General features: G+C 39.9%; 54 protein-coding genes and 3 pseudogenes (1 of these 57 only partly in view). 41 read left to right on the top strand and 16 right to left on the bottom strand.

The features are described 5' to 3' along the window. Nucleotides 1–48 precede the first annotated feature (48 nt). From ANSO36C_RS32080 to ANSO36C_RS32020, 13 genes and pseudogenes are all read left to right on the top strand, one after another. Nucleotides 49–1,100, top strand: a pseudogene (locus tag ANSO36C_RS32080) (IS701 family transposase). A 39-nt stretch (nucleotides 1,101–1,139) separates the two neighbouring features. Next, nucleotides 1,140–1,367 (top strand): annotated as a pseudogene (locus ANSO36C_RS32075) (PIN domain-containing protein); the annotation flags it as partial. Between the two features lie 18 nt (nucleotides 1,368–1,385). Then, complete coding sequence (gene ybaK / locus ANSO36C_RS32070; RefSeq protein WP_251960628.1) at nucleotides 1,386–1,856, top strand: Cys-tRNA(Pro) deacylase; 471 nt, start codon at nucleotides 1,386–1,388, stop codon at nucleotides 1,854–1,856. A gap of 175 nt (nucleotides 1,857–2,031) precedes the next feature. Continuing rightward, on the top strand, nucleotides 2,032–2,280 hold the full coding sequence (locus ANSO36C_RS32065; RefSeq protein ID WP_251960627.1) for a helix-turn-helix domain-containing protein: 249 nt from the start codon (nucleotides 2,032–2,034) through the stop codon (nucleotides 2,278–2,280). Nucleotides 2,281–2,481: 201 nt separating this feature from the next. After that, complete coding sequence (locus ANSO36C_RS32060; RefSeq protein ID WP_251960626.1) at nucleotides 2,482–5,817, top strand: Eco57I restriction-modification methylase domain-containing protein; 3,336 nt, start codon at nucleotides 2,482–2,484, stop codon at nucleotides 5,815–5,817. Continuing rightward, nucleotides 5,810–6,361: a hypothetical protein gene (locus ANSO36C_RS32055; RefSeq protein WP_251960625.1), complete on the top strand. Its 552-nt coding sequence runs from the start codon at nucleotides 5,810–5,812 to the stop codon at nucleotides 6,359–6,361. Before ANSO36C_RS32060 ends, ANSO36C_RS32055 begins: the two co-directional genes overlap by 8 nt. Then, entirely contained in the window at nucleotides 6,354–7,610 is a 1,257-nt protein-coding gene (locus ANSO36C_RS32050; protein WP_251960624.1) for a hypothetical protein, read from the top strand. Before ANSO36C_RS32055 ends, ANSO36C_RS32050 begins: the two co-directional genes overlap by 8 nt. Nucleotides 7,611–7,612: 2 nt before the next feature. After that, nucleotides 7,613–10,915, top strand: coding sequence for a helicase-related protein (locus tag ANSO36C_RS32045; protein WP_251960623.1), 3,303 nt, complete (start codon nucleotides 7,613–7,615; stop codon nucleotides 10,913–10,915). 69 nt (nucleotides 10,916–10,984) lie between these two features. Next, the gene (locus ANSO36C_RS32040; RefSeq protein WP_251960622.1) at nucleotides 10,985–11,653 is read left to right on the top strand and encodes a hypothetical protein; all 669 of its coding nucleotides are present in this window, start codon (nucleotides 10,985–10,987) and stop codon (nucleotides 11,651–11,653) included. 8 nt (nucleotides 11,654–11,661) lie between these two features. Beyond that, nucleotides 11,662–12,003, top strand: a complete 342-nt coding sequence (locus ANSO36C_RS32035) for a hypothetical protein (RefSeq protein WP_251960621.1) — start codon at nucleotides 11,662–11,664, stop codon at nucleotides 12,001–12,003. A gap of 60 nt (nucleotides 12,004–12,063) precedes the next feature. Beyond that, entirely contained in the window at nucleotides 12,064–12,414 is a 351-nt protein-coding gene (locus ANSO36C_RS32030) for an SMP family protein (protein WP_251960620.1), read from the top strand. Between the two features lie 258 nt (nucleotides 12,415–12,672). Next, nucleotides 12,673–15,120: a PhnD/SsuA/transferrin family substrate-binding protein gene (locus ANSO36C_RS32025; RefSeq protein ID WP_251960619.1), complete on the top strand. Its 2,448-nt coding sequence runs from the start codon at nucleotides 12,673–12,675 to the stop codon at nucleotides 15,118–15,120. A 43-nt stretch (nucleotides 15,121–15,163) separates the two neighbouring features. Further along, nucleotides 15,164–16,102, top strand: a complete 939-nt coding sequence (locus ANSO36C_RS32020) for a 5'-nucleotidase, lipoprotein e(P4) family (protein ID WP_251960618.1) — start codon at nucleotides 15,164–15,166, stop codon at nucleotides 16,100–16,102. Nucleotides 16,103–16,314: 212 nt separating this feature from the next. Here the strand turns inward: ANSO36C_RS32020 and ANSO36C_RS32015 are convergent, their stop codons facing one another. Then, a complete protein-coding gene (locus ANSO36C_RS32015) occupies nucleotides 16,315–16,644 on the bottom strand; it encodes a hypothetical protein (RefSeq protein ID WP_251960617.1) in 330 nt (109 codons plus the stop codon). Nucleotides 16,645–16,777: 133 nt separating this feature from the next. Between ANSO36C_RS32015 and ANSO36C_RS32010 the strand changes: the two genes are divergently transcribed. Beyond that, a complete protein-coding gene (locus ANSO36C_RS32010; RefSeq protein WP_251960616.1) occupies nucleotides 16,778–17,023 on the top strand; it encodes a hypothetical protein in 246 nt (81 codons plus the stop codon). Between the two features lie 135 nt (nucleotides 17,024–17,158). Further along, on the top strand, nucleotides 17,159–17,707 hold the full coding sequence (locus ANSO36C_RS32005; protein ID WP_251960615.1) for an NUDIX hydrolase: 549 nt from the start codon (nucleotides 17,159–17,161) through the stop codon (nucleotides 17,705–17,707). A gap of 159 nt (nucleotides 17,708–17,866) precedes the next feature. Here ANSO36C_RS32005 and ANSO36C_RS32000 read toward each other — a convergent pair whose 3' ends face one another. Continuing rightward, complete coding sequence (locus tag ANSO36C_RS32000; RefSeq protein WP_251960614.1) at nucleotides 17,867–18,373, bottom strand: DUF3110 domain-containing protein; 507 nt, start codon at nucleotides 18,371–18,373, stop codon at nucleotides 17,867–17,869. 617 nt (nucleotides 18,374–18,990) lie between these two features. On the opposite strand from ANSO36C_RS32000, the gene ANSO36C_RS31995 reads away from it, so the two are divergent. After that, on the top strand, nucleotides 18,991–19,470 hold the full coding sequence (locus tag ANSO36C_RS31995; RefSeq protein WP_251960613.1) for a hypothetical protein: 480 nt from the start codon (nucleotides 18,991–18,993) through the stop codon (nucleotides 19,468–19,470). Between the two features lie 325 nt (nucleotides 19,471–19,795). Next, on the top strand, nucleotides 19,796–20,989 hold the full coding sequence (locus ANSO36C_RS31990; protein ID WP_251960612.1) for an NADH:flavin oxidoreductase/NADH oxidase: 1,194 nt from the start codon (nucleotides 19,796–19,798) through the stop codon (nucleotides 20,987–20,989). Between the two features lie 141 nt (nucleotides 20,990–21,130). Here the strand turns inward: ANSO36C_RS31990 and ANSO36C_RS31985 are convergent, their stop codons facing one another. The 4 genes from ANSO36C_RS31985 to ANSO36C_RS34625 all read right to left on the bottom strand — a co-directional run bounded on the left by ANSO36C_RS31985 (nucleotide 21,131) and on the right by ANSO36C_RS34625 (nucleotide 22,146). Continuing rightward, the gene (locus ANSO36C_RS31985) at nucleotides 21,131–21,268 is read right to left on the bottom strand and encodes a hypothetical protein (RefSeq protein WP_251960611.1); all 138 of its coding nucleotides are present in this window, start codon (nucleotides 21,266–21,268) and stop codon (nucleotides 21,131–21,133) included. A gap of 144 nt (nucleotides 21,269–21,412) precedes the next feature. Then, nucleotides 21,413–21,754: an isochorismatase family protein gene (locus ANSO36C_RS31980; RefSeq protein WP_323374631.1), complete on the bottom strand. Its 342-nt coding sequence runs from the start codon at nucleotides 21,752–21,754 to the stop codon at nucleotides 21,413–21,415. 6 nt (nucleotides 21,755–21,760) lie between these two features. Then, nucleotides 21,761–21,937: a cysteine hydrolase family protein gene (locus ANSO36C_RS34630; RefSeq protein ID WP_323374630.1), complete on the bottom strand. Its 177-nt coding sequence runs from the start codon at nucleotides 21,935–21,937 to the stop codon at nucleotides 21,761–21,763. Nucleotides 21,938–21,945: 8 nt separating this feature from the next. Further along, nucleotides 21,946–22,146 (bottom strand): DUF6671 family protein, encoded by a 201-nt coding sequence (locus ANSO36C_RS34625; protein ID WP_410174743.1) that lies wholly within the window; start codon nucleotides 22,144–22,146, stop codon nucleotides 21,946–21,948. A gap of 222 nt (nucleotides 22,147–22,368) precedes the next feature. Between ANSO36C_RS34625 and ANSO36C_RS31975 the strand changes: the two genes are divergently transcribed. After that, nucleotides 22,369–23,616 (top strand): alpha-L-fucosidase, encoded by a 1,248-nt coding sequence (locus ANSO36C_RS31975; protein WP_251960610.1) that lies wholly within the window; start codon nucleotides 22,369–22,371, stop codon nucleotides 23,614–23,616. 246 nt (nucleotides 23,617–23,862) lie between these two features. Here ANSO36C_RS31975 and ANSO36C_RS31970 read toward each other — a convergent pair whose 3' ends face one another. The 3 genes from ANSO36C_RS31970 to ANSO36C_RS34615 form a co-directional block, all read right to left on the bottom strand. Then, nucleotides 23,863–24,651 (bottom strand): phytanoyl-CoA dioxygenase family protein, encoded by a 789-nt coding sequence (locus tag ANSO36C_RS31970; RefSeq protein ID WP_251960759.1) that lies wholly within the window; start codon nucleotides 24,649–24,651, stop codon nucleotides 23,863–23,865. Nucleotides 24,652–25,446: 795 nt separating this feature from the next. Further along, nucleotides 25,447–25,761, bottom strand: a complete 315-nt coding sequence (locus ANSO36C_RS34620; protein WP_323374629.1) for a hypothetical protein — start codon at nucleotides 25,759–25,761, stop codon at nucleotides 25,447–25,449. A 21-nt stretch (nucleotides 25,762–25,782) separates the two neighbouring features. Next, nucleotides 25,783–26,079 carry a hypothetical protein gene (locus tag ANSO36C_RS34615; protein WP_323374628.1) on the bottom strand — a complete coding sequence of 99 codons (297 nt, stop codon included), beginning with the start codon at nucleotides 26,077–26,079 and terminating at the stop codon, nucleotides 25,783–25,785. An 85-nt stretch (nucleotides 26,080–26,164) separates the two neighbouring features. Between ANSO36C_RS34615 and ANSO36C_RS31960 the strand changes: the two genes are divergently transcribed. Both ANSO36C_RS31960 and ANSO36C_RS31955 read left to right on the top strand, forming a co-directional pair. Then, nucleotides 26,165–26,365, top strand: a complete 201-nt coding sequence (locus ANSO36C_RS31960) for a hypothetical protein (protein WP_094345289.1) — start codon at nucleotides 26,165–26,167, stop codon at nucleotides 26,363–26,365. Between the two features lie 306 nt (nucleotides 26,366–26,671). Continuing rightward, a complete protein-coding gene (locus ANSO36C_RS31955) occupies nucleotides 26,672–27,265 on the top strand; it encodes a thiamine phosphate synthase (RefSeq protein ID WP_251960609.1) in 594 nt (197 codons plus the stop codon). Nucleotides 27,266–27,469: 204 nt separating this feature from the next. On the opposite strand, the gene ANSO36C_RS31950 is transcribed toward ANSO36C_RS31955, so the two are convergent. The 3 genes from ANSO36C_RS31950 to ANSO36C_RS31940 form a co-directional block, all read right to left on the bottom strand. Then, nucleotides 27,470–27,661 carry a hypothetical protein gene (locus ANSO36C_RS31950; RefSeq protein ID WP_251960608.1) on the bottom strand — a complete coding sequence of 64 codons (192 nt, stop codon included), beginning with the start codon at nucleotides 27,659–27,661 and terminating at the stop codon, nucleotides 27,470–27,472. 32 nt (nucleotides 27,662–27,693) lie between these two features. Further along, nucleotides 27,694–28,632, bottom strand: coding sequence for a pentapeptide repeat-containing protein (locus ANSO36C_RS31945; protein ID WP_251960607.1), 939 nt, complete (start codon nucleotides 28,630–28,632; stop codon nucleotides 27,694–27,696). A gap of 63 nt (nucleotides 28,633–28,695) precedes the next feature. Then, on the bottom strand, nucleotides 28,696–28,854 hold the full coding sequence (locus tag ANSO36C_RS31940; RefSeq protein ID WP_251960606.1) for a hypothetical protein: 159 nt from the start codon (nucleotides 28,852–28,854) through the stop codon (nucleotides 28,696–28,698). A 425-nt stretch (nucleotides 28,855–29,279) separates the two neighbouring features. Between ANSO36C_RS31940 and ANSO36C_RS31935 the strand changes: the two genes are divergently transcribed. From ANSO36C_RS31935 to ANSO36C_RS31920, 4 genes are all read left to right on the top strand, one after another. Continuing rightward, on the top strand, nucleotides 29,280–29,450 hold the full coding sequence (locus ANSO36C_RS31935; protein WP_251960758.1) for a ribbon-helix-helix domain-containing protein: 171 nt from the start codon (nucleotides 29,280–29,282) through the stop codon (nucleotides 29,448–29,450). 218 nt (nucleotides 29,451–29,668) lie between these two features. After that, a complete protein-coding gene (locus tag ANSO36C_RS31930; RefSeq protein ID WP_251960605.1) occupies nucleotides 29,669–30,010 on the top strand; it encodes a hypothetical protein in 342 nt (113 codons plus the stop codon). Between the two features lie 187 nt (nucleotides 30,011–30,197). Further along, the gene (locus ANSO36C_RS31925) at nucleotides 30,198–30,491 is read left to right on the top strand and encodes an HU family DNA-binding protein (RefSeq protein ID WP_251960604.1); all 294 of its coding nucleotides are present in this window, start codon (nucleotides 30,198–30,200) and stop codon (nucleotides 30,489–30,491) included. Between the two features lie 177 nt (nucleotides 30,492–30,668). After that, on the top strand, nucleotides 30,669–31,001 hold the full coding sequence (locus ANSO36C_RS31920) for a hypothetical protein (protein ID WP_251960603.1): 333 nt from the start codon (nucleotides 30,669–30,671) through the stop codon (nucleotides 30,999–31,001). Between the two features lie 355 nt (nucleotides 31,002–31,356). Here ANSO36C_RS31920 and ANSO36C_RS31915 read toward each other — a convergent pair whose 3' ends face one another. Both ANSO36C_RS31915 and ANSO36C_RS31910 read right to left on the bottom strand, forming a co-directional pair. Beyond that, nucleotides 31,357–31,809 carry an Hsp20/alpha crystallin family protein gene (locus ANSO36C_RS31915; protein ID WP_251960602.1) on the bottom strand — a complete coding sequence of 151 codons (453 nt, stop codon included), beginning with the start codon at nucleotides 31,807–31,809 and terminating at the stop codon, nucleotides 31,357–31,359. Nucleotides 31,810–32,347: 538 nt separating this feature from the next. Beyond that, entirely contained in the window at nucleotides 32,348–33,004 is a 657-nt protein-coding gene (locus tag ANSO36C_RS31910; protein WP_251960601.1) for a gamma-glutamylcyclotransferase, read from the bottom strand. 483 nt (nucleotides 33,005–33,487) lie between these two features. Here ANSO36C_RS31910 and ANSO36C_RS31905 point away from each other — a divergent pair, with 483 nt between their 5' ends. The 3 genes from ANSO36C_RS31905 to ANSO36C_RS31895 all read left to right on the top strand — a co-directional run bounded on the left by ANSO36C_RS31905 (nucleotide 33,488) and on the right by ANSO36C_RS31895 (nucleotide 34,865). Continuing rightward, nucleotides 33,488–33,640, top strand: coding sequence for a ribbon-helix-helix domain-containing protein (locus ANSO36C_RS31905; protein ID WP_251960600.1), 153 nt, complete (start codon nucleotides 33,488–33,490; stop codon nucleotides 33,638–33,640). 138 nt (nucleotides 33,641–33,778) lie between these two features. After that, nucleotides 33,779–34,468, top strand: coding sequence for a thermonuclease family protein (locus tag ANSO36C_RS31900; protein WP_251960599.1), 690 nt, complete (start codon nucleotides 33,779–33,781; stop codon nucleotides 34,466–34,468). 55 nt (nucleotides 34,469–34,523) lie between these two features. After that, complete coding sequence (locus ANSO36C_RS31895; protein WP_251960598.1) at nucleotides 34,524–34,865, top strand: Ycf66 family protein; 342 nt, start codon at nucleotides 34,524–34,526, stop codon at nucleotides 34,863–34,865. Between the two features lie 498 nt (nucleotides 34,866–35,363). Here ANSO36C_RS31895 and ANSO36C_RS34060 read toward each other — a convergent pair whose 3' ends face one another. Beyond that, complete coding sequence (locus tag ANSO36C_RS34060) at nucleotides 35,364–35,486, bottom strand: hypothetical protein (RefSeq protein WP_258169775.1); 123 nt, start codon at nucleotides 35,484–35,486, stop codon at nucleotides 35,364–35,366. A 21-nt stretch (nucleotides 35,487–35,507) separates the two neighbouring features. Here ANSO36C_RS34060 and ANSO36C_RS31890 point away from each other — a divergent pair, with 21 nt between their 5' ends. Both ANSO36C_RS31890 and ANSO36C_RS31885 read left to right on the top strand, forming a co-directional pair. Further along, nucleotides 35,508–35,840 (top strand): helix-turn-helix domain-containing protein, encoded by a 333-nt coding sequence (locus ANSO36C_RS31890; RefSeq protein ID WP_163937968.1) that lies wholly within the window; start codon nucleotides 35,508–35,510, stop codon nucleotides 35,838–35,840. Nucleotides 35,841–35,932: 92 nt separating this feature from the next. Further along, nucleotides 35,933–36,094: a hypothetical protein gene (locus ANSO36C_RS31885; RefSeq protein WP_251960597.1), complete on the top strand. Its 162-nt coding sequence runs from the start codon at nucleotides 35,933–35,935 to the stop codon at nucleotides 36,092–36,094. Between the two features lie 171 nt (nucleotides 36,095–36,265). Here the strand turns inward: ANSO36C_RS31885 and ANSO36C_RS34055 are convergent, their stop codons facing one another. Then, a complete protein-coding gene (locus tag ANSO36C_RS34055; protein WP_267145378.1) occupies nucleotides 36,266–36,397 on the bottom strand; it encodes a hypothetical protein in 132 nt (43 codons plus the stop codon). Between the two features lie 16 nt (nucleotides 36,398–36,413). On the opposite strand from ANSO36C_RS34055, the gene ANSO36C_RS31880 reads away from it, so the two are divergent. The 12 genes and pseudogenes from ANSO36C_RS31880 to ANSO36C_RS31825 all read left to right on the top strand — a co-directional run. Then, nucleotides 36,414–37,214: a hypothetical protein gene (locus ANSO36C_RS31880; RefSeq protein WP_251960596.1), complete on the top strand. Its 801-nt coding sequence runs from the start codon at nucleotides 36,414–36,416 to the stop codon at nucleotides 37,212–37,214. Nucleotides 37,215–37,307: 93 nt separating this feature from the next. After that, entirely contained in the window at nucleotides 37,308–38,045 is a 738-nt protein-coding gene (locus tag ANSO36C_RS31875; protein ID WP_251960595.1) for a DNA methyltransferase family protein, read from the top strand. Between the two features lie 179 nt (nucleotides 38,046–38,224). Beyond that, entirely contained in the window at nucleotides 38,225–38,512 is a 288-nt protein-coding gene (locus ANSO36C_RS31870) for a hypothetical protein (RefSeq protein ID WP_251960594.1), read from the top strand. A 12-nt stretch (nucleotides 38,513–38,524) separates the two neighbouring features. After that, nucleotides 38,525–38,773, top strand: a complete 249-nt coding sequence (locus ANSO36C_RS31865) for a hypothetical protein (protein WP_323374627.1) — start codon at nucleotides 38,525–38,527, stop codon at nucleotides 38,771–38,773. 131 nt (nucleotides 38,774–38,904) lie between these two features. Next, nucleotides 38,905–39,459, top strand: a complete 555-nt coding sequence (locus tag ANSO36C_RS31860) for a hypothetical protein (protein WP_251960593.1) — start codon at nucleotides 38,905–38,907, stop codon at nucleotides 39,457–39,459. A 97-nt stretch (nucleotides 39,460–39,556) separates the two neighbouring features. Then, nucleotides 39,557–39,829 carry a hypothetical protein gene (locus ANSO36C_RS31855; RefSeq protein WP_251960592.1) on the top strand — a complete coding sequence of 91 codons (273 nt, stop codon included), beginning with the start codon at nucleotides 39,557–39,559 and terminating at the stop codon, nucleotides 39,827–39,829. A gap of 119 nt (nucleotides 39,830–39,948) precedes the next feature. Further along, nucleotides 39,949–40,218 (top strand): hypothetical protein, encoded by a 270-nt coding sequence (locus ANSO36C_RS31850; protein WP_251960591.1) that lies wholly within the window; start codon nucleotides 39,949–39,951, stop codon nucleotides 40,216–40,218. A gap of 167 nt (nucleotides 40,219–40,385) precedes the next feature. Further along, nucleotides 40,386–41,459, top strand: coding sequence for a hypothetical protein (locus tag ANSO36C_RS31845; RefSeq protein ID WP_251960590.1), 1,074 nt, complete (start codon nucleotides 40,386–40,388; stop codon nucleotides 41,457–41,459). Between the two features lie 143 nt (nucleotides 41,460–41,602). Then, nucleotides 41,603–42,052: a DUF1257 domain-containing protein gene (locus ANSO36C_RS31840; protein ID WP_251960589.1), complete on the top strand. Its 450-nt coding sequence runs from the start codon at nucleotides 41,603–41,605 to the stop codon at nucleotides 42,050–42,052. A 2-nt stretch (nucleotides 42,053–42,054) separates the two neighbouring features. Then, nucleotides 42,055–42,272 (top strand): annotated as a pseudogene (locus ANSO36C_RS31835) (DUF2997 domain-containing protein). An 89-nt stretch (nucleotides 42,273–42,361) separates the two neighbouring features. Further along, the gene (locus tag ANSO36C_RS31830) at nucleotides 42,362–43,984 is read left to right on the top strand and encodes an AAA family ATPase (RefSeq protein WP_251960588.1); all 1,623 of its coding nucleotides are present in this window, start codon (nucleotides 42,362–42,364) and stop codon (nucleotides 43,982–43,984) included. Between the two features lie 128 nt (nucleotides 43,985–44,112). Further along, a protein-coding gene (locus ANSO36C_RS31825; RefSeq protein ID WP_251960587.1) for a hypothetical protein crosses the window boundary here: on the top strand, nucleotides 44,113–44,145 show its 5' end (the start). Its footprint extends 321 nt past the window's final position; only the first 33 of its 354 coding nucleotides appear in the window; the start codon lies at nucleotides 44,113–44,115; the stop codon falls past the right edge of the window.

The raw sequence follows: 44,145 nt of genomic DNA, 5'->3' as shown, positions 1-44,145 counted from the left end.
AATAGTGAATTCATAAATAAGGGTCGTCTACTTTACAGGTATCGGACAATTAGAGAAATTACTAAACCATCGACAGGACAATGCAATCTAGACCTCTACACCTTATTTTTGCTGTCAGAGCCAAAGTTTGGGGGGTGCAGTAGGTTGGCAGAGATATTGGGAGACGTTTCACATGATAGTGTGAATCGGTTTTTGTTGAGAGAGAGATACGAACCGAAAGATTTATTCAACATAGTAGAGAAAATCATTAATTTGGTAGGAGGGATATTAAGTGTAGACGATACAGTAATAGAAAAGATTTACAGCGACCCAAAAAATGCCGAATTAATCAGTTATTTTTGGTCAGGAAAAGCCCATAAAACTATTATTGGTTTAAATTTAATCACTTTATATTACAGCGATATTAATGGTAACTCAGTACCAATAAACTACAGAATATATGACAAAAAGGAGGGGAAAACAAAAAACGATTATTTTAGAGAAATGGTGAGTGAAATAATAAGCTGGGGAGTCAAACCAAGAATAATAACAGGAGATAGTTGGTATTCAGGAGTAGAAAATTTAAAATTTCTAAAAAACCAGAAATTGGGTTTTCTATTCGGGATTGAAAAAAACAGAACTGTCTCAAATGAGCCACATAAGTATTGCCAGGTAAGTACTCTGGTGATTCCAGAGTCAGGATTAAGAACTCATCTGAAAGAATTTGGATTTATAAAGTTGTTTAGGAAAGACTTCAAGAAAGAAGACTCTAGACCGGAGGCGGAGCGTCTCCGGCTCCGCACTATATTTTGTATGTTCCAGATGAGGAAAGAATCAAGGATATAACTAGAAATGAATTTATCACAATTCATGATACCCATTGGGGAATTGAAACCTTTCATCGAGCCATAAAACAAGTATGTGGAATTTGTCGGTTCATGGTTAGGGATACCTATGCAATCAAGACTCACATATTTTGTTCACTTCAAGCTTTTATTAGATTGGAGTTTATGCGGTCTGAAAAAATAATTAGCAATTGGTACGAAGTACAACGGAATATGTTTACGTTAGTTGTACGTGAGCATATTTTTGCAAACCTTAGCAGTGATGGCATTATCTAGACTTCATAGATGATTCTTTTTGTCAATGCGTAAGTCCTAGAAGCATTCTTAAATAATTTTGTATCTTTGCCTTTTGATGATCGGGCGGCTCGGCTTTTTGGCACAATTCGGGTAGAGTTAGGGGCGCTTGGTACACCAATTGGGCCTTATGACTTACAGATAGCAGCAATCGCAGTTGTGAATAACTTAACATTAGTCACGCACAACACAAGAGAATTTAGTCGCGTTAGTCGGCTGGTGATTCAAGATTGGGAGCTTGAGCAATGATATCTTTTGTGGACTTGAATGAAAACTAATGCTGCTCGGCTACTTGATAAACTAGGTATTCCCTACCAAATTCTCACTTATGAAGTAGATCCCGCCGATCTCGCTGCTGAGAGTACAGCACACAAAGTTAGTCTTCCGCCAGAGCAAGTTTTTAAGACTCTAGTAGTCAGAGGCGACACAACAGGTATCTGTTTCGCTGTTGTGCCGGGAAATGCTCAGTTAGACTTAAAAGCCTTAGCGCGGATTTCAGGAAACCGCAAGGTTGAGACAGTTGCTCTGAAGGAAGTGCAGCAACTAACAGGATATATCCGTGGGGGTGTAACAGCTTTAGCCAGTAAAAAAGACTATCCAGTTTACCTTGATGAAACAGCAATCTTATTCGAGCAGATCACTGTTTCTGGTGGGATGCGAGGGATACTGCTTCTGCTATCGCCATCTGACTATTTACGTGCTGTCAGTGGTACTTTGGGAGCAATTCTACAAAATTAGTATTAAATCAGTTCTGAACAATCATACTTAAGTAGAAGTTGCGTTTATTACATAGAAACATTAAAGTTGCAGTAAATAAATAACAGTGTATTAGCGGGTTACAATCTATCATGAGCCTCACTAAGATATAGCGAATAATACATTATTTGCTACTTAAGAAGTGGGTTTTGAGCTAATGACTATCAAAAAACCTTTGGTAATCGAACAACCAGAACTGGGACGGCTCATACATGAACTTCGCACTGTAACGGGTTTAACCCAAGAACAATTTGCAACACATTTGGGCGTTACTTATTCCACAGTTAATCGTTGGGAAAATAAACGCTCTAAGTTATCACCGATGGCTATGCAGAGGGTTGAAAAACTTCTAGAAGAGATGGGTGATCAGGGGCAAAAACTGTTAACCAAATATCAATCAAATTAGTTTTGACTAAAAAGTAAGCAGGTTTGTTTAGGTAAGTAGTATTGCTTGCTTAATTTTAATGTGGCGATAGTTGCGACGGGCTGTTTGGTGTCGCAATTTTATAGGACATTCGCAGATTTAATGTGCTTTCTTCAGATTAATTAAGGTCGATACACCGCAAGGGTTTTAAATAAAAAAATTTTGAGTGAATGGAATACCGGAATGGCGCAGCGATTACTACAATTAGATGATGTCAGGCAAATAGATAGCCCACAGAAGGTAGCATCTTTATTTCAAAAAATTGGCTACAATGCTTCTGCTCAACAATTAGCTGTTAGTGATTTGGAGCTACCTGCTCGGAGCGCTGAGGCAATTTGGGATGCATACATGATTGCCGATCATCAAAAAGGTAATGAGTCCCTGCAAATATTGCTATTTCAGCTTCAAGAGGAAGAATGGCTCAATAGCAGTGCTGCAAGTAATCGGATGCGATCGCTGGCTCAAAGTCTTTGTAGACGACCCTCTAATTTTCTCCTGTTGGGTACAAAAAACTATGACCAATTAATGTTGGTCAATCCCCGTAAAAGTTTTGATGCTGACCTAAATTTAAAAGTCAGCATCCGCAAGTTACTGATTGACAGGGCTAATCCCACCAACTACGACAGAGACAGATTAGATGCGATCGCTGCTCGTAATCTATCTCCGCAAGAACTGTATAAAGTCCAGTGTGAAGCATTTGATGTAGAGAAGCTGACTAAAGAGTTCTATCGGGGTTATCGAGAAATCTTTGAGGAGTTGCAACGGGTTATCAAAGCTAATAACCAGCATTCTTACTTCAGTGACCCCAATCGCCTGCACCAGTTCTCTCAAAGACTCCTGGGACGAGTTATGTTTCTCTACTTTTTACAGAAAAAGGAGTTTTTGGGGAGCGATCGCAATTTTCTCAAGAATCAATACAACAAACTACACTCAGACCTAGAGGACACAGATTTTTATAATCAGGTTCTAGAGCCTCTGTTTTTTGAAATGCTCAACAAACAGCGCCCAAATATGGATTCCCCTTGGGGTAAAATTCCTTATCTCAATGGCGGATTGTTTGACCGGGATTATGGTTCAGGTGTGATTGATGCAGCTGGCGTGGAAACACCCCCTCAAATCGAATTACCTAACTCACTTTTTGACCCCAGTGGCGACAAAGGTATTCTCAGGTTCTTTAACAGCTATAACTTTACCGTATCAGAAAACATTCAGGGTGATGAGGATGCAGCCGTTGACCCTGAGATGCTGGGTAAGGTGTTCGAGAATATGTTGGCATCTGAGGAACGGGGACAAAGCGGTACTTTCTACACGCCACGCTCAATAGTCCAGTTCATGTGTGTGGAATCCCTGAGTCGTTACCTAGCAGAACAAACAGGTATGGACTCGGAGGCAGTCAAGAAGCTTACAGAATATGACTCTGAACTACCTGGGCAGGATATTAACCAACTGCTAACTAAAGAACAGGCGAAAAAGCTTAAAAAAGCTCTCTTATCCGTGACAGTCTGTGACCCGGCTGTGGGTTCTGGCGCTTTCCCCATAGGAATGATGCAAGTAATTTTGTCAGTCAAACAAGCGATCGCTCATCGGGAGGGCATGACTGTAGAACGGGGTAGTCTCACTATCAGTCAATGGAAACGGGACATTATTGCTAATAATCTCTACGGTGTGGACATTAAGCCTGAAGCTGTTGAAATTGCCAAGCTGCGAATGTGGTTATCGCTGGTAGTGGATATTCCTGATATTGATGATGTGGAACCACTGCCTAACCTTGATTACAAACTGATGTGTGGGGATTCGCTCATTTCTACTATTCAAGGTGAGCAGTTAATTCCTGACCCCACCAAAAACCAGCAAACAATGCTGAACGTGACTCCTGTACAAGCAGCTATTCAACCCTTAATAGATTTGCAGCATCAGTACTTTGAGGCTCATGCAGAGGAGCGAAAGGCACTCAGGGAGAGGATTTTAGAAGCTGAAAAGAATGTGTTTCGGGTTGCGATCGCTGATCGTTGTTCCTTTGGGTTAGGGAAGCAGAGGGAATTAGAAAACAAAATTAAGCTGATGAAGGGCAAGGTCAGCAAGGCTCAGGAAAAAGAACGTCAACAGATTATTGATAAGTTGGTTGAGTTGGATAAGTTTGCGGCTGAGGTGGAAAGGGGGATGCGATCGCTTAATTTCTTCCAATGGCATCTGCATTTTAATGAGGTGTTTCAGCAGCAGGGCGGGTTTGATATTGTGATTGGCAATCCGCCTTATGTAAGACAGGAGCAGATTAAAGAACTCAAGCCAGCCCTGCAAGCAGAATATGAATGTTACACCGGGGTATGTGACCTCTTTGTTTACTTCTATGAGCGTGGGTTTAGGCTGCTCAAGTCTGGAGGGCATTTGTCTTACATCACCTCTAACAAATACTTCCGTGCAGGTTATGGTGAAAAACTACGTCAATTCTTAGGGGAAAAGTCACAAGTCCAGGTGTTGATTGATTTCGGGGATGCACCAGTATTTGAAGCGATCGCTTATCCGAGCATTATTTTGGTTAGCAAGGGTAAACCAAATAATCATCAAGCCCGTGTGTTGAATTGGGAAGTTGGTAAATCTGTTGATGAGTTTACCTCAGTGTTTAAAAATCAAAGTTTTTATATGCCTCAGAAGGAATTAGGAGCTGATGGGTGGCGGTTAGAGTCTCCTGCTGTCTTGCGGTTGCTGGATAAGTTAAGAAGTGCAGGTATTCCGTTGGGTGAGTATGTGAATCGAAGGTTTTACTACGGAATTAAGACAGGTTTAAATGAAGCGTTTGTTGTAGATAGAGCGACGCGGGATAGGTTGATTGCTGAACATGAAACATCGGCTGAGGTTTTGAAACCATTTTTGAGGGGACGGGATGTTAAGCGGTGGTGTGTGGATTTTGCTGAACAATATTTAATTAAAATTGAGTCATCAGAAAATAAAAAGCATCCTTGGAGTGATAAGCCGGAAAAGGAAGCAGAGAAGATATTTTGTAAAACATATCCTGCTATTTATGCTTTTCTAAATTATTTTAGAGAAAGGTTAATCAACAGAGATGATCAAGGTAAATATTTTTGGGAATTACGCTCTTGTAAATATTGGCAAGAGTTTGAACAACCGAAAGTTATCCTTGGTCGATTTATGAACAAAGCTACTTTTGCTTTTGACAAACAAGGTTTTTTTCATAATGATGCTCTTTACATGATTTCTGGTATCGATGAGTTTGTAGTCGCTGTTTTAAATTCTTCTAGCTCTTGGTGGTTTATTTCTCAAATTTGTACTGATTTACAAAATGGATATTTACAGGCTTTCAGAGACAATCTTTTTCAAATTCCCATACCCAATGTTTCCAAAGATGAAGGTGAAATTATAGTTTCACTTGTTAAAAAAATACTTGAGTACAAAGGTCAGGGTGTGGAAAATTGGGAAGCAGAAATTGATGATATGGTTGCTCATCTGTATGGGCTGACGGCTGAAGAAATGAAGATAATTAGGGGGAGTAAGTATGAATAAACATCGACTCCTCGAAATTACAGAATATATATCAATTTTTGCTGTTATAGCTGGTTCTATCATAGCGATTGCTAGTGGAAAAATAATCTATGTTACTGTATCAATAGTTTTAGCAATTCTGCTTAATTTAATTAGACGTTCTCAATTTGAGGAACAGCTACACCAGCGAGTTAATAGAAATGATAATGAAACATATCAAAAAATATTAAATGATATTCAATCTCTAACAAGACTAGCAATATCATCTCATAGCAATTATGAAGCAATTCGGCATGAAATTACTGCTTTGTCAGAAAAGCTTGACTTAGTACAAACTGATACACAAAGTAATTTAAATGATGAAAATATTTTTCGATTACAAACTCAATGTCAAAATTTACAAGAGACTTTGAATAGCTTGGTTTATCGAATGTTGTCTTGTGGAGTATTGAGTAGTGGCGATACAAAACCAGTAGAAAAAGGAATTGCAAATATAATTATTCAATATCAACAAGAGAGAGCTAGTAGAAAAAATCTATATCAACTGGATAATGATGATGAATAGTAATTTTCAACAAGTAATCAATAGATTTATTACTCGAATTGAAAGTTTAAAATTTAGCTTTCAATTAATTGCTAATATAATTGATCTCAACGCGAAAAATGCAGAAAAAGAATTGATTGGTTTTACATCACCATTTTTAAGCCAAGAACAAACTGAAACAGAACTAAAAATTTCTTTGCAAATGCCTTATGAGAAATTAGTAGATTTTCAGGTATTAGGTAAAAAAGCACTTCAATACAGCATATCTTCACCAGTTATCAAAAGGAACTTTATTATTTCTTTAGTTAGTGAATTTGATATTCATTTAAGTTTACTTATTAGAACAATGTTTTCTGTTCAACCAGAAACTATTCATGCTTCAGATAAGCAACTTAGCTTTAAACAGCTACTAAAATTTAATAGTATGGATGCAGCTAAAGAATATTTGATTGAAAAAGAAATAGAATCAGTGTTGAGAGAAAGCCATAATGAACATTTTAAATGGCTTGAAAATAGATTAAATATGAAAAGTCTTAGAGATTTTGACACACCAGCATGGAAAAATTTTATTGAAATTACGGAAAGAAGGAATTTGTTTGTTCATTGTGATGGCATTATTTCAAATCAATATATAAATGTATGTACAGAAAATGCAATCCCTTTATCTAATTGCAAAGTTGGCGATCAATTAGACGTTAGTGAAGAATACTTTGATAAAGCTTATTATTGCTTCTTTGAAGTAGGAGTGAAATTAGCTCATACTCTATGGCGAAAGATTAAGCCTGAAGAACGAGAAATTGCAGATATAACGCTAAACAATTTATGTCTTCAACTTATTATTGATGAAGAATATAAACTGTCAAATATACTGTTAGACTTTGCAAGAAGTGAACCTATTATAAAAAAGTCTTCTCAACAGGTAAAGTTGTTACTGCTGTTAAATAAAGCACAATGCCTTAAATGGAGCGGAGATATGAAGGAATACCGCAACCTTCTATTACAACAAGACTGGAGTGCCTGTTGTGATGAGTTTAAATTAGCAAAATTTGTTTTATTAGATGAGTATGACGAAGCCTATAAACTAATGAAAGCAATTGGAAATCACCCTGAAAAAGTTTCAGCAATTCATTATCAAGAGTGGCCAGTCTTTAAAGAGTTTAGAAAAACAGAACAATTTCTAAAAGCATATCAAGAGATTTTTAATGAAACCTTTGACTTAAAACCAGCACCATCTTCATTTACTGATACTGAAAGTAATAACAAAAATTAATAATGTCCATTCCAGACTACATCGACAACTCCCGTCATAAACTGCAAACCATCCTCAAAACCTTAATTGAGGATGAAAATCAAATAGTCCTTGACATCGCCACTGGCTTTTTCCGCATTGAGGCATGGGTACGTCTGGAAGCTGCCATGAACCAACTAACCAGCCTGCGCTTACTCATTGGACGTGACCCCACCATTAGACCAGCAGAGAGCGATCGCATTGACTTAATCCGTTACTTTAAGAAAAACATTCAAGAGGAGTTAGAAAACCAACCGCTAAATTCTAAATACCAGAATGAGATAGAGCGCATGATTGCCTATTTGCAAAGGCATGACGTTGAGGTGAGACTTTTTGGAGCGCATGGAGATAGAAATCAGTTTCTTCATGCCAAAGCCTATATCTTCAATAATTACAGCATCGTCGGGTCTTCCAACTTCACCCCAGCCGGCTTAGAAGGGAATACCGAGTTAAACGTTGTCAACAAAATTGGTGCGATCGCTCACGACCTCAGACATAACTGGTTTGCAGGATTTTGGAATGACCCTAGCGTTGATGTTGACTATAAAGCCAAGCTAATTGATGCCCTCAACGCCTCCAAGTTTGGCAGTAAAGCTTATACCCCCTACCAAATATTCCTCAAAGCTTTATACGAATTATTCAAAGACGATAGCATCATTGGTGAGAGCGATCGCACTTCATTAGAACTAGCCAGTTTTCAACAAGAGGGATTTGAAAGAGCAGTTAGACTCATCGAAAGACATGATGGCTGTGTTATTGCTGATGCTGTGGGTTTGGGGAAAACCTTTATTGGGTTGCGGCTGCTGGACTATTACCTAATTAAACTGAGGAAACCGAGATTTGTGCCTCGTGCTTTGGTGGTTTGTCCGGCTCAACTCAAAAAATTAGTGTGGGACAAAAAACTAGATGAATTTGGCATTAAAGCTGATGTAATTTCTCATGAAGAAATCAGCCGTCAAAGCTTTAATGTTCAAGATTATGCCCGTTATGACATCGTGGTGGTGGATGAATCTCATAACTTCCGTAACAGTGCCACCAATCGCTACCGTAATTTATTAAAGCTAGTCAGCAGTGGTAAGCGCAATAAACGAGTGGTATTACTAACAGCTACCCCTATTAATAACAGCATATTTGACCTTTATCATCAAATATTACTAATTACCCGTGGTGGTGAGACTTATTACAGAGAATGGGGTATTTCTAACCTCAAGACTTATTTTAAAGCCCTAGCTAAAGGTGGGGTAGAAATTACAGAACTCCTTATGCAAACAATGGTGAGACGTAGCCGCCAGGACGTGATTAGAAGGCAACAAGCAGGTGAAGAAATTCGCATTAATGGTAAACTCATTCACTTTCCTAAACGTCAGTTAGAACAGTTTACCTATAATTTTGAGGATAGCTTTGCAGGGCTGTACACTGGGATAGCCACTCAAATTGACAAGCTGAACTTACCTGCTTATAACATTAAGGCTTTTAAAAAGCGCAAGGATAAAGGGGAAGAAAATGAAGTTAAGCGCAATGATGCCCTAGTTGCCCTCCAAAAAGCCCTTTATTTTAAACGATTTGAAAGTTCACTACTTGCTTTTAGAAATAGTATTCGTAACCAAAGAGACTTTCAAACTAATTTTTATGAAATTCTTACTCAACAAAAAAAGCTATTAGATAGTAAAAACTTTCGCAAGTTAGTATTAGCTGCTGAAACAGACGAAGAAGAAGGTAAATCAGTTAATGTCATTATTGAGTCATTAGGTGAAGTTGATCCTAAAGACTATGACATAAATCAACTCAAACAGCAGATTGAAGCTGATTTGAGAATCTTAAATAACATTATTATCACCTTAGAACAAATTGAATCGTCAGCCATAGCCAACACAGACTATGACCGCAAGTTAGCAGCATTCAAAGACCTACTCAAAACTCAACTGCAAGGTAAAAAGATTTTAGTATTTAGCTACTTCAAAGATACTGCTGAGTATTTATATAAGCAATTAATTACAGATAAAGCTTGGTTATCCCAAATGCAAGTTAATGGTCAAGCGCCTGTAATTGAGTTATTGACTGGTGCAACCCCCGGTAAACAACGGGAAGAGAAAGTTAAGCGGTTTGCACCTAAAGCTAATGTCCAAACTGATAATGATGAGGAATTAACTCTACTGCAACAAAACCCAATTGATATTCTTGTCTGTACAGATGTACTATCAGAAGGTCAAAACCTGCAAGATGCTGGGGTGTTAGTTAACTATGACTTGCACTGGAACCCAGTCCGCATGATTCAAAGGGCAGGACGGATTGACCGCTTAGGCACTGATTATGACGAGCTATTTATCTACAATTGCTTTCCAGAACAGGGACTAGAGACGCTATTAGGGTTAGTTAGAAGATTACAAGAGCGTATTGCTACCATTGACCGTGAGGTAGGGCTAGACGGTAGTGTACTAGGTGAAACTATTTCTGGTAAATCATTAGACGAACTGTACAAACTCAAGATGGCTGACACCGATGCAGAAAAACAAGCCATTTTAGAAGAACTAGAACAAGCATCTGATTTGGTATCCCTAGATGAGATGAGATTACCGTTACTAGAGTTTTTACAACAAGCTAGTAAGGAACTAATTGATGATATCCCCTTTGGTATTCATAGCACCTGGAATAAACCCATACCCCACCCCAACGTTCCTGATGGGGGCATATTCTTTGCTTTTCGGGTACAAGACAAGCACTTTTGGCATTTTTACCCACGCATTGATAATGCTATCTCCCTAGACCCTAATAGGTTGATTAGCGACAAACGCACCATTTTTAACTGGCTTAAATGCCAATCCTCAGATTTTCCAAAACCTGATGAATTACCACCAGTTGAGTTTGATAACCGCATTTTCCCTGTTTTAGAAAGAGCCGTAGGCAATCTGTTTAACTCTTTCCAACAACAGCAAACGGCTAAAGGCATTAAACCGCAAATGCCCAAGCTATTACAAAGCATTCATCATGCTCTCACCCAGCCTGATTTATTTCAAAGTGAACCAATTGATGAAGAAGCCAAAGAACGGGTGTTAAAGGTAATCACTACCGTTAATTCCCGTAGCTATGAGCGAGATGTTAAAGCAATTTGGGAGTTATTCAAAGAACATAAAAATGTCAGCTTACTCATTTCTGGGTTAGATGAATATTTTGTAGACAGTGACCAATATGAGGAACTTGCAGATGACCAAGACATAAGACCAGCAGAAATTATCCAGCAGAAAGACATTAAGTTGATTTGCTATGAGTGGTTTAAACCAGATTCTTAGAGGAAAAGTTAGCGATCGCACTCCGAAGCAAGAAAATCTAGTGTGTACAGTAAATAATGATGATTTAGTATGACTGAAACAAATATTTTAGAACAGGCAAAACAGGGTGATACTCAAGCAATTGTTAGCCTGATGAATAAAGCCCTAGAACCCAAAGGCATAACAGTTCAGGTAAGTATCAAAGATGATAGCCTCACCATAACGGCTGAAGCTAAGGAAGTTCCAGAACAATCATTTTTTGTTGATTATGTTCAAAAATCAATAGCTAAGTTAAATTTAGCCCGAATCAAATTTTTATATATTCGTGGGCAGGTAAATGGTAGTAAGTTTCCTGCTTGGCGACAAACTATTAACTTAAAAGAGCATGAGGTATTACCAACACCGATTATTAACGCGCAAACTTCTTCTGTCAATTCAAAAAATAAAACAAACCCGTTTAATATATTCAACATTTTAGTTCAATTTAGAGAAGTAATTAATACTGTATTTTTAGGGGGAATACTAGGGATACTGGTTTTTAATTTGTGGTGGCAACGACAACCCAAAAATTTGCAATATGAATATAAAATTGAAAGCTTTGACGATATTGTTTTTGATATAGGCATAAATAAATTGGGCGATGAAGGGTGGGAATTGGTTTTTGCGCGTAGAGCCTTGACTGGAGAGGAGTATTCGCGTAAAGGAATCTATGAGTGCATTTTTAGAAGAGCCAAAGTTAAAGAATCAAATCAACAGTAATCATAATCATGGATGAAATTGTTAGTAAATTAGCAGGTGTTGGATTACCAGCCGTTGTACTTCTCATCGCAATGGCATCAACTGGTTTAGCTGGTGCTGCTGCAATTACTGCCGCATTAGCCATGTTAGGCCCAGGCGGAATGGTAGGCGGTATTGTATTACTGGGAATAATAGGATTAGCATCAGATGCACTAACCAAATATGGATTGACAGCACTACTCCAGGGAATTTATCAAGAGAGAAAAGCTAAAGGTGAACCTTTGCATAACCTCTGTAGAGAAATTGACGGTTTACCAATTACTAGAGAATTGAAGCTACTTATTAAAGAATATATCGGTTGCTCTCGTTAATGCGGGTAAATGAGTATCTGTTCAGAAACTTAAGTGTATTGATATTACAAGGATAATGCAATGTCTAAGCATAACCAAAAATTTCATACTGTCAAAGAAAATGGAATTATTATTTTACACTCAAACCATTTAGGGGATATTTTAGAGGTTAACATCAACAAAGAAAAGCGTCGATTTTACGGTATTAGAGAAGATGGTTCCTTGATAGAACATGACAGTGATTGCGGAAATGATTTTGCTCAACCCGTAATGCTTTATAAAATATACTATTGCTTTGAAAATGACACTTGGGGAGTAGGGTATCGAATTAAAGATACGAAAGAGAAAAAGTGGATGGATGGTTTTAAAACAGCTAGAGAAGCTTGGTTATATAGAGAAGCATTAATTGCCGATGATATAGCTAAAAGATAAATAAGAATCACGTACCAAAAGCGATCGCTCACCCACCCAATTCTTAGAGGAAATCTACCAAACAATGACCTACTGGCTATTTCAAGGCAACCCAAAATATTACCGCATCATTGAAGGTATCTGCAATTGTCTGGTTATTAAACGGGTTTAATAGAGAAGTCTTTTCACAAAGATTAGTTAGGGGCAAGGGTACTTACAATCATCTTGGCTTAATGTCAAATTACTTTAAATATTTCAATATTAGGGTTATAAATTATTATGAAAGTGCTTTTACCAGAGGAAACAGAACTCCAAGGTTTTGAAAAAAATTTAAAAACAACTCTAGAGCAAGCAAAACTTGCAGGTTACGCCCTTATGGGTTTTCAATTTAGAGAGGCTCTTGGTTCAAAGTTACACGAAATTGATGCTTTGGTGGTAATGGAGCCAGGGGTATTTGTATGTTTAGAGGCAAAAGGATATAAAGGTAAGTGGACAGGAAGCGCCAACGAAAGATGGTTTTCTGATACTCAAGAAATTAAAGCAGTTGGCGGCAATCCATATAAACAAGTTGAACGATACAGCCTAGTTATAAAAGATAAGCTCCAGTCTCGTATATTTCGGGATATCAAATTCTGGGTCAATTATTTTGTTGTTGCCCCAGATGAAACAAGATTTGACGTAGAAGGTGCTGCTATTAATACCTTTCAACCTGGAAAGTCAGTATCAATTTGTCATGTATCTAAAATAGAACAGGTTTTAGGTAGTATTAGAACTAATGAAGAGGTTGCTGCAAAATTTAATGAAGTTGGTATTAAAAAAATTATTAGCGAACTCATAGGAATTTCACTAGAAGAACTTGAAAAAATTATAATTGCTCAGTCGCCTGAACCATCAATATCTGTTGAAACCACTCCAGAACAAGTTACTGAGCCACCACCAATATCCGTTGAAACGACTCCAGAAAAAGTTACTGAGCCAACTCGCACAAATAAATCTATTCTCCTAACTTGCTTGATAGGATTAGGAATATTGGTAACTACTGGCGGAACTTGGAATTATTTTTGGAATAAAAGACCATGCGAAACCGCTACAGAAACAAGAATAAATGGTATTTGTTATAAAGATATTTCTAAAAAACCTATTGAAGAAAAAAAAATAGAAGTAACCACTTTAACCATAGGAATTTTGAGTAACCCGAGTTACTATCAAGAACTAACAAACTACTTACGTTCTCAATTTGGTAATAAAGTACAAATAGTTATTGATGGTGATGAATCAATTTCTTATGAAGAAGCCCGAAAAAGGATGATAAATAAAGAATGGGATATTGCCTTTACTTTATCACCAATACTTTCTGTAGCTGCGAAAAATAACGATTATCATTTTGCAGCCCGAATGTTTCCAAATAATCCTCCATATTACCAGGCTACGTTATTCACAAAATCTACCAGTAGTATTAAATCTCTCAATGATTTAAAAACTACAAATACTATTGCTCTAGGCGATTTCAATTCAGCATCTAGTTTCTATGTACCTGCTTATGACTTATTTGGTAAAAGTCTCAGGGTAGATATGGGGCATCGAAGTAAAGATATTAAAGACTTAGTTAAAACTGGAAAAGCTGATATAGGTGCTGGTGCTTATGAGGCAGTTGCAAGTGACAAAGATTTAAAAATTATTCACTTAAGTAAGCAAATTCCTGGTGCTAATGTTTATTTATCATCTAAGCTTTCTGAATCTGACCGTCAGATAATTACAAAGGTTTTGCTAAATGCACCAGATAATATTAGAAAAAAAGCTAATTATAGTGGTGGGGAAGAACATGATTATTCACAATTAATAAAAATATCTCAAAGAACTGAAGAAATTCTAAAATGTGCAAATTTTCAACGAAATCCAGTTAATTTTTACTGTAGTGATAGTTCCCCAGAGCCAAAACCTAGTATTTCTCCTGATACTTCAGAAATATTAGGACGTGTTAATGGATGGAGTCGTCAAACTAATGAAATTGAAACTTTCAAGTTGTCAGGAAAAGATAATACAGTTTACCAAATAATTGTACCTCGAAAAATTCTTAATCAAATTTCCGGTGCTTCTAATCCAATTGCCTTACAAGGTAAAGAAGTCAAAATCACAAATGTTGCGCCCCAAAAAGCACAAGGAGGAATGTTTGAATTAAAAATTACAGAGCCTAATCAATTAAATATATTAGAAGATATACCAAAATCTTCTATACAGTCAAACTATCAAGTCAAGCAAGTCGATGACGGCGATACAATAACAGTCACTGATGTATCTAATCAAGAAATCAGAGTGAGGTTTGCTTGTATAGATACCGCAGAAGTACCTCATTCGGATACAGAAAAAAACAGTAATAACCCTGCTGATACAAATCAGTTTTTATGGGGCAATAAAGCTAAAGAGCGACTAAAAACATTAATACAAAAAGGTGGTAGTCAAGTACAACTAAATATAGTAGATACCGATTTTTATGGTCGTAAAGTCGCTGAAGTCCGCTTACCAGATAATACTTTAACTCAACAGATATTAGTTAAAGAAGGATTAGCTATGGTTTATCGAAAATACCTGAAAAACTGCCCTAGTGCTGGTATTGTGGAACAGGCTGAAGACGAAGCTAAACAACAAGGTTTAAATATTTGGGCAGATTCACAGTTTACTGCACCTTGGTATTGGCGATCGCAGAAAAAATCTTCAAAAAAATCGTAACCTTTCACAAATAAAATCAATCATTATAACCACCAAAATATAAATGTCTAAATTGCCCTCTAAATTCTTTGCTGTTCCCGCGTTATTACCAGTGCTACTACTGTCACAATTACAACAAGATTCGCAAAAAGATATTAGTAACCTTCAATTAAATGAGCAATCAATGTTGGCAGTTAATTGGGTGCAACAATCTGGAGAATATAGAGCATTAACTTATCAAGCGTTCAATATAGCCAAACTCACTTTTGATACCGCTAAATCAAAAAATATTGCCCGTCCCGCCATCATTGTTGATATTGATGAAACAGTTCTTGATAATAGCCCCTATCAAGCAGGGTTATTAGATACTAATAATGGGTTTCAACTTACTACTTGGAATCAATGGATTAAAGCAGAAAAAGCTAAATCTGTACCGGGAGCAGTTGAATTAGTTAATTATGTAAATAAAAATGGTGGTAAGGTATTTTTTATTTCCAATCGAGATGAAAAAAGTGCTAAAAATTCTAAAATAACCGATTTAGAAATAGCTACTATCAATAATTTAAAAGCAGTGGGATTCACAGGAGTCAATGAACAGACAGTATTGTTAAAAGGAGAGTTTACTAAAATAATTGACGGCAAAGAAAATACCTCTAAACAATGGCGAGTAGACGCTGTTAAAAATGGCAGTGCTGATGGAAAAAGATATACAGTAATTGCCTTGATTGGTGATAACCTCAATGACTTTGATGAAACCATAGGCAAGAATAACCAACAACGACGTGATCATGTAGACAATAACCGGAAAAATTACGGTATGTTTAATATCACAAAAGGGATAGTTAAACCTGCTTACATTGCAATACCTAATCCTATGTATGGAAACTGGGAAACAGGAATTTATAACCCCCTAGCATTTAAAAAACAAAGTTCTTTTGATATGAGTCCAGGAGAAAGAAATCAACAACGCAAAGAATCTTTAAATCGGTGGTTGGCGAAGTAATATAAAATTCGATTGATTAGTTATAATTTTTGGAACTTTGCAAAACAGTAAAAACTTTTCTCCTATAGATACTCCCTAGCGTTCGCCCCAATTCTTAGAGGAACACCCCAGGCAGGCGTAGCCCGTCGCAGGCGATCGCACCCATTCTTAAGGGATGTCAAAAAATCTACCAAGTTGTAAAAGTCAATTACAGAAACAATTTAAACCTATTGTTAATCTGATAATAAATCTGTTAAATCCATACCAAAAATATAATAAGGATTTTGGTACTCTTCTGGAATATCATTCATTGATTCATTATTTTCTTGAAGATATTTACTATTACTCTCTTGATGCCTTTTAAGTTTTTGATGTATGGGTGAAGATGTATCTTTTTTACCACTATTAATATAGTTTAAAATATCTTCCCTTAACTTATTCAATCTATTATGAGTAGCTAAAGGATTATCTGAAGATAGAGTATAAGCTGTTCTATAGTCATGCCCAGCCTCTCTCAATCTCTTCCATTCTTCGCATCTGGACTTTTGATTTAATGGTTCCATTGGATTAAATCTATCGCTGTAATTGCCAGTATATTTAAATTAGTTTAATTATATATTACCTACCTAGATAATCCCTTATTTTGCTACAGCAGACATTGAGATATACATCAAGCGCATAACACCATTCGAGAACATGAAAACCACCGACGCGATCGCCCACCCCACCATGACCAACATCCACAACCTCGGCATGACCGATACTGAGTATGCCCAGCTACTAGCCCAAGGCTACGACCCCAACCTAGAACACCAGTTGATAGAACTTGGCGAAAACCCAGACCAAGCTAGGCAGTTAGCCCGAATAGTGGGACTGACCAAAGACAAACCCCTCCAGACTGAGGAGGAGTGGCAAGAGTTTATGGCAGTTTGGGGGGATTAGTTCTCTTGGAAAGTGAGCGATCGCGCCCCACTCCGTTCTTAGAGGAAACTTCAAGCGTAGGCGTAGCCCGTTGCAGACACCGCCCCCAATCCTCTATGACCTGTATATTATTTAATAAGTGTTAATTCTATTTGTATGATGCAAGATTTGGAAATACTTGACATTGTAGATGAAAATGATTGCGTTATCGGACAAAAGAAACGCTCAGAAATATATAGTCAAGGGCTGTGCAATTTTAGAGTTGTCAATGCTTTTGCTGTTAATTCACTAGGACAACTTTGGATACCTCGCCGTTCTGCACAAAAACGAATTTTTCCCCTTTGTCTTGATGTCAGCATGGGTGGTCATGTGGAAAGTGGAGAAACTTACGAAGATGCTCTGCAACGTGAACTCGAAGAAGAATTAAACTTAAATTTAAACATGCTTAATACGCAGTTATTGGGTTATCTAACACCATATCAATATCAAGTATCTGCTTTTATGAAAGTTTATGAAATTACATTAGATTGTGAACCAAATTACAATAAGAATGATTTTATTGAAAGTTTTTGGTTATACCCTTCTGATTTAATAGAATGGTTGAATAAAGGTGAACCTGCAAAAAGCGACTTGATGAAACTTGTGCAGATGTTTTATATCCATACCAAATATATAATAAGGGTTCGCCAAGCCTATCGATTGTGATAAATCCTAAACTCCTCTCATCAAGTCCAATTGACAATTGCGATCGCCTCCAACGTGGCATTTATCATGGCTCCTGTTGAATTTACCACTCGTTTGGAGTCAGTATTAGAGAAAGTCGTTATTAAAATTGGCAACGAGAACATCAGACATCAGCAGATGCTATTTAGTTCTGGACGGAATTGATAGCTTCTCAACCCAAGTTAAAGGCGGTTCTATTTTACTTCCAGTAGAAATTAACTCGTAGTCATAACCAGCCGTTTGACAAAAAGTTATGATTTCTTGAGAATTGATAGCTTCGACAACTGGTGTTGGAATATTCAAATCGGCTGGTTTTTCCTTAACTATATTTTTAGCAAAGTCGTTTGCATCCGAGGCTGATTCAAACATCAATACTTTGTTGCGACCATTAAAAAAAATCGTATGGATTCCTTCATGGTCAGTATGAGAGTTGAATATTAAAACATATACAGTCTTATTAATAGCTTGGCTAATAAGACTAACACCAATCCTGGAAGCGGAAGCTGGATAAAGTTGATTTTGCCTAATCTCTCTAACAGCAGGAGCTTCAATTAGGGCGAATGCAGGTGTTGTAAACCAAGAACAAGTAGCAAGCGTAAGTGTAGTAGCCAAAACTTTTACTTGCATAGTTTTCTCTAATTTACTCATACATAATTCTCATGTACTCATTATTTAACAAAATAGTTTAATTGGTAGCTGCGATATCTGCGGCGATGCTCCCCCTACGCACTCCCAATATTCCACCCCCTACTTCTTCCAAGGTAGCTTTGTCCCCATCTCGGTCAATGCTGAGAATACCAGATAAATAACAAGCAGACCAGCACTGATGATAAAAGTTACAACATCGTTATTCATTGATAAAGTGGTACAGATGTTGAGTAATCTTACTCACTCTACCAATTGTTGAGAGCAGCGATAAAAGTGGGCTGCTCCTACCCAGATTTACTATATGTTTTCTAGTACATTACTAGCCAGCTGTATGTAGCGAAGCGATGACCGAGGCTGTAAGTTGCTTGCTGAGGATTCTACAGCGTTGGGTCAACAACTGGCGATTTGTGGCTGTTCTGTTCTGTTGATATCTCATTTAAACGGCAATTTAGAGAGTTGTGATGCCAAATTGCCAGAACCTTTGAAGATGGCATCGTAACTTCAACTTTTACAAGCGAGGAAAGCCCAAAGAGCGTAGGCGCACCCCAAAAAGTAGACATCGCCACCTCACAACCCCAAATCCTGCTAAAATTCTTGTATTCAATACATCAACTACCATGTCTGGCAAAGGATTTGGGCAACGCCAACCTACAAAAACTGATAAGATTGTTGAATCTGTGGTGCGTTATTGCCAACAGCGACAGCCAGAAGCATTAGACCAAATTTTTGACAATCTGCCTGTTAAGCTCAACCAGCAAGTGTTAAATGGTACGGTTGCAGCTTTAAAAAAAGACATTGATAGCCTCAGTTGGCTGTGTGGTTATTTTGCATCCGAAATTAACAGCACTGAGGACAACCAGAAGCCTCGCCATTCTATTTCAGAACTTAGCAAATTGCTCATGACATCAGGGATGGAACCTTTCGGTGATTTTGCCCCTTACCCCGGTTGTCGCATTGTTATACTCAACAACGAGAAATTTGAAGCACTGCCGCCTAGAGTGCAAGCAGCTGTCAAAGAAGCTTTTGATGTGGTAGAAACTAGTGGGGAAGAGGCACAAAGGATAAATGAGGCACTGCTACGAGAGTTGGAAGTGTAATAGAACTGCCAGATAAGCCAATACAGTTCAGTTAAGCATATCTCTCTTCTCTCTGCGTTCTCTGCGCCTTCTCTGCGAGACGCTGCGCGATGGCGGTTCGTTAAAAAGTTGACTTTGGTAACAGAGTTTTAACCTTAACCCAAGCGTATTGCCTTATATCCCCACTCTGTAGAGGGATGGGGAATTATGGGGATTAGTTAAAAATCGTTTGATAAGCGACAAATAATCAGACACCCAATATCTGAAACTGCTTATCTAGAATCGATTTTGACGAACTAATAAAGAACACGGGTTTTAAGTCCACAAAGCACGGAAAAATAACAGCATGACTACAGAAAACCTAACTACCTCACTATCATCCCCAGCCCAGACTGAATTAGAATTTATAGATTCCCCCGGTTGTCAATCAACGGCTCTGCACGATTCTGATGTACCGGAAGTGGACTTGTTTAGTCCACTGAAAATTCGAGATATCACTCTGCCCGATCGCATAGCGATGTCACCAATGTGTCAATACTCGGCAGAGGATGGATTCGCCAATGATTGGCACTTCGTCCATTTGGGGAGTCGGGCTACTGGAGGTACTGGGCTGATTGTAGTAGAAGCTACAGCCGTGACAGCCCAAGGACGAATCACCCCTGGCGATCTTGGTCTTTGGGACGATATGCACATTGAGTCACTAGCTCGGATTGTACGCTTCCTTCGCCAACAAGGAGCGATCGCAGGGATTCAATTAGCCCATGCTGGCCGGAAAGCGAGTTGTGATGTTCCCTGGCAGGGTGGCGCACCGCTAACATCTGAACAAGGAGGTTGGCCGGTAGTGGGAGCAAGCCCAATTTCGTTTCAAGAGGGTGGCCCCGTTCCCATAGCCCTCGATGAGGAGGGGATTGAGGAGGTGATTGAAGCCTTTGTTGCCACAACCCAGCGTGCGCTGCAAGCGGGCTTTGAAATTATCGAAATCCACGCGGCTCATGGATATTTACTGCATTCTTTTCTTTCGCCGCTAAGTAATCAACGAACAGATCGTTATGGAGGTTCGTTGGAGAACCGAATGCGTTTGTTACTGGAGGTGACAAGACGAATACGTGAAGTTCTGCCAAGCGGGATGCCGCTTTTTGTGCGCCTCTCTGCTACCGACTGGGTAGAGGGAGGTTGGGATATCAAGCAGTCAGTTATATTATCCCGTGAACTAAAGGAATTAGGCGTTGATTTAATCGATGTTTCCACAGGAGGCTTAGTCCCTCATGCCAGGATTCCCGTACAGACAGGTTATCAAGTGCCTTTTGCTGCCAAAATCCGAGAAGAGGCTGGGATTAGGACAGGGGCTGTGGGGTTGATTAGGGAGGCTGAGTATGCTAACCAATTAATTACTCGTGGATGTGCAGATTTGGTTCTCGTCGGTCGAGAAATGCTCCGCGATCCATATTGGTCGATTCGGGCGCGTTACAGCTTGGATGAGGAACCGAACTGGCCTTTACCCTACGGCTATGCAGTTAAACAAAAGAGACGGGGGAAATAAATCTTAACGAGTTTGCCACGGTGCGATCGCAATTAATTTGTGTTTAACCGCAGATGAGATGATTGTGATCGCTTTTACGGGCGTTGCATAAATGCAGGATGATTCATTTTAATTAAGTCTCGGTAACTGCTGATGTAATCTTTACGGCCATGAGTCCCACGGAGAGCGTTTGTTACTACGACAGGTTTCGCCAACATAAAGTAGCAACTCAGCAGCAGAATCAATCACAAAATACAAAGCTGCTTGCCCAAAATCATCTGGCATCCGGTAAAAAGCCATTGGTTGTAAATGCAGCGTAAACGGTTCTATAGACCGGACTTTCCTAAAAATCGCGTTTCTATCGCTGTTACTCCTTGAAGCCGTGCCTATTTGAAGTCAAGTGAACATTTATTTTCTCACAATGGATAGTTTCTGTGGAACAGCTTATGATATCTTCTCAAGAATCTGATTACTCATCTGAATTTGGTTTTTTCCGATATTACGTTTGAGTAAGAAAATACCTGCATCATGCGCTTGCTGACCACCAGCACTAAAGCAAGCATCCTCGATAATTACTGGTTCAATACCGCGCTCAAAAGAGTCAATTGCTGTCTTGAAAATACAGCTATCAGTTTCAACTCCACAAAGATATATTTTGCTGATTTGATTAATTAAAATAAAACTCGAAAAACTTTCCGTAAATGCAGAGTAATAAGGTTTATCAAAAATGTTATATATATATGGCTGAAGTTCACCAATAATACTCGTTTCTGGTTCGTGTATCAAGCTTGATCAATGAATTAGCTTCACATAATTACTGTCAGCAGTATTGATAAATTTTGTAAATCCAACAAGTTTACCAGCCTCTAAAAAACGCTCAATTAGATTAATGACAGTAGGAATAATATGTCTGCATTTTTCAGGCATAAAACCATTTTGCATATCTACTACAAGAAGGATTTCGCTCATTTGTGACCCTACGGATTACAGTACATACATTGGGCTTGATTCGCAAATTCTATACCATTAGGAAATAGTTTTTCTTGATTAAACCCACATTTTTTACATTGATAAATTGCGGTTAGTGGCAAGGTGGTTGGAAACTGACAAAATTCACAGTTGCGATGATTCTCTTGGAAAGTGAGCGATGCCTGCGGCGGGCTACTCGGCGTCGCAATGATTACGTTAAGGGTTTCCTAGGCGTGCGATACACGACTCGCGATCGCTTGAAACTGAAGGGGGCGATGGCGTTTTGCCCAGCATAGGCGATGCCTGCGGCGGGCTACTCGGTGTCGCATTTTCACCCTAGCCAACAAATAATAACCAAAATCTGTATATGTACTAAGATGCTAAGAGAGCTATTTCTCCTTTCTTAAGCAGAATTATTGCCAACTTTCACTATGATAAATAATTGGTTTAATACAGCTCGATTAGGGATGTTTATTCATTGGGGACATAGTTCTCAGCAAGGATGTGAGTTATCTTGGCCGTTAGCTGGGGGTGTATTCAGCCTGCCTTTTTGCAAAGATATCCCAGTTGAGAAATATCACTCCACAGCTAATACTTTCAATCCACAGGAATACAATCCTCAAGAATGGGCATATTTAGCAAAAAGTCTAGGAATGAAATATGCCATATTAACAGCCAAGCATCATAATGGTTTTGCCCTATTCCATACCCAAGAATCAGACTTTTCAATTGCATCTGCACCTTACAAAAAAGATATAGTACGTGAATTTACTGAAGCGATGCGCTCTGTAGGATTGCGTATTGGTCTTTATTTTTCGCTTAGTGACTGGCATCATCCTGACTATCCTGCTTTTACAGAGGCAGATAAACCTTATCGCTTTGACCAGCTACCTCAACCTACAGCGCAACAGTGGGAGCGGTATATCCAATTTATGTTCAATCAGATACGAGAATTATTGACCAACTATGGTCAAATTGACATCATTTGGTTTGACGGAAGTTGGGAACGCACTCCAGAGCAATGGCAGGCTCAAAAATTAGCAAAAATGATTCGTGATTTACAACCTAATATTCTCATTAATGATCGTCTGCCAAATTGTGGAGACTTTGAAACTCCTGAGCAGTTTATTCCTCCTCACCCACCTGCTCATCCTTGGGAAACCTGTCTGACTATTAACGAGAGTTGGGGATACAATTCAGATGATTGCAACTTCAAATCGTCTCGTCAATTGATTCATACAATGTGCGAAGTAGCAGGCATTGGAGGCAACCTCTTGCTTAATGTTAGTCCAATGGGTAATGGACAAATCCCTCCTGAGCAGTTAGAACGGCTTCAAGATATAGCAGATTGGATGTCTCAGCACTCTGAAAGTATACTTGATACAACACCAGGGTTAGAACCTTGGCAATTTTATGGCCCCTCAACTCGTAAGGGCAATCGCATTTATCTACACCTATTAATGAAACCTTACGAAACAATATCAGTTAGGGGTATACCAATAAAACAAGTAAAATCAGTGTTTCTTCTGGCTGATGGTACAGCACTAACCTACATAAGTCGCTGTGCAATTATGGATTCTATCTTCAATCCTAATCCGTTAGGAGAATTAACAATTGATGTACCTGAATCAGTAATTAATCTATACGTTACAGTAATTTGTATTGAGATTGATTCTTGAGTATTTAATGTAAATTAAGTAACTCTATAAAATTGTGTATTTAATTCAATAAGTGCGCTGTTTATCATTCCTAAGCTTTTGTTATACATAGATTTTAGGTTTGACAGTAAAGTTTTTTATACCGCATTTAACAGTAATTTTTATGCATTAATACAGTGAAAAATCTTATTAGCACATTGTTTTTGCAGGGAGAAGGCAGTACTCTTTATGTGCTAATAATGTGTTTTAATCTGAACTAAGGTTATGTTAAGCCTCCCCCATGACGAGTCCTTCGATCGTATGCGCTTGTACGATAGGTTCTAGTGCGTCAACGATCCGGCAGGCGAAGTGCTTTCGGTGTTCTACAGGGATAGTCTCGTAGTAAGACTGAGTAAACTGGAGATCGTGCCGCTCTGCGTTTTGGGCATCTGGAGCATCCACACCAAGCACTAGCGCTGGCCGCGATTTTTGGGATTGGTTAGCTGTACCCCGATGAATGGTCAGCGCTGACCGGACAGATATATCTCCACGCTTTGGGAGCTTCCTCACGGTGCGCTCCTGGTATCGGCTATAAAGAGATTTAGGCGGAAACATTTCGTGTTTGAAGCCAATTGGCCGATCCCACTGAGTACCGAGCGCTATCTCGAACGGACCCATGTCCTCTTCGACATCCACCGTGGTCAAGTTGAAGGCAAGCGAGTTGAGCCTGCGTCCTGTCAGAGTGGCTTCCGGCGCGGGAAAGTCGCGGTGCCAGGGCTGATTCATGGAGCCAGTCAGAGGCACGTCGAACCCAATCTCCACGATTTTGTAGTCCTCTCCAAGCACTCCGGTTGACACTGCCACTACCCAAGGATGTGTAACGAGATCGAGAAATCCCCCGATCCTCTCCGGGTGAATCTCTACGTAGTATCGGTTGGGCCCGCGCCCCACTGCTCCTCCCGGACGCGCAAGCGCTTCACAGAAAAGAGCCTCAATATCCTTACCAAGGCGATCTGCCCACGTCGGCTCGAATGCGCCTTTTAATCCAATGATCCCATCGCCGTAGAGTCCGCCCATTATGGTGGCAGTATCGTACTGCTCATCGAGCGCGGTTGGGGAGATGTCTTCTGTTTCCTCGGCTTGGACGGTGTTCGTGTAGTCAAGGGTAACTTCGTGTGCAGCTGTATTCATCCTAATCTCCTTCTAAGAGCGTTTTAAAACAAGGTTATAACAGGGTCATCGTGGGCGGGATTATAGGCATATAGTTCTGCTACCCGGCCACAATGGCCACAAGAACTAATAATAATTTGGGGTAGAGGGCGCGTAATTGGGCTATAAATTTCTAAATAAAAGGGTTATGGTTAAAACTTATGTAAATTCGGTTCTTATCACCTAATAAAATGATGATTACCGCACTTAAGGAAAACTAAAAAAAAATTACGGTTTCCTCGAATATTCCGGTTCGGGAAACCCGAATAAAAACTATTAATACCGATAAGAATCAACTAATTATTCTGCTGTTAAAGGGGATAGTGCAGTCAGGTCTTGCTTATATTCCCAAAACAACAACACCCAAGCTCTAGTCACTTAGTTATTTCCCCACATCCATCATTCGTTCAGGGGTGTACTGATTAAAATTCACTGAGCAATCAGTTACAGCGCCCTCTGTTTACCACTAGGAGGAAATATCAGCGTTCGAGTTGGGTGTTGTTGTTACTTGACGAGACAGATTGCAATACAACAGCGTTTTTACCTCTTATTAAATTGAACAAACAGGCTGTTAAATCTGCCTATGAAGCTATAGGGCTTCAATTAATAAGTTATCACTCTATTAAAAGAGCAGGTTTACTTTGATACTAAACTTTACTTTTTCTAACTAAACGGTTGCCCCCAGCGCTTCCAGTTCTCCTTATTAAATGGACTGCGCCACTTCAAAATTAAACTCAACTCCAACTCCTGCCGTGCGCGTCGGTCTATGGGTGCATCCCACCAAAAAGCGATGTTGACTGCTGTTTGCAACCCATAGCGATAATGCAAATCCTGGTAGCTGGCGATGTAATCCTTGCAGGCGTGAATCCCTTTCCAGCGCTTGTTACTTCTGCAAGTTTCCCCCACATATAAAATCAGGTCAGCCGCAGAGTCAACGATGAAGTACAGACACGCATCGCCGGGGCTATCTGCTGGCATTCTCCAAAAAGAGAGCGATGCCTACGGCGGGCTACGCCTACGCACCTGTAACTGCAACGGATCAATCCGGTCTAGGTCGTAATGCTTTGGTGCAAGGTCAAATAACGCAGTCTGCTCAGGTGGTTTATTCTCTCTCACCTTCTGCTGATAATCCAAAATTTGCGCTTTCCACTTCAGCAGGGCATCAGCACTCATTACCAGTGTCTCTGCTCTACGTGCTGACGTGGGTTTCACTTCTGGAAATAGGTTTAACTGGTTGGGTTCCAAGGGTATTGCGGGGAGCGTACCGACTAGCTGATTATCCGCCAGAACTGACAATTAAGAGCATTTGCTTTTGGTGTTGTCAGAATAACGAAAGTGGTAGAGTGTATAGCAATCGCTACGCTAAAAATGTTTTTAAAATATGGCTGACCAAAAAGATAAAGCTCAAGAAAAAAACCGCCTTGAACAGCTTCAAGATGAACAAGGCAACACTGATTCTAAACACTCAGGCGGTGCTGGCGCTTCTGGCGGCAATTCAGGTGCAGGTAAATCTGGTACATCAAAAATTTCTGCCACCGGTACACCTGATGATATCGAAAAAATTGATCAGGATCAGGAGTAAAGCTGACTCCGACGAGTCAAGGTTTAACTGGATCATCTCTGATTAGTAACTCAACTCAACAATGGTGGATTGAATACCTTAATACCTTATTATTCAGTCCACCATTACGATCGCAACGCGATCGTCAGAAGGCGCACTTTAAAGTTAAGTAATGTTTGTAGTTTGCGTTGATTAGTTTTCTGATAAACTGAAACAGTTCCGGCTTAAATTATTGTACTAACTGCCCCAATAGAAATTATTTTGAGAAAGTTCTCTAATAAGATAAATGCTGCTAGAGCCATTACTGTAAAATGAAAGAAGGGTTCTATGAAAGAAACAATAAAACCTTTTAAAAAAATCGCCATATTTGATATTTTCTCAAGAGAGAATTCCGAAAAAATTGGTTCTGATAAATCAAAAATTGCTGCTCAAGTTAATAAGTGGGTAAACAGAGCTATCAGCAACAGTGCAGATTCGTGTTATATCAGATTATATGAGGCAAATAGAGAAAATATAGATATAATTATTGAGAATCTATCCTACAAGAAATTGCAAATTATTTTACCATTTTCTCTAAATTATAAATCTTCTTTAGTTAGTGCTTTTCATTTTAGAGAAAAAGACCAAATTAAAATGCCAGAGGCAAAAAGCAATAATATACTGTTTGGAAAATCATGTCATTCATTAAAATCTATAAAAGAGGCAGAGTATGAGGGATTAGACTATGTATTTTTTTCGCCGATTTTTGCAACCCCAACTCATCCAGAAGCGAAAGGTATTGGTCTAGATATGCTCACTCAAGCTTGCAAATCAACACAAATGAAAGTCTTTGCTCTTGGGGGAATTAACGAAAACAATTATCAAAAATGTCTTGATGCTGGTGCGTCTGGTATTGCAGCAATTAGTATGTTTAAAAAATAAAATATTTTCCCATCTAAATTTTATTAAACATCCTAATTGCTGATATTTTGGTAATAAATCTGTTGTGTTCAGCTTGCCAAGGACACTAACGACAGACTCGACAATATTTTAGCTGAGTTAGATGATGAAACTTAAATAAAACTTAATTGCGTAGTTTATATACGTTGGCATCGCCCTTCATTTACAGGCGATCGCACCCACCCGCTATTTATCATTATTAACCCAACTGATACCTGCAACTCTAGCAGGTTCAGGACTATAAAAAATCTGCTGGGAGCCATACACAGAACCATCAAAATTAATCAAGCGAAACTGCCAGCATTTACCACTGGTATAAAACACCAACAGAATGTAGCCGTTAATTGCAGAAAGTGATTGGATCTGTAATCGGTTCATTGCAAAAACAAGGGCATCTCATTATATTTCGCTCAAAAAGTACGAGTCAGAATAGCTTTTCTAAAATCCGTACTTTTAAGTATAACTCCCGTAAAATTAGCATCAGTTAAATCAGCGTTGCGAAAACTTGTACCACTAAAGGTTGCAAAAGCAAGAGTAATGTTGCGAATAATGGCGTATTTTTCATCTCCTTTCATTGCACTCTTAGCAATGTAAGTACTAAATATAACTACGGTAAAAGCGATGACGAAGGTGACGGCGAAGGACAAACCTCCGGCTCCGAGGAAGACGATGGATGCGGCTCCACTTCTGACTAAGATGAAAACCAACGCAATGGCGAAAACTAAGGCTCCAGCGACGGCTCCAGCGACGGCGAAGACCAAGGCAATGGCGAAGATTAAGGCTTCAGCTAAGTCCAATCCTAATGCGACAGTAACAACGAGTCCAACAGCAACGGTAATGGCAAAGGGCAAGGCGAGGGCGAAGGAAAAGGCAAAAACTAAGGCGATGGCGAGAGCGACGGCAACCACTAAGATAACGGCTAAGGCGACGGAGACACCGAAGGAAAAGGCCCCGGCTAAATCCAAGGCTGAGGCAAAGGCAACAACGAGGGCGACGGTGAAAGCGAAAGCTAAGGCAAGGGCGACGGCTCCGATGAGGGCAACGACTAAGGCAGTCCAGCCTGAAACATTAGTTTCTAAAGTTGAGCTATTAAATACAGAAACTATCAAGCCTCCAGTAATGGCTAAGAAAAATCCTGAAATTCCAGAGAGCAACCACGAAACACAAATTAGAAAACTAGCCCAACTCTTTTGCAGTCCAGCTTTTGCATTGCTAAAGTTAGTCCCTCTTAGAATAGCACCCGTAAAATCTGCTCCTCGAATATCCGCACCACTAAAGTTTGCCCCAACTAAGTTTTGACCTTTAAAAGAACGACCTCTAAGATTTTGACCGGAAAAGTCTTGGGGCATGGCTGGGCTGCTAAAAGTAAGGATTTATACAAAATACATTTAGGATATGCGCTGTTCCGGGATTTAGGGCAATATTTCTCCAGAAGCGATTAAATAATGGGCTGTACCAGAATTTCGATTGCTGCCAGCTACTGTTATATGATTCACCATTGGGTGCAGTTGTGAATCGGCGATCGCAGAGATTATCGAAGCACCCAAGATTATCGCTAGTCCACCTGACATTGGCTATTAGATTAATACCAGTCGCGTTGGTGTAAAACCTTGTGCCAATGAGTTAAAAGGATGGCGAGTGCCTACAGCAGGCAGTTAAGTGATGGCGCTTGGCTTAACCAAAGTATTATTCTCCCGAACTTAACTCAGGTTGGTTCAAAATTGCCTCTACTAGCAATGCAGTGGGTAAGCTGCTATTTACCATGTATTTCCACTGAATGCTTAATTACAGAAAAACTTTTAGCTTATGTTCTATTCACAATTGTTGCCTTGAAATTACTTAAGCTTCATAACTTAAACTGAATTTAAATTCTTCACTACGGCTTTACACTTATTAGTGTTTACTTTACAGCTTCTTGAGGCTAATATCATTACTTTTATCATTGTGATAACAGTTTGAATGATTGATATTAGAGAAGTAGTTTTAATTTGAGTTGATTAAATCAGTGAATAAGAAATGGGCGACTAAACGACTTACAATTAATCTGGCATCAGGGGAAGCAGAAAGATTAGAAAAATACTGTTCAATGACTGGTAGACCCGCAACCGATGTTATTCGAGAGTTGATTCGCTCTTTGCCAGCCGAAGAAACACCAAATGCAAATTGAACTGCTTGATGAGTAACACTCCCTTTCTTTGTTCAATTTAAGCACAGAATACCAAAGCTAAAAACTGGCTCATATAATGCTGATTGCTGTATTAATAAAAATTTTATCAAAACAGTTAATAAAGCAGCTAAACTAACTCCATAGTTTAATTTAAAGTGAGTATTGTACTTCGATTTGGGCAATACAGGTTTAGAACATTCTTTCTATCTAAATAAAAAATGAGATTTTTCTTCAAGTTACTCGGTTTAACATTACTGCTAGCCGGAGTTTACTTTCTTGGTCAAAATATCTACTTCACCACCAATGTATATCCCTATTGGTGGCGTGGTATAGCTGCTGATGGTTCTATATTATTTCTAACTTCTGGGATTTTGATGTTATTTGTCCTGCCTCGTCAAGAGAAGGGGTTAGGTTGGGTAGCCCTGGGTATAGGAATAGTTCTCATCTTTTTTAGTAGTCGTGCTGTTCTCAACCCCACAAGTTTATGGCAGTTTTGCCTTTCAATGGCTTGTTTTGTCGGGGGATATCAGTTGTTTACTACAGGCCGCTTGAATATTTAGACTTAACCATGATTCCTGGTGACGGGATGCTAATGAAAGGAAGCCTGGGGGATAAAGCAAGGGCGTAGTAGTACGTGCATTGTTAATTTTCGTGTCTTGCTTGATTTTTCCCGCTTTTCCCTCTTCCCTGACAAGAGTAAGTAATGCTACATTTCCTGTACTTGCGATGTTTCAGGGCGATTTATTTATGAATAAAGGCGAATTAGTGGATGCTGTAGCAGCAAAGACCAACGTCACAAAAAAGCAAGCTGATGAAGTCATTAGTGCTTTTTTGTCAGTTGTTACTGAGGCTGTAGCGAGTGGGGATAAGGTAACGCTCATTGGTTTTGGGTCATTCGAGCGACGCGTAGCTTGCCGCCGTAGGCATCGCTCAGAGCGTGAAGGGCGTAATCCGAAAACCAATGAGCCAATGACAATTCCAGCGACCAAAGTACCTGCGTTTTCTGCTGGTAAGCTGTTTAAAGAAAAAGTAGCGCCATAGATCAATTGCTTGACCATTAGCAATCCAATTACTGCAAAGCTGTAGCGTTCGCTGTTCTCAAGGCAGCGTGGGGCAATGTTAGAGGGAATGTGAGTGTTGAATTGCAGATGTAAAAAAAGCGCGATTGCTGCATTTATTTTGGGCATTCTGAAAAGATAGCGTTTACTGAAGAAAGTCATGTTTAAAGGATTTGGTGGCCCAAAGAAAAAATCAGTGCTTGAAGAGAATGAACTGACTACAGGTATTGTGCAGCATCCGGTTACGAAACGCTGGCAGACTTGGATATCATTTACTGGCCACGATATTGCGTGCATTACTGCCCATAATCAGCGAGATGATGCTGATCAGGTAGCGAAACAGATTGCTGATGCTTGGAGTGAGGGGAAATACAAAACCCCGGAAGAGGTAACAGCTTTTATCCAATCACTGCCTACTGATGCAGTCATAGACCCATTACCCCAAAATATTGTGATGCAATTAAGTCAGCAGGCATTAGGCGCAAAAAAGTAAGAAAGAGCGATTACTCTAATACTATTTATTTTCTAGTGGATTTCTAGCCAGTTGTGGTGAAGCGATGACCGAGCGCTGTGGGTTGGCTGCTGAGTTATTCTACAGCGTTGGGTCAACAACTGGCGATTTGTGACTGTTCTGTTGATATCATTTAAACGGCAATTCAGAGAGTTGTTATGCCAAATTGCCAGAACCTTGGAACATGGCACCGTAACTTCAACTTTTTCTTAGAGGAAAGCTCAAAGAGCGTAGGCGCAGCCCCAAAAAGTACACATCGCATACAAAAAAGCCCAGTCATCTCATAACTGGGCTTTTAGCTATCTCAATCAATCATTGGAGGTAGAGAAGTTTTAGACTATACAGCAGGAAGTTCAAGATTCACCTTGACAACTTTGTTCTTTTCTTGCTCAAACTTGGGCAGTGTCAAATTCAAAATGCCATCTTTATAATCTGCGGTGACATTAGTATTTTGAATCCGAACAGATAGAGGAATTACACGTTGGAACTTGCCGTAGTAGAATTCACTTCTTGTAGTACCATTGTTTTCGGCTTTACTTTGGGACTTGCGCTCACCACTAATGTGGACAGCATCTTGGGTAACTTGAATATCTAGGTCTTTAGCTTCCAGTCCTGGTAGTTCTAGTTTGAGATGAATAGCATCATCAGTTTCTTGCAACTCAGCAGCCGGAACTCTGACAAAGCCTTTTTCAAGCCGTCCAGATGGTACTCTGGTATCTCCAAATAAGCCGTTGATGTGACGTTCTAAAGCGTTCAATTCTTGCCAGGGGTTGTAACGAACTAGTACCATAACTCTTTCTCGCCTTAATTAGCTTCTGTTTAATCGTTTTTGCACTTGGGTTTGTGCTTATGTATTCATAATAAGTATGCTTAAAACTCCTGTAAATTCGGTTTTTATCACCAAATAATTGATGATTACCGCACAAAATTAAGCAGTAAAAAAGATTACGGTTTACTCTAATTGCTCAGTTCGGTAAACCAGAATAAAAACTATTAATACCGATAAGAATCAACTAATTATTCTGCTGTTGAAGGGGATAGTGCAGTCAGGTCTTGCTTATATTCCCAAAACAACAACACCCAAGCTCTAGTCACTTAATTATTTCCCCACATCCATCATTCGTTCAGGGGTGTACTGATTAAAATTCACTGAGCAATCAGTTACAGCGCCCTCTGTTTACCACTAGGAGGAAATATCAGCGTTCGAGTTGGGTGTTGTTGTTAGTTGACGAGACAGATTGCAATACAACAGCGTCTTTACCTCTTACTAAATTGAACATCGGCTGTCAAACCTGTTAGCAGCTTACTAGAGCGATCGCTGTAAGAAACTAATCCAGCCGGGCCGACACCTGCTTGGAAAGCCAAAGCAGTTGCTGATCTTTAATTCCAACTTTCATTAATCCGTTAACAGTTTGCATCAGGTAATCAGCGCAAGAACCAAGCTCACCAGATGCTGTGGCAATACTGTTAATTATTGTTTCTTTTGAAATCTTGCCAGTATAAGCACGATGCTGGCGGTTGATGACAAAGGTAATCGCTGGTAATTGTTGAACACCATCAAAAACTTTCACCCAATGAGGGATATAACAACCGACTACCATTTCTCGTCGCCAAAGCAGTGGTAGTTCTGATGATACATCCGCAGCAGCTATTCGGTAGGCAATACCTCGACAGCTACCACCATTATCTAAGCCTAATACTAATCCTCGATTGGATGGTGTTCCACGACCTTGAGGAACCCACAGGCAAAAACTACGATGCCAGCCGTAAATTTTACCAATACGTTGTTCTGCAAATTTAAAGATCGGGTTCCAAATGAGTGAGCCATACGCAAACAACCAAACATCAGAATTTGGCTTTTGTTGACCAAGTGTTTGGTTAAGCGATTCTTCTAACTGAGCTTCAGTTAAGATTACACCAGTGCCAGACTGTAGGATAGCCTGCTGCAAACGTCTAGATTCGAGATCAGAACGTGTTAGTGACAATATTATATAGTCCCTTTACCGTACTCAAACCTCAATCATCATACTGGAATTGGACTTGTAGTTGGCTTCTTATAGATAAAATGCCAATCAATCAGTTCCATCTGCTGTTCGTGTGTCCAGCGTTACTGGGGTTGCAGTATTAATTCGCCATTGTATTGACATCCACCCCGCCGTAAACGGTCGGGGATTCCAAAGATCACTCTTTGGGTTTCCTCTTTCCACGATAAAAACTTACTTGACCAGAATACCTATTTTGTCTGAAAGTATTTTATACTTTCTTGATAGTGTCTTAATAATTATTGTTCTTAATGGGCTGGAACTTCATACCCTAAAATAGACTTTACGTTTTCACTACTATTTAGAGAAACATGTTACTTTGCTTCATCATCTCTTAAATTAAAAATCATTATTGATACCCATGTAGTAACAGATTAAGTGATTGATATTAGAGAAGTAATTGCGAAATCTAACTTGTCTAATATTATGAATAAAAAATGGGCTGCTAAACGGCTTACAATCAATCTTACCTCCAGTGAAGCAGAGAAGCTGGAAAAATACTGTTCAAAGACTAGTAGACCAGCAACTGATGTGATCCGGGAATTAATTCGCTCTCTGACCACTAAAGATGAAGAATAAAAAACTAAAATCAAAGAAAAGTAGACTGGATAATATTTCCTACTTTAAAACATAAAACTAATTTGTGAGTTAACTAGCGATCGCTTGGCTGAAATTGGGAATCCTAAAAGAAGAAGTTTTGATTGATTTTTAGTACAAATGATTTTTAAATTTCGCTTGATTGGTGTTGCGGCTTTGCTTCTAGCTCAAATGTCGTTACCCGTATTTGCTAATAATCTTACTGCCACGGTTGTAAGCGTGGGTGACGGTGACACCATAAGGGTGAGAACTGGTAACAAAACTGTGACTGTCCGCCTCGTCTGCATTGATGCACCGGAGATGAAACAAAACCCTTGGGGACAGCAATCATCGGCAAGACTCAAACAGCTACTGCCTGTAGGACAAGCCATCACTCTGCGTCCTGTTGAAACTGATAAATACAAGCGTTTAGTTGCAGAGATTTATGTCGGAAATCGCAGCATCAATGTGAATATGGTGCAAGAGGGGCAAGCTGTAGTATATCGCCAGTATCTCAAAGGCTGTCCCCAGTCTAAAGATAGCCTCTTGCAAGCCGAAAACTACGCTAAACAACAGCGTCTAGCTTTTTGGAGTCAGGCTAATCCTGTGATGCCTTGGGACTTCCGCCACAGAACTGCTCAACGGGCAACTTCACAGGCGATTCAACCGCAGCAACAGAATAACTGTGATCCTGCTTACCCAGATTTTTGCATTCCAAAGAATTCACCAGATTTGAATTGCCGAGATGTAACCCAAAGAAGGTTTAGAGTGCTGCCACCTGACCCTCACGGTTTTGATAGAGATGGGGATGGTATCGGGTGTGAACGGTAAAAAGTTTTGGCTAGTGTAAGTACAAAAATTGATAACTAATTAGGATTCTGTATAAATGTCCGCTTTAGCTCAAGTTAATTTTGGGGTTAGACCAACTGGATTAATTGAAATTAAATTAATCGGAACTCTTTATCTAGTTTTAGCCGTTATTTACATAACTTTAATGTTGGGGTGGCTAAATCAAAGAAAAAATGCATTAACAATTCCTATTTTAACAATATACATTATTCAAGGGGTCTTAGCACCAATTTGTATGTTTTTCTGTGGAATAGTATTAATTACACAAGGTTGGCGTTTAGATCCGCTTATTCAATTTGAGCAATTCCTCTTGTTAGTATTGATTATTTATTTAAGCTTTAAAGATACGGTCGTTAATTTGATTGGGCGAAATTGGTAAAGTAAGAGTCCAACTGCACTTGTGCCTAGTGAATTATAATTAACCCTTATTACTTTTAGCCTATACCTTTTGAGGTATAAAACTGCAAGTGCAGCAGATGGAGAAAAAAATTCAAGAGCCAGAAGTTTAAATGGGGGTACAACCAGGGCAAACGCATCTAAATTACTCTTGATCACAACGAAGGTTAAAAACCAACGAAAAAATCTTTCCTTTCACGCTTGATTATTTTTTAAGCCCCAAAGCGATGCCTGCGGTTCTTGCTAGCCAACGCCTAAAATTTTCGTAATAAGCAAGAATTAATGACAATATTCCTCTACTACGTAGTGCTAAATTTACCACGTATGGAGAGTGAACGTTGTGCAGACAATAGATTACTGCTGGTGAGAGCCATTCTTAAACCTTGCCTAGATTTTCAAAGCTAGTTAAGTAGTTTCAGATTTCGGTTTCTTATTTCTACGGCAATGAATTCTTTGTGAGTTTCACTTGGTCTTGAGAAAATTAACCGTAAGAGTCTTTGAACAGGTGTTGTGTTTCTCCAGTTGACGCAGGCTGAAATAATCGCATTGCTAATGGGCAAGCGATCGCTTTCACCTTTGCTTGGTGTAGCCTTATGGTTGACACCAGTATATTAATAGTATTATCATGTCAACTGGCGAGCGCAGTGAAAATAAAATTAAAGTAAAAATGAATATCACAGTAGATGTAACACCCATCGCTGCGTTTAGGTGGAATGAAGAAAATGCCCAAAAACTCAGGGAGCTAAGAGACAAAGCTGGATATAGTAGACAAAAGCTATCTGATGCTGTGGGAGTTTCTGTGGCTTATATTCAGCAGCTAGAGACTCCTCACGTCTTTATTAACAAACCAAAAAAACCAACTCAGATGACTGTTAGTACAGAAATTCTAGAGAAACTTTGTGCTGCTTTAGATGGGGATATCACTTCACTTATTTGGAACATAGATTACAACAGCTAAGAAAATTAGCTACTACGCCCACCAGTGAAAACCGCTTGACAATCACTGGTGAGCGTAGTAATATAGTAATCATAAGAGAGGAGACGAGCGCGATGCCTCTTTTGAAAAACAAAGAAGCGCTCAAAATTCAACCCTTACAAATCGAGTTAACGATACGAAACCATAATAACCAGCCGCCGGGACAAGCAGCCGGAACCCTAAAACTTGTAATGGTCAAGCCGCCGGAGATGAGTCCGATGACCTACCAAGTCTGAAAACTGGTTAAAAAACTTCAATCTTTTCAGAATTAAGGCGATTATTACTCCTCAGTTAATCGCCTTTTCAATTGTTTCAACATGGCTGTGGCTGTACAGAGGGCACGATAAATCCGATATCTTCTCTACAGCTTTCTACTGTCTGGTGTTTTGACCATCAGTTAATACGCTTTACCCTTGAACACTTTTATGAGGCTTCGCCAATTCTAAAGTGAGAGTGTTGTGCTGAAGGCACAACAAACTGAGTAATAAAAATAGGACGATCGCCGTCCCTGGAAAGTCTGCGATCGCCCTTTTACCCATTTAGAGGTATTTCCTAATGATTACACAAACTTCAGCCCCTACGCCAACAAAAGATCCGTTGACCACACAGGATCGCCAAATCATTGCAACCATTGTCAATCAGTCGGACTACTCAAAAGAGTGCAAGCCCGAAGATGTAGTTACCATCTGGATTACTGAAGATGGCACTACAGTTTGGGTGAAAATGATCCACGGCTATGCTCGATACCACAAAGAGCAGTTCAAACGCGCAGTAGCAGAGATTAAAACAAGTCTTTCTGCTCCAGTAAAGCGCAATCAGCAACTAGATGAGGAATTAAAACAAGCTGCTGACAAAATTAGCTTGTTGGGTGATTGTGACTGGTTATCGTTGAGTATCCAACCCTATCCTGACAAGGTAATCGGTTATGCTGGCTGCTACACCTCACAAAAGCCTCGGATATTAACCTCACTGGCTCAATGGGACTTCACACCACTCAAATGGAATATGCCTGCTGCCATCTGCCCTGACTGTGATGGTCACGGCTGCGGCAACTGCTCGTATCGCGGGACTCGTGCAGAAGACTTGTGTACGCCAGTAGACGGCTACCGATTCACCTATGTAGGACGCACTCACACCCAGACGGCTCACAACGTCTATCTAGATGGTGAGTTTTTGGGAATCCTCTTCAAGGTCAGAAACGCTGATGAAGTCTGGGAAAATGACACCAAGACATACTATTGGCGCTGTGGCGATGGAGTGCAGTATTGGAGTGTGAAAGAGGCTGTAGAGGTGCTATCCAGGGCAACTGCTCCGATTGAAATGCCGCAAGTTTGTCGGGAGTTGATAGCGGCGTAAGAGGCGCAGTAGCGTGACTAAAATTACTTTTTGGTCACGCTGAATATTTTTAGCTACGCAATCACTTTTAATGAAAGCCAGATTGAAAAAATCATGACAGTAGAACAAATATTGAAGCAATGTACTGTTCAAGGTAACATCGTTAAGCTTCCGGGCATTCAGTTAGAGCGCAAGATTTATTTAGATGTGGCAAAACAAATAAATCAGATAGGTGGGAAGTGGAAAGGTGGGAAGGTTTCAGGCTTTGTTTTTGAGCAAGACCCAACAGAATTATTGAAGCAAATAGCAAGTAGCGAGAAGCGTAATTTGCAAAAGGAATATCAATTTTTTGAAACTCCCCAAGCCCTAGCAGATAAACTTGTTAGCCTTGCACACATCAATGAATGTCACAGTATCTTAGAGCCGAGTGCTGGTAGAGGAGCGCTCCTTACGGCAATTAACAAAGTTCTTCCGGGCAAGGTGATTGATTGTTATGAACTGATGGACTTAAATCAATCATTTCTGAAAAAAATACTGACAGCTAGTTTCAAAGGTGCGGACTTTATGGAGAATGATGGCACAAGCTACGACAGAATTATTGCGAATCCTCCATTTAGCAATAATCAAGATATTGTCCACATTCAAGAAATGTATACTTTGTTAAACCCTGGCGGATGTATTGTCACCATTTCATCAACACACTGGCAGCACTCAAATAATTCTACTGAAAAACGTTTTAGGAATTGGCTGAAGTTTGTTGATGCTCTGATTGTGCCGATTGAGGCAGGAAGTTTTAAAACTAGCGGCACTAATGTTGCTGCATCAATCATCACGATTGTTCGTCATAAGTAGGCAATCAGAAGTTATGGAAGCGATGGCGGTTTAGTATAGACGTAATGTACTGGAAATAATTTACAGGTGGCGTACCAGTGTAATGATACAGACAGAATTAACTTTATATGACCAGGAGTTGATCATAAATTAAATTAGTCAATCTTAGAAACGGAAGGTGAGGCTGTTGAATCAAAATCATGACCATACAAATAGAAACTCTCAAAATTTCCCTAATGGAACAGATAGCAAAGGACTTCGAGTTCCATCTGCCTTACGTAAGAGAACATCTTCCAGAACAGTATCCAAGTCGCTTGCTTAAGTCTGAGCGGACGATGCAAGCTTTGATAAAGTTGCAAAGCATCAGTCAATCTGAAATTGATGCTATTGGTTTTTTTGAAAATTTAAATGGTGTTACGGTTACAGAAGCGGTTGAGGAAATTTTAGAAGTTACAAACAAACGTCGGAATATGTGCGTACCCAGTTAGAAGCTTAATCCAATGCACTTAGATTTCATGAACTTAACTCAAGCTTACGAAAAAGCAAGAGCGCAAGCAGTACAAGAGGGAGTAGAGCAAGGACAACGCCAAGTTGTAGAAAACTTATTGAAATTTAAGTTTGGTACTGTGGATGAAGAGTTAGTGAGGGTAGTCGATAGTTTGTTGCAGTTAACGCCAGAAGAATTTACTCCGCTATGTCTTCAATTATCCCGTGAAGAGTTGTTGGTCAGGTTTAATTCACAAGGATAATCTTAATCCAATAACTGTTTTATAAAGCGCTTTTGTAGTAACAAGAGCGCTGTTTTATTGGCTCTGCACTTATACATCTGAAATCAACGGCTACGCCAAGACAAAAGTGAAAATGCTTTTGGTACAAACAAATGACCCCTCAAGAAAATGCTGAACTACTTGCTGCTTTAATGCGCCAAGAGGAACTACTCAAGCAATTAGTTGCAGCAATCAATAAGCCGAAATTAGGATTGCATTCGGAAGCTGGCAGTTGCAAAATCTACTGCAATCGTCAGCACGGAGGGCTGTGGTACAAGCTAAATGGTGAACCGAGTGACATCCCCCAAACTGCTTTAACTGGATATCTTAAAGAACTACGGTTTGAGAATACAGAACGCCGCAAAAAAGAATCCTGCAAGTTGCTGATAACTGTGCAAGCAGATCGGACATATATTTTAGAATCAGGCTACGATACGCATTTCTCAAAGTGCATACTTGCAGCGATCGCAACTCTCACTCCAGAACAATTGTATTCTCCCATCACACTACAGCCTACTCCGGGAACGACAGATGAGAACGTTCTGTTCTGTCGTGTGTGGGTAAATAGTGAGTTAATCATGGCATCCTACAACGAGCAAAGCGACTGGCGAGAAATTAGTAAACAGGCGATTGCTGTTATAAAAGCTGCGGCAGAAATGGTGTTCTAAGCTGTTGTAAACAGGGCTTGAGAGACTGTAGTTATAAGTTACTCAAGCTTTATCTACAGCTAATACGTGCTGTTCAACTATTCACAACTAATCACAGATGACTACTACAATCGTTCACCCCAATATCGAAAACTTACAACAGTTTTCCGACTCGTTCGACGTTGAAAAACTACTGCAATCTGACGGAATTCTGCCGTGGCTTTTAGCTAACGGTTGGGATTACAGCGACGAATCTTGTTTAATTGCAAATGTTATTGATGAGTCCAATAGTGTTGATGAAGTTTGGGACTCAGAGGAGTTTGATTTTAAGGCATTACCAGATGAATCAAAGTCAAAATTAAACCAGATTTTCGAGCATTTCTATCTTTGAAAGAATCGGAAAATTACATTATACGTGAAAAACTCTACAGTCAAACTGATTAAAGTTGACTGTAGAGAAAAATCGATTCCACAAAAGATTATCGCACACTCTACTTCAATGCTAATCAGATGGAAAAAAATTTGATCAAAGTGTATGACGCGACACTCTTAAGCTCATCAAAGGTCTACCAAATCAACGGTACGCTTTGTCGATATCTGGGTGATACAGGTAGTATACAACATCCACAATATCTGTTTTTACCTCTACCTAATCAAAGGAAAAAAGCCAGCTTTCCACTAAATCGAAACAAACTCATGACCCGTTGCTATGAAGTCGAAGGCATGGTTTATCAAAAGCCTGTGGTACAGAACAATTCGCAGCAACTTCAATTATTTTGAGCCATGTCAATACATAAACCACCAGTCATTAAAAGGCATATTCGGCTACAAGAAAGCTCTACAAAAGTAATCTATAGAGCTACTACAGGTATTCACAAATTGAGAAATACTCACAAAGAAAGCTTCGCTGAATTGAAAGTGAAAAATAATGATTGAGGTGAATAATAATGGTACAAGCAATTGATCGTGTCTCTACCGAAGTATTTCTCACTGATGCAGTGGTTGAACCCCATAATTTCTTACAGTTAAATAAAACCCGCATTAGGTTTAGGATTCAGTTAAAGAAAAGTACAAAGTCTGCTGCTCCAAAATGGTCAGATGTGCTAAAAGCTGAAGTGTCGGAAATTGAGTCAGACCTAGTAAAAGTGACTAATTCTGAAGTTGGTTTGCGGGGTATTAAGGTATTCAAAAAGCTGGATGAAGCTGCTGCCCAATTGAGGCAAGAGATTGCTTCAGTCCAAGAGTGGATGTCTGCTGATACTGGCGATTGGATTTGTCCGATTGATTTGGCTCCACTTGTTTGGAATCAGTTAATCAACATTAGAGACAACATTGCCCCTGGTTTACGCAATCAATTAAAAGCTGATTATGAAGCTGGGTTGCTTGATTATCAAGAGCGAATTGACCAGTTTCTCTCACTTAACACTTGGGAATTACCTCACGATAAGCAAGAATCAGTCAAAGCCAACTTAATAATGGCTTTTCCGACTCTGACTGACCTTGAAGATTATCTCCAAGTAATTATCGGTCGCCCAGTGATTATACCTGCCCTATCCGAACAACTCGACCATAAACAAGCCGAATGCTTGGAGCAAATCACGCGATTCATACAACAGTATGACCAAAATCTGGAGCAGCGACTAAGGGAATCGGCTTTGGCTGGTGGTGAACAACTCGCTGCCCAATTGCTTGAAGAGTTGGCTGACTGGGAGCCAGGGCGCAAGCCAGTCCAGTTTAAAAGAAAAATGGAACGCCATCTGATGAAGGTTCAAGTGCTACTAGCGAATGCTGACCAAGAAGCCGGTAGCACTCTGCAACAAATGATGGCGCACATTGACTCGATTGTTAATGATCCGGCGATTGAGTCGAAGAATCTTGGTAGTGAGGGGCGTACTCAATTGCAACAAAAGATGCAAGAGATTCGCACCAAGCTATTAGATGAACAACGCAATCTGCAACAGCTTGCAAGCTCTGATGTGGGCTTGTCGAAAGCTACGGTCATGTCGTTCAAGTTTAGGTAAAAAACAGTCTTGGGCGGAGTTACATCGCTCAAGACTAGCTAATGAATTGGAAATGTGGTGTTTACCTCTGGGGTGTTCACCTCCAAAAGAATATCGCACTTTTACTATTTCTCAAACCAATTTTTAAAGCTTGGAGATAACTTGTGTCACACTTCTCAACCGTTAAAACCAAACTTACTAACCGCGAATGTTTAGTACAAGCCCTCACGGATCTAAAGCTATCACCGCAAGTTCACTCCTCACCACAGCCACTAAAAGGATACTACGGTGGCTCTCAAGGGAAAAGTGCTGAAATCATCGTGTCTGGTCGCACTATAAAAGGCCGTGCAGATATCGGGTTCAAATGGAACGCCTCAAGCGGCGTGTACGAGATAATACACGACAGTTTTGAAACAGTTCCAAAGTTAGGCAAAGACTTTTTCAGCAATAAATTAATGCTGCCTTATGGACAACGGATGGTGAGAGCTAAAGCCGCCGAGTTACAAGAAAGGTTAGGTGAATGTGCGATCGCTGAAGAAACCAACGGGAGCGTGCAAACTCTACGGCTGACTTTTGCCGGACATCAAGAAGTTCAACAATATGTAAGGAGATAAATATGGAACGTTCAGTTTTGATTCATTTTGACTCGGCTACAGGTGAAGTTCGAGTGGAGGCGGAGGGATTTGAGGGCTTGAGTTGCTTGTCAGCGACACAGCCGTTTGAGGAGGCATTGGGAGTTGTGAGCGAGAGTGATCGCACGTTTAAAGATGAAGCCCAAACCCAACACAACAACTTCGGACTACGAACAGTAATCAAACACGTTTGCGTCAGTAATCAGTCATCAGTTACCAGTCTTAACTCGGCTGGTAACTGCTGATCATAAAGGCTTCGCCAAAATTAATTGAAGTTATCTGAAATCTGCCATGAAACTCTCAAATCTTCTCTCCACGCTCGATTCACAAATTCCTATCGCTGCTGTTGATGTGCTTTCGCCTGATGAAGCAACGATTATTCAGTGGTTGACTACAGAGGCATCTAGCAAGCTATCAAGTCCAGTGTTCTTCTGGAATCTGGGAGTATCAACCTTAGAGCAATGTTTAATCGCAGCAGATGGGGGATTGGTGTTTAAGCAAGTTGCAGAGTACAAAAGACCACCCCACGCTGATCCAATACTCTTCGTTTTCGACTACATTGCTAATTTTAGTGGGAATGGTGTATTTATCCTCGGAGACATTCATCCCTTCATTGCTAAGAACTCACCCCAATTGAGTTGGGAGATTTTAAGCAAGGTAAAAAACCTTTACCACAGGTTAAAACCCACAGATAAACGCATTGTTCTGTTAGGTCAAAACATACAATTACACGAATCCCTAGTCAGATTGATCCCTTATTGTGAAGTCCCTTTACCTAGTATTGACCAAATACTTGAACACATCAATTCTTATTTGCATGACTTACAACAGTCTGCTATTGAACAAGAATTGACTTTTACTATTTCCTTGGAACATGCTGAAAAAGAAACTCTTTCTCGTGCAGCACTGGGTTTAACCTTAGAAGAAATCAGTGATTTTCTGCGGTTAACAGTCAAAGAAAACTTAACTAATGATGGTGTCATCGTTGATGCTGATTTCATCCCCAAAGCCGTCGAGTACAAAACTCGGCTATTGTCTCAAATGGGTATTGAGTTGGGGAAACCAGCTACCATTCCCTTTGGGGGTTTGGATTTGCTACGCGAATGGTTGAATCGTCGCCGCCGTCTGTTTACGCAAGAGGCGCGTGAGCTACACCTGCCTCAACCAAAAGGTATCTTACTTGCAGGGCCGCCCGGAACAGGTAAGTCGATTTGCGCCAAAAACATCGCTAGTATACTCAATTTACCACTGCTCCAACTTGATATTGCATCCCTTCTAGGTTCACTAGTTGGCGAGTCCGAAGGTAATGTTAAACGTGCATTGAAAACAGCAGAGGCGATCGCACCTTGTGTTTTATCAATTGATGAAGTCGAAAAAGCACTTTCAGGTCAGGGCGATACAAGCGGTGTTTCCCAACGCATCCTCGGTATTTTCCTTACGTTTATGGCTGAATGCACTACTGGGGTATTTATAGTTGCAACCTGCAATGACCCATCAGCACTACCAAGTGAATTCAAGAGGAAGGGAAGATTTGACGAATCTTTCTTTGTTGATCTTCCCACAGAACCAGAACGGGTTCAAATTCTCCAAATCCACCTACAACGCTTTGGCATTCACCTGGAATCCGAGTATTTGGAAGCGATCGCTGCAAATACCGCAAAGTTTTCAGGAGCAGAACTGGAAACCCTTGCTTCGGAAGCTGCTCTGCTGGCATTTGATGAGGGTAGACCGCAACGGGTGACGCTTAATGATTTAGAGAATTGTCGTCAAACCATTACCCCGCTTGCCATTCAGGATGCGGCGGCAGTTGAGCGAATGCAGGTGTGGGCATCTACCGCACGACGGGCTAGTAGTCCTGTGGTTGCGGCGAAAACTCAGTCTTTACGTGCTGCCAAGTTTCCCAACATGAATTGATAAAGTCCGCGATTTCTCCTGTCGTGTTCAAGAGAAATCGCATTACTCAAAAGAGACAATTGCTACGCCAAAAAGAGAGTGAATTGGCTTGGATTGACAATGATATTTCTAATTTCAAGGAAAATAAAATGGCAAATACAGACTTGGTAACTTATTACGGT

The sequence above is a fragment of the Nostoc cf. commune SO-36 genome (assembly GCF_023734775.1).
GTDB lineage: Bacteria > Cyanobacteriota > Cyanobacteriia > Cyanobacteriales > Nostocaceae > Nostoc > Nostoc commune_A.
This window is presented reverse-complemented; position numbering and strand designations above follow the sequence as displayed.

Excerpts from the sequence above, each read along its gene's own strand:
- ANSO36C_RS31855 (WP_251960592.1), top strand. The coding sequence starts at position 39,557 with ATGACTACTACAATCGTTCACCCCAATATCGAAAACTTACAACAGTTT.
- ANSO36C_RS31870 (WP_251960594.1), top strand. The coding sequence starts at position 38,225 with ATGACCATACAAATAGAAACTCTCAAAATTTCCCTAATGGAACAGATA.
- ANSO36C_RS31925 (WP_251960604.1), top strand. The coding sequence starts at position 30,198 with ATGAATAAAGGCGAATTAGTGGATGCTGTAGCAGCAAAGACCAACGTC.
- ANSO36C_RS31990 (WP_251960612.1), top strand. The coding sequence starts at position 19,796 with ATGACTACAGAAAACCTAACTACCTCACTATCATCCCCAGCCCAGACT.
- ANSO36C_RS31955 (WP_251960609.1), top strand. The coding sequence starts at position 26,672 with ATGAAAGAAACAATAAAACCTTTTAAAAAAATCGCCATATTTGATATT.
- ANSO36C_RS31905 (WP_251960600.1), top strand. The coding sequence starts at position 33,488 with ATGAATAAAAAATGGGCTGCTAAACGGCTTACAATCAATCTTACCTCC.
- ANSO36C_RS31880 (WP_251960596.1), top strand. The coding sequence starts at position 36,414 with ATGATTACACAAACTTCAGCCCCTACGCCAACAAAAGATCCGTTGACC.
- ANSO36C_RS32040 (WP_251960622.1), top strand. The coding sequence starts at position 10,985 with ATGACTGAAACAAATATTTTAGAACAGGCAAAACAGGGTGATACTCAA.
- ANSO36C_RS31920 (WP_251960603.1), top strand. The coding sequence starts at position 30,669 with ATGTTTAAAGGATTTGGTGGCCCAAAGAAAAAATCAGTGCTTGAAGAG.
- ANSO36C_RS32065 (WP_251960627.1), top strand. The coding sequence starts at position 2,032 with ATGACTATCAAAAAACCTTTGGTAATCGAACAACCAGAACTGGGACGG.
- ANSO36C_RS31995 (WP_251960613.1), top strand. The coding sequence starts at position 18,991 with ATGTCTGGCAAAGGATTTGGGCAACGCCAACCTACAAAAACTGATAAG.
- ANSO36C_RS31930 (WP_251960605.1), top strand. The coding sequence starts at position 29,669 with ATGAGATTTTTCTTCAAGTTACTCGGTTTAACATTACTGCTAGCCGGA.
- ANSO36C_RS34630 (WP_323374630.1), bottom strand. The coding sequence starts at position 21,937 with ATGAGCGAAATCCTTCTTGTAGTAGATATGCAAAATGGTTTTATGCCT.
- ANSO36C_RS31900 (WP_251960599.1), top strand. The coding sequence starts at position 33,779 with ATGATTTTTAAATTTCGCTTGATTGGTGTTGCGGCTTTGCTTCTAGCT.
- ANSO36C_RS32050 (WP_251960624.1), top strand. The coding sequence starts at position 6,354 with ATGAATAGTAATTTTCAACAAGTAATCAATAGATTTATTACTCGAATT.
- ANSO36C_RS31875 (WP_251960595.1), top strand. The coding sequence starts at position 37,308 with ATGACAGTAGAACAAATATTGAAGCAATGTACTGTTCAAGGTAACATC.
- ANSO36C_RS32055 (WP_251960625.1), top strand. The coding sequence starts at position 5,810 with ATGAATAAACATCGACTCCTCGAAATTACAGAATATATATCAATTTTT.
- ANSO36C_RS31915 (WP_251960602.1), bottom strand. The coding sequence starts at position 31,809 with ATGGTACTAGTTCGTTACAACCCCTGGCAAGAATTGAACGCTTTAGAA.
- ANSO36C_RS31960 (WP_094345289.1), top strand. The coding sequence starts at position 26,165 with ATGGCTGACCAAAAAGATAAAGCTCAAGAAAAAAACCGCCTTGAACAG.
- ANSO36C_RS32015 (WP_251960617.1), bottom strand. The coding sequence starts at position 16,644 with ATGGAACCATTAAATCAAAAGTCCAGATGCGAAGAATGGAAGAGATTG.
- ANSO36C_RS32005 (WP_251960615.1), top strand. The coding sequence starts at position 17,159 with ATGATGCAAGATTTGGAAATACTTGACATTGTAGATGAAAATGATTGC.
- ANSO36C_RS32025 (WP_251960619.1), top strand. The coding sequence starts at position 12,673 with ATGAAAGTGCTTTTACCAGAGGAAACAGAACTCCAAGGTTTTGAAAAA.
- ANSO36C_RS31970 (WP_251960759.1), bottom strand. The coding sequence starts at position 24,651 with ATGGGCGGACTCTACGGCGATGGGATCATTGGATTAAAAGGCGCATTC.
- ANSO36C_RS32035 (WP_251960621.1), top strand. The coding sequence starts at position 11,662 with ATGGATGAAATTGTTAGTAAATTAGCAGGTGTTGGATTACCAGCCGTT.
- ANSO36C_RS31945 (WP_251960607.1), bottom strand. The coding sequence starts at position 28,632 with ATGCCCCAAGACTTTTCCGGTCAAAATCTTAGAGGTCGTTCTTTTAAA.
- ANSO36C_RS32020 (WP_251960618.1), top strand. The coding sequence starts at position 15,164 with ATGTCTAAATTGCCCTCTAAATTCTTTGCTGTTCCCGCGTTATTACCA.
- ANSO36C_RS31860 (WP_251960593.1), top strand. The coding sequence starts at position 38,905 with ATGACCCCTCAAGAAAATGCTGAACTACTTGCTGCTTTAATGCGCCAA.
- ANSO36C_RS31940 (WP_251960606.1), bottom strand. The coding sequence starts at position 28,854 with ATGTCAGGTGGACTAGCGATAATCTTGGGTGCTTCGATAATCTCTGCG.
- ANSO36C_RS32045 (WP_251960623.1), top strand. The coding sequence starts at position 7,613 with ATGTCCATTCCAGACTACATCGACAACTCCCGTCATAAACTGCAAACC.
- ANSO36C_RS31890 (WP_163937968.1), top strand. The coding sequence starts at position 35,508 with ATGTCAACTGGCGAGCGCAGTGAAAATAAAATTAAAGTAAAAATGAAT.
- ANSO36C_RS32060 (WP_251960626.1), top strand. The coding sequence starts at position 2,482 with ATGGCGCAGCGATTACTACAATTAGATGATGTCAGGCAAATAGATAGC.
- ANSO36C_RS31975 (WP_251960610.1), top strand. The coding sequence starts at position 22,369 with ATGATAAATAATTGGTTTAATACAGCTCGATTAGGGATGTTTATTCAT.
- ANSO36C_RS31865 (WP_323374627.1), top strand. The coding sequence starts at position 38,525 with ATGCACTTAGATTTCATGAACTTAACTCAAGCTTACGAAAAAGCAAGA.
- ANSO36C_RS34055 (WP_267145378.1), bottom strand. The coding sequence starts at position 36,397 with ATGGGTAAAAGGGCGATCGCAGACTTTCCAGGGACGGCGATCGTCCTA.
- ANSO36C_RS31895 (WP_251960598.1), top strand. The coding sequence starts at position 34,524 with ATGTCCGCTTTAGCTCAAGTTAATTTTGGGGTTAGACCAACTGGATTA.
- ANSO36C_RS31950 (WP_251960608.1), bottom strand. The coding sequence starts at position 27,661 with ATGAACCGATTACAGATCCAATCACTTTCTGCAATTAACGGCTACATT.
- ANSO36C_RS31830 (WP_251960588.1), top strand. The coding sequence starts at position 42,362 with ATGAAACTCTCAAATCTTCTCTCCACGCTCGATTCACAAATTCCTATC.
- ANSO36C_RS31845 (WP_251960590.1), top strand. The coding sequence starts at position 40,386 with ATGGTACAAGCAATTGATCGTGTCTCTACCGAAGTATTTCTCACTGAT.
- ANSO36C_RS31885 (WP_251960597.1), top strand. The coding sequence starts at position 35,933 with ATGCCTCTTTTGAAAAACAAAGAAGCGCTCAAAATTCAACCCTTACAA.
- ANSO36C_RS31985 (WP_251960611.1), bottom strand. The coding sequence starts at position 21,268 with ATGGCTTTTTACCGGATGCCAGATGATTTTGGGCAAGCAGCTTTGTAT.
- ANSO36C_RS31850 (WP_251960591.1), top strand. The coding sequence starts at position 39,949 with ATGGAAAAAAATTTGATCAAAGTGTATGACGCGACACTCTTAAGCTCA.
- ANSO36C_RS32030 (WP_251960620.1), top strand. The coding sequence starts at position 12,064 with ATGTCTAAGCATAACCAAAAATTTCATACTGTCAAAGAAAATGGAATT.
- ANSO36C_RS32000 (WP_251960614.1), bottom strand. The coding sequence starts at position 18,373 with ATGAGTAAATTAGAGAAAACTATGCAAGTAAAAGTTTTGGCTACTACA.
- ANSO36C_RS34620 (WP_323374629.1), bottom strand. The coding sequence starts at position 25,761 with ATGCCAGCAGATAGCCCCGGCGATGCGTGTCTGTACTTCATCGTTGAC.
- ybaK (WP_251960628.1), top strand. The coding sequence starts at position 1,386 with ATGAAAACTAATGCTGCTCGGCTACTTGATAAACTAGGTATTCCCTAC.
- ANSO36C_RS32010 (WP_251960616.1), top strand. The coding sequence starts at position 16,778 with ATGAAAACCACCGACGCGATCGCCCACCCCACCATGACCAACATCCAC.